This window comes from Roseateles sp. P5_E1 (assembly GCF_054049335.1).
This window is the reverse complement of sequence record NZ_JBFUMN010000027.1, coordinates 1-57,671: the sequence shown is the minus strand read 5'-3', so window position 1 is coordinate 57,671 and position 57,671 is coordinate 1. Positions and strand designations below refer to the sequence as shown.

The window sequence follows — 57,671 nt, the reverse complement described above, 5'->3', positions numbered from 1 at the left end:
TGGGCCAGTCGCTGCGCCTGCTCGCGCAGCGACTCGGCCGCCGCAGCGCTTTCCTCGACGAGGGCGGCGTTCTGCTGCGTCATGTCGTCGACCTTGGTGACGGCGCTGGTGACATCGTCGATGCCGCGGCTCTGGGCGGCGGCGCTGGTGCTGATCTCGCCAATGATGTCGGTCACGCGCTGCACGGCGCCGACGATATCGGTCATCGTCGAGCCGGCGTCTTGCACCAGGCGGGCGCCGGATTGCACGCGCTCGACGCTCGCGCCGATCAGCGCCTTGATCTCCTTGGCCGCCGCCGCGCTTCTCCCCGCAAGGTTGCGCACCTCACTGGCCACCACGGCAAAGCCGCGGCCCTGCTCGCCGGCGCGGGCAGCTTCCACCGCCGCGTTCAACGCCAGGATGTTGGTCTGGAAGGCGATGTCATCGATGACGCCGATGATGTCGGCGATGCGCTTGCTGGACGCGGTGATGTCATTCATCGTGTCCACCACCTGCTGTACGACGCTGCCACCGCGGTGGGCCACGGTGGCGGCGCTGGTGGCGAGCTGGTTGGCCGTCTGCGCGCTGTCGGCGCTCTGACGCACGATGCCGGTCAGCTGTGCCATGGACGAACTGGTGGTCTCCAGGCTCGAGGCCGTCTGCTCGGTACGCTGGCTCAGGTCCTGGTTGCCCGAGGCGATCTCGGCCGACGCGGTGCGGATGGAGTCGGCCACCGTCATGACTTCGCCCACCGTCTGGCCGAGTTGCTCGCACATCTGGTTCAACGCCCGCATCAGACCGGCCAGTTCGTCGTGGCCCTGAGGCGCGGCGCGCTGGGTCAGATCACCTGCGGCGACTGATTCGGCCAGCGACAGCGAGGCGTTGACGTCGGCTGCGATCTTGCGCTGGTTGGCGAGCAGCAGGCCCATGCCGGCGCCAGCGGTCAGCAGAGAGATCAGGGCGAAGACCCAGGCGCGCTGGCGGGCCGTGGCCTGCTGGGATTCCGACGCGGCTTGCTGATCGGCCCCCATGCTCTGCACGATCTTGCCCATCAGCGTCGCGACTTCCTTGTAGCGGGCCTCGGCGTCCTGCATCGCGGCAACGCCGGTGTTGGGGTCGACCGAGGCCAGGTCGACGGCGGCGTCGGCCTTGGCCAGGTAGGCTTTCAGCAGCGGCAGGGTCGCGTTGATGTGGGCGTCGGTCTCGGCGGGCGTGGCCTCCATCTCGGCCAACGTGGTCAGCGTGCGCGTGAGGCCCTCAACCTGGGTCTTCAACTGCCCCCGCAGGGCCTTTACCTTGGCGTCGTCCAGCGAGCCGATCAAAGCGATGGTGCGATAGACGCCGCCATGCATCTCGCCCACCTGCGTCTGCACGGACACCGTGGTCATGAAGACCTCGTTGCGCTGCTGGCCGGCCTCGTTGGAGGCGACAACCCCACGCAGGGACAGCATGCTGTTGCCCAGGCCGATGGCCAGCACGACGACCAGTGCCGCCATCGGCGGCAGCAACATCTTTGAAGCCAGCTTCATCGGCAACCTTCAAGAGTAGCAACCGGCGCGAGCCGGCGGCAGGGCAGGGGACGGCCAGCCATCCGCGCTTTACTTGTAGATGCCGCCGCAGACGATGGTGTCGTCCAGTCGCTCGCAGTACATCTGCTTGGGTTCGATCTTCTTGCTCGCCGGGTTGGTGAACTTGTAGTCCTGCCAGAAACCCTTGGGGCTGGACTTGCCCAGTTCGACGCGCTCGCGGATGAAGGGCTTGCCGTCGATGTCCTTGAGGTCGATCAGATCGCGGCCGACCTGCTTCTCGTTGGCGCCGTGGGCCAGGCATTTGCCGTCCATGCCGTAGACGACGATGTAGAGGTCGGCCTTGACGAACTGCGGGTCCTTGGCCGTGATCGTGGCATAGGCCTTGTCCTTGCCGTTGGCCTTGATGAAGGTCACAGCCTTCTTGACGGTGGCGACCGCGTCATCCTTGGTCGCGTTGTCGGCCAGTGCGGCCTGGGCGCCGAAGACGGCCGCCAGTGCAAATGCAAAACTCACTACTCGGGATCGGTTCATGCGAGCTCCTTGCCAGCCGTTGTGAAATCGTTGTCTGCGGCCCAGTGTCGCTCCGGAAAAACAGATCGTGCAAGTGCATAAGCCGCAATCAGCCCCGTAAAGCGGGCCCGGCGGACGTGCATGGAAGAATGCCGCCATGACGACCCGCCCCCAGCCCGATGGCCGCGAGACATACCCCCGCTTCGTGCCGCTGACGACGCGGTGGATGGACAACGACGCCTACGGCCACTTGAACAACGTCGTCTACTACAGCCTCTTCGACACGGCCGTGAACAGCCTGCTCATCGAGGCCGGCGCGCTGGATATCCATGGCGGCGAGGTCATTGGCCTGGTCGTCGAGACGCATTGCAACTTCTTTGAGTCACTCGCCTTTCCGCAGCGCATCGAGGCCGGCGTGCGCGTGGCCCAGCAAGGACGCTCCAGCGTGCGCTACGAGATCGGCCTGTTCGCTGAAGGCGCCGCCGCGTGCGCAGCGCGGGGTCATTTCGTGCATGTCTACGTCGACCGCGTCAGCCGCCGCCCGGTGGCCGAGCTGCCGGCCTCCTATCTCCAAGCCTTGAAGACCCTGACGCCATGAGCCGTTTCGCCACGCCCACGCCCGAGCAGACCGCCGCGGTCGATGCCGCCATCAAGACCCGGCACTCGCTGCGCGCCTTCCTGCCGAAACCGGTGCCGCGCGCGACCATCGAGGACATTCTTGAGGTCGCCTCCTGGGCGCCCTCTGGCACCAACACCCAGCCGTGGCAGGTGCATGTGATGACGGGTGCGGCGCTCAAGCGCGTGGCCGGCCGCATCCAGGCCACCTATCTCGACCCCGAGCAAAACGCCGGCCACAAGGAGGAATACGCCTACTACCCCACCGAGTGGCGCAGCCCCTACATCGACCGCCGCCGCAAGGTGGGCTGGGATCTCTACGGGCTGCTGGGCATCGCCAAGACCGACAAGTCGCGCATGCAGCACCAGCATGGCCGCAACTTCATCTTCTTCGACGCGCCGGTCGGCCTGATGTTCACSATCGACCGCGTSATGCRSCAGGGCWSCTGGCTSGACTACGGCATGTTCCTGCAGAACATCATGGTCGCTGCCCGCGCGCGCGGCCTGCACACCTGCCCGCAGGCCGCGTTCACGCAGTTCCACCGCGTCATCGCCGAGGAGTTGCAATTGAGCGATGAGCAGATGGTGGTCTGCGGCATGTCCATGGGCTATGCCGACCCGGATGCCATCGAGAACAGCCTCGTCACCGAGCGCGCGCCGGTGGCCGAGTTCACGCGCTTCATCGAATGAGTTTCTCCGGCGCCGAACTCGGCCTGACCTGGGCCGCGCCGTTCGCGGGCCTGCTGTTGTCGATTGCCGTCATGCCGTTGGCCGCGCCGGCCTTCTGGCACCACCACTTCGGCAAGATCGCCGCGGGCTGGACGCTGGCCTTGCTGATCCCGTTTGCGCTCGCATTCGGGGCGGCAGAGACCGGCGGCGTGCTGGTGCACACGCTGGTCGAGGAATACCTGCCTTTCACCATCCTGCTCGGCGCGCTGTACACGACGGCCGGCGGCATCTTCATCCGCGGCAATCTGCATGGCAGCCCGGCGCTCAACTCGGGCCTGATGCTGCTGGGCGCCGCACTGGCCAGCTTCATGGGCACGACGGGCGCCTCCATGCTGCTGATCCGCCCGCTGATCCGCGCCAACGACAACCGCCGCCACAACGCCCATGTCGTCGTCTTCTTCATCTTCATCGTCAGCAACGTCGGCGGGTCGCTGACGCCGCTGGGCGACCCGCCGCTCTTTCTCGGCTTCCTGCAGGGCGTCAGCTTCTTCTGGACGGCCGGGCAACTGTGGCAGGAAACGCTGTTCCTGCTCGCTGCGCTGCTCGCCGTGTTCTGGGGCATCGACGCCTGGCTCTACCGCAAGGAAGGCATCACGCCCGCTGACCCGACACCCGACGCGCCCCGGCTGGGTCTGGAAGGCGTCATCAACCTGCTGCCGCTCGTCGTGGCCATCGGCCTGGTGCTGATGAGCGGCACCTGGAAGCCGGGCATCGTCTTCGACCTCTGGGGCACGCCGCTGCCGTTGCAAGCCCTGGTGCGCGACGTGGGCCTCGTCGTCGTGACGTTCGCGTCGCTGTGGCTGACACCGGCCGGTGTGCGCGAGAAGAACCAGTTCAGCTGGGCGCCGATGCAGGAAGTGGCCAAGCTCTTCATCGCCATCTTCCTGACCATGGTGCCCGTCATCGCCATGCTCAAGGCCGGCCCGGCCGGTGTGTTCGCGTCGCTGGCCGCCATGCTCGATTCGCCGATGGCCTATTTCTGGCTGACGGGCGGCCTGTCTTCGGTGCTGGACAACGCGCCGACCTATCTCGCCTTCTTCAACCTCGCCGGCGGCAATGCAGCCCAGCTGATGAATGAAGGTGCATCGGTGCTGGCGGCCATCTCAGGCGGCGCCGTCTTCATGGGCGCGATGACCTATATCGGCAACGCGCCCAATTTCATGGTCAAGGCCATCGCCGAGGAGCGGGGTGTCAAGATGCCGAGCTTTGGTGGCTATCTGCTCTGGTCTTGCGCGGTGCTGCTGCCGCTTCTCTTCGTGATGGGCTGGATATGGATGCGATGAAGAAAGTCCTGATCGCGCGCCGGGCGCCTGCGGCCKTCGTTGAAAAACTCGCGGCCCAATTCGACGTGGACTTCCATCAGGGCGAGGCGCCGCTGACCCCCGACGAGTTACGTGCCCGTCTGCAAGGCAAGGCCGGCGCCTATATCACCGGCACCGAGCGCATCACCGCCGAGTTGCTCGACGCCTGCCCCGATCTGCGCGCCGTCTGCACGATGAGCGTGGGCTACAACCACATCGACCTGGGCGCCAGCACGTCGCGCCGCGTCCTCGTTACCAATACGCCCGATGTGCTGACCGAATCGACGGCCGACTTCGGCTTTGCGCTCCTGATGGCCACGGCCCGGCGCATGAGCGAGGGCGAGCGCCTGCTGCGAGACGGGCGCTGGAAGAGCTGGGCCTGGGACTTCCTGGCCGGCTCAGACGTGCACGGCGCGACGCTGGGCATCCTCGGCATGGGCCGCATCGGCCAGGCCATTGCGCGGCGTGGCCGCTTCGGCTTCGGCATGAAGGTGATCTATCACAACCGTTCGCGGCTGCCGGCCGACATCGAGGCTGAACTTGGCGCAAGCTATCTGACCAAGGAAGCGCTGCTGCGCCAGGCCGATCACCTCATCCTCGTGCTGCCTTATTCGGCTGAGTCCCACCACTGCATCGCCGCGCCCGAGCTGGCGCTGATGAAGCCGACGGCGACTCTCGTCAACATCGCCCGCGGCGGCATCGTCGATGAAGATGCGCTTGCCGCGGCACTGCGCGAGAACCGTATCGCCGCTGCCGGCCTCGATGTCTTCGAGGGCGAGCCGCGTGTGAATCCGGCGCTGCTGACGCTGCCCAACGTCGTTCTCACGCCGCACATCGCCAGCGCCACCATGCCCACCCGCCTGGCCATGGCCGATCTTGCTGCCGACAACCTCGTCGCCGCGCTGACCGGTGCCAAGCCCCTCACGCCGCTGAACCCTGAAGTCATTTCCGCATGAACCGCCGCCTGATCTGCCTGCTTTCCTTGCTGCCCGCGCTGGCCTTCGGCCAGTCCATGAAGAACAAGGGTGCGCCGCCGCCACCGCCAGCGCCCGTCGTGGAAGACAAGACGCCGCGAGACCCCAACAAGTTCGCAGTCCTGTCCCTGCTGGGCGACAACGTGCAGCTCATCTCCTTGAGCCCGGCGCGTGGCGACACCGTGCAGTCCGGCGACTGGACGTCCACGCCCGCCGGGGGTTTGGACAACGCGGTGCTGCAAGCCTTGAACGGTGCCATCACGGCCTCGGCCAAAGGTCGCGAGGTCAAGCTCTACACCTCGACCACGCGCAGCCTGTTCGGCGACCCCGCTCACCTGTTCGTTGACGGCAGGCTCAGCCTGCCTGGCAAGCTCGGCGACGCGGTGCGCCAGAGCGGCGCGGCTCAGCTGCTGCTGGTCACGCGCAGCCGCCAGGAGCCGGCCCTTGCCGCGGCCTTGCCGGGCCGCATCCTTGCGACGCTGGAAGGCCCGGGCTTCGTGCTGGACCAGCGCCCCAGCGGCCAGATCAGCTTCGATGGCCAGGGCGCCCTGCCGGTGTTCGCGTCCTATGTATCCATTCGCGTCGCGCTGATCGACCTCAGCGATCTCAAGCTCAAGCGCGAGCAGTCGCTCGCCGTGGCGGCGCGCCTGCCGGTGGACCGCGAGGCCGCTGCCAACCCCTGGGCCGCCACGACGGCCGAGCAGCGCGTGAAGGCGCTGGAGGCCCTCATCGAGGCCGAACTCCCGCGCGCCGTGGCCTCTCTCGTCTCACCCTAGGTCCGGCACAGCCTTGAACACCCCGGCCGGGTCGTAGGCCTGCTTGACCTGGCGCAGCCGCGCGAGGTTGGCGCCGAAATAGGCCTCGGCCGGCCTGGCCAGCAGGCCGTTCAGATAGTTCACATAGGCACCGCCGCTGCTCCAGGCCTGCATCGTCGTGCGCATGCCGTGTGTCCAGGCCGCGGCCTCGTCCAGCGTCGCAGCCGCTGCGCTGACCGGAAACTCGGCCAGGTATTGGGCGCTGAAGAGGGCGCGGCGGTGCGCGAAGGCCGTCGCATCGGGCGCGACGCGAGCGATGGCGCCGCCCATCAGGTTGAGCAGCACGGCACCGGCGCGGCCGCTGTCACGACGCTGTTGCAGGGCCTGGCCCAGGGCGGTGACGCCGGTGGCATCCAGCGCGTTGTCGAAATAGTCCGAGCTGGCCGCCATGGCCACGCGGCCCAGCTGGCCGTTGGCGTTCTGGCTCGGCAGGTGGCACTGGGCGCGGCTCAGCGCCGCGCAACTGCCGAGCATGACGTCGCGGTAGCTGCGCGCCTGCAGCGTGGCGTCCGGCGGCGTGCGGCCGATGCGCGTGAGCAGGGCGCTCCAGTGCGGCTGCACGGTGGCCGCGTCGCCGATGGCGATGCCCCACAGATAAGCCCCCTGGCCTGACAGCGCGAGCTGGGACCAGACCGTGTCTGGCAGGGTCTGTGGCCAGGCCTGCCAGGCCGCCAGGACGGCCGGCAGTTCGCTGAGCGCGAAGCTGGCGCCGAACTGCGCCAGCGGCGCGATGGCATGCGTCTGGAAGGTCAGCGAGGTGACCAGGGCCACCTGGCCGCCGCCACCGCCACGCAGGGCCCAGAAGAGATCGGGCCGCAGCGTGTCGCTGCATTCGAGCTGCTCGCCGTTGGCCGTGATGACGCGGGCCGATAGCAGCGCGTCGCAGGTCAGGCCATAGGCGCGGTCCAGCACGCCGATGCCGCCGCCCAGTGTGATGCCGGCGATGCCGACGCTGACGCAGCTCCCCGAGGGGATGCAACGGCCGGCGGTGATGAGGCTGTCGTAGACGTCGGTGAGCTTGGCGCCGGCGCCCACGGTGGCGCGCTCCCCGTCCAGTTGCACACCGTCCATGGCGCCCACGTCGATGATCAGGCCGCTGCCGGTGCTGGCTCCGAGATAGCTGTGGCCGCCACTGCGGCCCGTGAAGACGAGCTTTTGCTGCTTGGCGAAGGCCAGGGCCGAGGCGACATCGGCGGCGCTCGCGCAGCGCGCGACGGCCAGAGGCAGCTGGCTGTCGTAGCGGGCGTTTGCGCCGCGGCGCAGGCGGTCGAAGTCGGCTTGCGTGGGCAACACCAGTTGGCCCTGCAGCTGGCGCGAGAGGCCGTCCCAGTCCAGCCCCGCCGGTGGGGCAGGCGCCGGCGCAGGAGAGGGCGCAGGTGCCGAATTCCCACCGCCGCCGCAGCCGGCCAGCCCGCCGCTCAACGCCGCCGCGCCGCCCAACCCGAGAACAAAACGTCGTCGCTCCATCGCCCGCCTGACAATGCCAATAAAAGACCAGATGCTCGACTCTACGCGATACCAATAAGATACCAATGAAAGCGATTGCGCGCCGGGCGACAATGGCCCGCATGAGCCTGTTCGACGTGTTGATGCTGGGCCTRCTGGCCCTGGTTTTGGTCCTGCTGGTGTTGATCTGGGCTCGCCAGAAACCGCAAACCGGCGTGGCGCCCGAGCTGCTGCAGAGCAACGAGCGGCTGGAGCGCGAACTGCGCGACGAGCTGGGCCGCAGCGCCAGCGGCACGCGCCAGGAACTGGTGCAAGGCCTTGCCCAATTCCAGCAGGTGCTGACGCAGGGATTGCAGGGCAGCAACCAGTCCCTCGCGCAGCAGGCACTTGCCGCGCGCGAGTCGCAGGACGCCGCCGCGCAGCGCAGTGCGCTGGCGCAGGGCGAGTCCATGCAGCGCCTGACCGATGCAATGCTCGAGCAGCTCAAGGCCATGTCCACCAGCAACGAACAGCGCATGGCCGAGCTGCGCCATACCGTTGAGTTGCGTCTGACCAGCATCCAGCAGGACAACGAGAAGAAGCTCGAGCAGATGCGGGCAACGGTGGACGAGAAGCTGCACGCCACGCTGGAACAGCGCCTGGGCGAGAGCTTCAAGCAGGTGGCCGAACGCCTGGAGCAGGTGCACAAGGGCCTGGGCGAGATGCAGAACCTGGCCCGCGACGTGGGCTCGCTGAACCGCGTGCTGACCAACGTGAAGACGCGCGGCATCTTTGGCGAAGTGCAACTGGCGGGCCTGCTGGAGCAGGTTTTCACGCCGGAACAGTACGCAGCCAACGTGGCGACGCTGCCCGGCTCGTCCGAACGCGTGGAGTTTGCGATCAAGCTGCCCGGCCAGCGCGACGATGGCCAGCCACTCTGGCTTCCCATCGACGCCAAGTTCCCGCGCGAGGACTACGAGCGCCTGCTCGACGCCCAGGAAAAGGGCGACCCCGTGGCCGCCGAAGCCTCGGCCAAGGCCATCGAAATGCGCCTGCGGATGGAGGCGCGCACCATCCGCGAGAAATACATCGCGCCGCCGCATACAACCGACTTCGGCATCCTCTTCGTGCCCACCGAGGGCCTGTACGCCGAGGCCCTGCGCCGCCCGGRTCTGATGGAGAGCCTGCAGCGCGAACACAAGGTCATGCTATGCGGCCCCACCACCTTGCTGGCCACGCTGACCAGCCTGCAGATGGGCTTTCGCWCGCTGGCGCTGGAGAAACGCTCGGCTGAGGTCTGGGAAGTGCTGGGAGCGGTCAAGACCGAGTTCGGCAAGTTCGGCGAGGTGCTGGCCAAGACGAAGAAGAAGCTCGAAGAGGCCAGCAACACCATCGATCTGGCCGAGACCCGCACGCGCCAGATGACGCGCAAGCTCAAGAGCGTCGAGGCGCTGCCCGACGACGCAGCCCAGCGCATGTTGCAGCTCGACAAGCTCGTTGAGCTCGGCGAGGACGCCGAGTGACCGACTCCGCCCCTGCGGGGAAGAAGGCCAATCTGCGCCACGCCTTCGTGTGGCTGATCGCCACGATGATCTGCGTGCATGCCTGCATGGCCACCACGCGCGTGACCGCCAGCCTGTGGGTGCTCAACCGCGGCTATGGCGAGGCCTCGGTGGGCCTGCTGCTCAGCCTCTTCGCCGTCGCGCCCATCGTGCTGTCGCTGTGGGCCGGGCGGCTGGCGGACCGGCACGGCTTTCATCGGCCCGTGGGTGTGGGTGTGCTGATGGCCGGCTGCGGCGCGCTGCTGGCGTTGGCCGTGCAGCAGCTCTGGGCCATCGCCGTCGGCTGCCTGCTGTGTGGCGGTGCGGTCGCCGTCGCGGCCGTGGCGCTGCAGCGCGAGGCCGGGTTGATGGCCGACGAGCCGGGCGAGCTCAAGCGCATCTTCAGCTGGATGGCCCTGGGCCCGGCCCTGTCCAACGCGTTGGCGCCGGTGATTGCCGGGATTCTCATCGATCAGTTCGGCATGACGGCTGCCTTCGGCTTCGCGACGCTGCTGCCGCTGCTGGCCTGGGGTTTTGCGCAGAAGGTACCGCGCCATCAGCCCGAGCCACTGACCAAGAGCTTTCGCGAGCGCGCCGCCTGGCAGTTGTTCCGGCTGCCGGCCTTTCGCCGCCTCATCCTCGTCAACCTGGTGCTGTCGGCCTGCTGGGATGCGCACAGCTTCGTCGTGCCCGTGGTGGGCCATGCGCGCGGCCTGTCGGCAGTCAGCATCGGCATCGTGCTGGGCAGCTTCGCTGCCGCGGCCACCTGCGTGCGTCTGGCCATCGTGCGCTTCGCCGACGAACTGGACGAGGTCAAGGCCCTGCGCACGGCCATGGTGGTCGCAATGCTGACCTTCATGGCCTATGCCTGGCTGCCGGGCACCGTTGGTCTGATGTGCGGCTCCGCTTTGCTGGGCGTGGCGCTGGGCTCGGTGCAGCCCATGATCATGGCCATGCTGCACCACGTGACGCCGCCCGGTCGCCATGGCCAGGCGCTGGGCCTGCGCATGTTGACGGTCAACGGTGCGACGGTGGCCATGCCCGCCGGCTTCGGCATCCTCGCCGCGGCCACTGCCCTGGTAGCGCCGATGTGGCTGATGGCCTCGCTGTTGCTTGTGGCCCAGCTGCCGGCCAGACATCTGCGTCAGCAATAGCTCTCTGGCGCCGGTTGGCGCAGGCTCTAGCATCCGCTACAGGAGGGTGGGGCGATGAGATTTCTGATCTGGCTTGCCGGTCTGCTGTTGGCTGCATCCACGGCGGTAGCGCAGGTGGAGGATGACGACGGCGAGGCGCTCGTCGTCATGGCTCAGTCCGAAGCCCAGGCTCTGCTCGCTGAAGTGCTGCCGGCCGAACCCGCGGCGCGCTACGCGCTGCTGCAGCGCCAGGCTCGTGCCGCCCAGGCGCTGGAGCAGCGCGGCAAGTACGTCGAGCTGCTGCGCGAGCTGGCCACCTTGGGCCGCAGCCAGCCCGGCGGCGAGATCTGGATCCGCCAATACCTGAGCGCCGAATTCATCTGGGGCAGCTCGGGCAAGTCCATGGCTGCGGCCGATGCCTTTGCCAGCGACGCGACGCTGAGCCTGCCCACGCGGGCGGCGGCCGCGCTGCGCCACGTCTACGCGCTGGCCCAGGCGCGCGACCGCGCGGTCATGGAGCGCATGTGGTCGCGTGCGCAGGGCCTGGTCAGGCAGGCGCAGGAGTCGCTCGGCGACCGCGACCCGGCGGCGACGCTGCGGCTGCGCGTCGACCACCTGCAGGTGCGCTCCGAGATCGAGCGATGGGAAGGGCGGCTGGGCGACGCGGTGGCAACGCTGCGGGAGGCTGTGCGCCTGGCGCAGAAGGGCGTCGAGGACGCGCGCAGACTCCCCGGTGGAGGCCAGCGGCCGCTGCGCGACCCCGCCGTGCAGGACGCCTATGGCTGGTACGACGGCTCGCAAGGCATGCTGGTCTATGCCCTGGTGCGACACGGCCGCGCCCCCGAGGCCATCCAGATTGCCCAGGGCAATCTGGCGCTGTGGCGGGCCGGCCAACTGAGTGATGCGTTGGGTGCGCGCTGGAGCTACCGCCTTGGCCAGGCTCAGGTGGCTGCGCGGCAATATGCCGCCGCGCTGGAGAACGCCCAGCGCGCCGACGACATGCTGCAGCGCTCGGGCGCCAGTGCCGCCAGCCACACCCGCTGGCTGGCGCGCCAGGAGCAGGTGAGGGCGCTGATCGGCCTGCGCCGCTGGCCCGAGGCCGATGCCTTCTACCGCGACTTCCTGGCCAGCCTGCCCGCCGACAGCCTGGCCAAGGACCGCGCCAGCGACTGGCGGCTGCGCGCGTTGCTGGCCGCCAAGAACGGCCGCTTCGACGAGGCCCTGGACGCCGTCGAGCGCGTATTGCGCTATCGCCAGCGCCTTTACGGCGAGACCCATCCGCAGACGCAGGAGGCCAGCGGCGTGCGCGCTCTGGTGCGCATGCTCAAGGGCGATATGGCCGGCGCCTGGAGCGACTACCAGCCGCTGTTCACGGCCCTGCTGGACAACCCTGGCGGCTGGCAGGACCTGGACCTCAACGGCGCGCGTGGCTTCGTGCTGGGCCTGGCGTTTGACGAGTTCCTGCGCGAGATCGGCGCGCGAGCCCTGCGCGGCGAGGCGTTGGAGCCGGCCTGGACCGACCGCGCCATGCAGGTGGCCGACCGCCTGCAGGCCGGCGCCGCCCATCGCGCGCTGACCGACGCCACGGCACGCCTGCTGGCCGCGACGCCAGCCCTGCGCGCGCTGCTGGAGGAGGAGGCCAACCTGCGCGCCGCCGCCAGCTCGCGCAACGGTGCACTTGCCACCCAGCTGGGTGAGGAGGACCGCCTGCGCCGGCGCAACAGCAGCGAGGAGACCAAGGCCGAGCTCAAGGCCCTGCCCGACGCCGAACGCAAGAAGAGGCAGAAGGCCCTGGCCGATGAACTCGCCGCCGTGCGCGAGCAGGTGCGCCAGGGCCGGGAGCAGGCCCAGGCCGCGCGTGAGGTCTTGAACGCCCAGCGCGAACGCGTCGCCAAGGCCTACCCGGCCTATGCCGACCTCGTCACGCCTGCACTTCCGCCGCCCGCAGCGCTGCAAAAGCTGATGTCGCCCGGCGAGGCCCTGCTCGTCGTGCAGCCGCTGGAGGGGGCGACGCTGGCCTGGTGGGTCACGCCCGGCGCGCCGACGCGCTTTGCCGCGTCCAGCATCGGCGCGGCCGGCTGGGCCGACAAGGTGGTGCAGATCCGCACGGCGCTGGACCTGAGCAGTGGCCGCCCGCCCGCGCTGCCAGCGGCGGCCCTGCATGAAGTCTGGCGCGAACTCATCGCGCCGCTGCAGCCCGGTGCCGATGTGAAGAGCCTGCTTGTCGCCGCCGACGGTGCGCTAGCGGCCCTGCCGTTTGCGGCCGTGCTGACCACACCCGAGCCCAGCGCCTTCGTTGCCCGCCGCATGGCCGTCACCCAACTGCCCTCGGCCGGCGCGCTGTTCGCGCTGCGCCGCGCTGCCGCGCCAGCGCTGGCAGCCAAGCCGCTGTTCGGCGTCGGTGACCCGCAGTTCAAGTCCAACGCAAAAACCACGATCCCTGCCGGCCGCGCCGCGTTGAACAGCAGCGCCACCAGGTACGACGCCGCCTGGGGTTTCAGCTATGGCGACATCCCGCCGCTGCCCGAAACCCGCACCGAGCTGACGGCGCTGGCCAAGGCCCTGGGCGCCAACCCGCACACCGATCTGCTGCTCGGCGCCGCCGCCACGCGCGAGGCGGTGCTGGCCGCGCCCCTGCAGGACCGCCGCGTCGTTGCCTTCGCCACGCATGGGCTGATGCCCGGCGAGCTGCCAGGCGTGTCCAAGCCCGCGCTCGCATTGGCGCCTGGCCCCGACGCCACGGCCTCGCCGCTGCTCGAACTCGACGACGTGTTGACCTTGCGCCTGAACGCGCAGGCCGTGCTGCTGTCGGCCTGCAACACGGCAGCGGGCGAGCAGGGCGGGGCGGCCATGTCGGGCCTGGTGCGCGGCTTCTTCTTCGCCGGCAGCCGCTCGGTGCTGGCCACGCATTGGGCGGTAGAGACCTCATCCGCCGCGGTGCTGACGGCCGCCACCTTCTCGGCCAAGGCGCCGCGGGCCGAGGCGCTGCGCCTGGCTCAAGTGGGGATGATCGAGGGAACTCTCGGTGGCGGGCGCTGGACGCATCCGTTCTACTGGGCGGGATACGCCTTGTTCGGCGATCCATCTCGATAGGAGTTTGAAGAAATGCGTTTGCTGGTGTTGTGCCTGTCCCTGCTGAGTTCAGCCGCCTTGGCCCAGCAGGCCTGCGAGGTCATGGCCGTCAGCGGCGAGGCCCAGCGCGTCGATGGCAAGGCGCTGGCGGTGGGCGACAAGCTCGACGTCGGCACGACGCTGCGAACCGGCGCGGCCGGCCGCGTGCGGCTGAAGTTCGTCGACGGTTCCGTCGTTGTGCTGGCCGACAAGAGCCAGCTGCGCATCGAGGCCTTCAGCGTGGCGCCTGCCCAACCGCGGGCCGCCGAGTTGCTGTTGGAAACGGGCCTGATCGGCCAGCGCGTGACACCGTCGGGCGGCGGCAGCTGGCGCGTGCGCACGCCCACCGCCGTGACCGCCGTGCGCGGCACCGAGTTCAGCGTCGAGGTCGGCGACGACCGCGCCACCGCCGTGCTGGTGAAGACCGGCGAGGTCGACGTCGAGCCTGCCGGCCCGCAGACCCGCGGCATCAAGCCACGCTACCCGGTGCGCCTGCAGAAGAAGCTCAACGGCACGCATTGCGATGGCAGCCAGTGCGTGGCGGCCATGGCTTGGGCGGCCGACAAGGTGGCTCGCGTCGAACAGCGGCTGGGGTCGCTGGATTGAGATCCCGTATCGGCTATGTGCTGATCGGCCTGGCGGCGGCCCTGCTGGGCCTGGCGATGCTGGCCTGGCGTGCCGACGTGCCTGTGCTGGAACGCCCCGACCAATGGGCGTTGGACTGGCAGACGCGCTGGCGCGGTGAACTGGCGCCGGGCACCGAATTGCCGTTGCTGCTGGTGCGCGTGGACGACGCCGCGCTGGAAGCCCTGGGCGGGCGCGTGCCCGACCGTGCCGAGATGGCGCGTGCCGTGCAGGCCCTGCAGGCGGGCGGCGCGCGCGCCGTGGCGCTGGACATCCTGCTGCTGCCCGGCGGCGGCACGCCCGAAGGCAGCGCCGCCCTGGCCGCGGCGATGAAAGCCTGCACTTGCGCCCTCATTCCCTTCTCCCTGCCCGATGACGGCAAGGCCGACGCCGCCGCGGCGCCTGCGCCCGTGCTGGCTCAGGCCCTGCTGCGCTATGACGACGAAGCGGCCTTGGCGCGCAGCGAGGGCTACTACCGGCCGCGCCGCCTCGTCGCCCCGGAGGCCGTCCTGGCCGAGGCCGCCGCAGCCCTGGGCCACATCAGCGTGCGGCCGGAACCCGACGGCAGCATGCGCCGCGACCTGCCGCTGCTGCGCCTGAACGGCGAGGTCTATCCCTCCCTGCCGCTGCGCCTGGCCGCCTTCGCGCGCGGTGTCGACTGGCCTGCAGCCCGAGCCCGCTTCGGCGCGGAATTCACCGCCGGCAAGGGGCTGCAGTTCCGCCTGGACGAGCTGTCGCGCCTCGGGGTGAATTACTACGGCCCCGGTGGCCCGGCCAGCAGTTTTGACAGCGTGGGTTTTGCCGAGCTGCTGGCCGGCCGCGTCGAGCCGGCGCGGCTGCAAGGGCGCGTGGTGGTCCTGGGCGTGTCGGCCCTGGCCGCCGGCGACCACGTGCCCACGCCCTTCGACGCCCGCCTGCCGGGCATGGAGAGGATCGCCACCGTCACCGACAACCTGCTGACGGGCCGCAGCCTGGTGCGTCCGGCCTGGGGCGGCGCGGCCGAACTGGCCGCCGTCTTCCTGCTGCCCTTTGCCGCCGTGGCGCTGCTCGCCCGCCGCTCCCTGGGTGTCGCCTTGGCCGCCATCGTGCTGGGCACGCTGGCCCTGCTGGCCGGCGTGCAGTGGGCCTTCGAGAGCCACTACTTCGTCTTCGCAGTGGCGCCGCCGCTGCTGGCCCTGGCCATCGCGACGCTGGGCGGCAGCGCACTGCGTGCCGGCATCGAGCAGGGCCGGCGCCGGGTGGCCGCGCGCCAGCTCGCCGCGAGCGAGCAGCGCTATGCCTTGGCGGCCCAGGGCGCCAACGACGGCCTGTGGGACTGGGACCTGACGACGGGCGAGGTCTATTACTCACCGCGCTGGCTGGCGCTGATGGGCCTGTCTGCCGCCGAGGCCGGCCATGCCATCCAGGCGTGGACGCAGCCCCTGGAGCCTGCCATGCGCCACGCCTTCGAGGCCGAGCTGCAGGCGCATCTGGACGGGCAGAGCCTGCAGTTCCACCAGGTGCTGCATTTCCATCAGGGTGGCCAGGAGCGCTGGCTGCTGGCGCGCGGCCTGGCCGTGCGCGAGGGTGAAGGAAAGAGCGGCAAGCCGGTGCGCATGGCCGGCTCGCTGACCGACATCTCCGAGAGCCAGCGCCTGCAGCAGCAGATCAGCTTCGACGCCCTGCACGACCGCCTCACCGGGCTGGCCAACCGCGTGCTGTTCCGCGAGCAGCTGACGCAGCTGCTGTCCGGCGTGCTGGCGCCCGAGACCGGCCTGCTGCTGCTCGGCCTGGATGGTTTCCGGGCCCTGAACGAGACCCATGGGCCCGTCGTCGGCGATACCGTGCTGACCGAGCTGGCCAGCCGCCTCAAATCGAATTTCGGAGCGCGTCATCTCGTGGCGCGCATGGGCCCCGACCAGTTCGCACTGCTGCTGGCCGGTGGCGACAGCGCGGCCGACTTGGGCCGCCGCGTGCAGGCCCTGCTGCAGTCGCCCTTCAATGTCGCGACACCCATGCTGCAGCTCACCGCCGGCATCGCCTGGGCCCAGCGCCGCCATGGCCCGGCCACGGCCGACGAGCTGCTGACGGCGGCTGAAGGGGCGCTCGCTCGCGCCAAGGCTGGCGGCCCTGGCCAGACGCATGAGTTCGATCCGGCCGAGCAGCTCGTCGAACAATCGCGCCGCTGGCTGCGCGACGCCATCGACGCAGCCCTGGCCAGCGGCACGCAGTTCGAGCTGCACTACCAGCCCTTTGTGCGGCTGTCGGACCGCGCCCTGCTCGGCTTCGAAGCGCTGATCCGCTGGCGCCATCCCGAGCGCGGGCTGATCATGCCGGGCGACTTCATCCCCGTGGCCGAGGCCAGCGGCCAGATCTGCGCCATCGGCCGCTGGGCCCTGCTGGAGGCCGCGGGCCAGCTGCGACGCTGGCAGCCGCTGGGCTTCACCGGCGAGGTGGCCGTCAACCTGTCCGGCGTGCAGCTGGAGCGCGACCTGGAACTGCTGGCCGACGCCCGCGCCACGCTCGCGGCGCTGGGCGACGTGCCCACGCACCGACTCAAGCTCGAAGTCACCGAGAGCATGGCCATGGCCAACCCGCAGCGCAGCGCCGAGGTTCTGCAGGAGCTGGCGCGCATGGGCTTCAAGCTCAGCATTGACGACTTCGGCACCGGCTACTCATCACTGGCCTATCTGCATCGCTTCCCCTTCGACACGCTGAAGGTCGACCGCAGCTTCGTCATCCGCCTGGCCGCCGGCCGCGAGGCCCAGGAGATCGTCCGCACCATCGTCGGCCTGGCGCTGGCGCTGGGCAAGCAGACGCTGGCCGAGGGCGTCGAGGACGAAAAGCAGGCTGCGCTGCTTGAGCAGCTCGGCGTGCAGGTGGGGCAGGGCTGGTTGTTCGCCAAGGCGCTGCCGCAGGCGCAGGCGACGGAGGCGATCAGGAGCGCGCCGTGGCGGCGGTAGTGGCAGCTGGGCCTATGACTGGAGGTCGCCGCTCTGATCGGAAATTTGATGACTGTTTAGCTCCGGCAGATTTGGGAGAAGACTTCAATGAATCAAGCGCTTGCACCTTTCAAATCGCGTCGATCTAGGGTGCAGCCTGCATGCCTAAGAGGCGCTGACGGTCTGTCGAGAATGCGCTAGCCGCTCATGAGCGGTAGCACTTGGCAGTTCTGTGCTTCAGTCGACAGTTCGCGCGCGAGCACGCTTCACTCCTACCTCAGCTTCGATGCCGTTGTCGGGCTCCTCGAATCGGCATTGGTCGAAGGTTTCTGCTGGGAGCAATTCTCTGGGCAAGCCATCCGCGGCTGTCATCGTGCCTCCTTCCTGATCCGCGTTTCCGACACAAGCGAAGGTGTGGATCCGCGAGACCGAAGTTGAAGCACAACTCGGCAGTACCTTGTCGGCGATCACGTACGCCCCGTGGGAGCAAGCATCTGAAAGTGTCGTCGGCCTGCTCGCTCCCGTCGGTTCGCTGTTGGAGGTCAAAGGGGGTTGGGTCGCGCCAAGTGGTGAGGAACGGTTCAACCCAGGTAAGTCAGGCCGCAGCGCAGACATTCATCAAACAGGCTTTTCGTAGCTTCGAACGTTGAGCGACTGCATCGAACAGATCAGTCTGTATGCGGCTGAAATTGGCGCCCCCGTATGTGCCGACGAAGTCGCGCGTGACGGCGGTGATGCCATCGCGCACTCCTCCTCTCAAACTTGTAAGTCAGCGTCGCCCATTACGAACGGAAAGGTCGCGGCCGATGGGCAGAATCGGCGCCTTTCTTGAAGCCGGGAATGATTGAAATGCGTGTGAAACATCTGCTCGCCGGCCTGCTGGCACTCTGCTGCGCGGCCAGCGCCGTCGCCGCCGACCCGCATTGGGTGACTGGCTGGGCGGCCGCACCGGACTCGCCCGGCCCGTCGCTGCAGCCGCAGACGATACGCCAGGTCGTGCGCAGCAGCGTCGCCGGTACGCAGGTGCGCATACGCCTGTCCAATCTGTTCGGCAGCGCGCCGCTGAACCTCGGACCGGTCCATCTGGCGCTGCACGCCGCCGGCTCGGCCATCCAACCGGGCAGCGATCGGGCACTCAGCTTCCAAAAGCTGCCGACGGTGACGATCGCCCCCGGCGACAGCGTCCTGAGCGATCCGGTTGAGCTGCGCGTGGCCGCGCTGCAGCAGCTGGCGCTGAGCCTGTATCTGCCGCAGGAGACCGGACCATCGACGCTGCATGGCGCGGCGCTGCAGACCGCCTGGCTGTGGCCGGGCGAGGACGCCGGCGCGGCGACGCTGTTCCCGGCCGGCGCGACCACCGACGACAGCCGCTACTTCGTCACCGATCTGGAGGTGAGCGCCGCCGCCCCGGCACGCACCTTGGTGGTGGTAGGTGACTCCATCACCGATGGTGTCGGCTCGGCCGACGACCGCAATGCGCGCTGGCCGGATTTCCTGGCCGCGCGTCTGCAGGGCGACCCGCAGCTGGCGACTATCGGCGTGGCCAATGCGGGCATCGCCGGCAACCGCATCCTCAACGACGGGCGCGCTCCCTTCGTCGGCCCGAGCGTGCTGGCGCGCTTCGAGCGCGATGCGCTGAGCAAGCCGGGCGTGCGCTGGATCGTGCTGATGCAGGGCATCAATGACATCACCGCGGCGAAGGCGCCGGCAACACCGCAGGACGACGTCAGCGCGCAGCAGATCATCGCCGGCATGCGCGACCTGATTGCAAAAGCGCATGCGAGCGGCCTGAAGATCTGGGGCGCGACGCTGCTGCCCTGCGGCGAGGCCAAGGGGTTGTTGCGCCCGACGCCGCAGAGCGAGGCCAAGCGCCAGGCGGTCAACCGCTGGATCAGAACCGCCGGCGCCTTCGATGCGCTGCTCGACTTCGACCGCCTGCTGCGCGACCCCGCCCGGCCCGATCAGCTGCTGCCGGCCTTCGACAGCGGCGATCATCTGCATCCCAACGAAGTCGGCTACCAGGCGATGGCCGCTGCCGTCGATCTGCGCTGGTTGAAGTGATCAGCCGGCGAGAGCGCTGCTGATCGCCATGCGGGCGCGCCCGCCCTGTTTGGCCTGGTACCGCGCGCATCGCCAAATTCTTCCCCAAACTCAGGCAACTCGTTGCCATCGGGCGGCACCCTCAGGGTGCGGGGCTACAGAGGTAAGGTCACGGAATCAGGAAACTGCCTTCCTCGGCGACACCGGCAGCAGTACAGCGCCGCTGTCAGCGACCGCCTGGAATCTGCAGATGCTTCAGGTGTCCGTGCGCCGCCGCACCGACACCAGCGCTCCCAATGTCTAAAAGCAAGACCTTGCGACGCGCTGTGCTCGCTCCCTCAACGAAAGATCCCATGTCCAAAGGTCAACGCGGCAACAAGGAACAGAAGAAAGCGAAGAAGGCCCATGCGCCAGCGCCTGTGATTCCCGCCACCTCGGCTGAGAAGGCTGCGGAGGCGATTTCTGTCGCTCCGCGCAAGAAATAGGCTTGGCAACAGGCCGGCCGTCCGCACCGGGCAGGAGAACCTGCAGGTGATGATGGCTTTCGGCCGCCAGCTGACGGGCTTTGCGGGCATCGTCCTTGTTGTCAGCAATCCGCGACGCAGGTGATGACCGAGGCTGGGTTGGAAACGCACCGTTGGTGCGGCAGCGCACGGAACGCCGCTGGGGCTTCGGGAATGCTTGTGCCGTCGATATAGCGGCTGCTCACCATGAACTCGCAACACCCTCCATTCGGCATGACGGTCGCGCCCCAGGGCGCGGCGATCCTGACCGGCACGCACGGCTCATTTGGCTCGCACATCGGTTGGCGGGATGTGACCGGTGATCCGGGGCCCGACCCCCACGCGCAGGCCTCCGAGCTGTGGCAGCAAGCCGTCCATGACCTGCGCGGCAAGCTCAGCGTGGTCACGGCGGTCACTGCGCTGTTGCAGAAGCCGCGCAGCGACTTGCGCCGTTTGGAATTGATGGCCGTGCTGGATCGCAACGTTGCCGGCCTGCGGGAGCTGCTGAACGGCGTGGCTGACCTGGCCCGGCTCGACACCCAGCAGGAGCGACCGGTGATTCGCACAGTGGACGTCGCCACGGCGCTCGACGACATGTGCAACAACCTGCGCGTCGTGGCGAATTCGCGCGGGCTGAGCCTGGAGATCAGCGGCCCGGCCAGCCTCGTCGCGGAGAGCGACCCGCTGATGGTGGCGCGCATTGCGCAGAACCTGATGCTCAACGCGATCCAGTACACGCGCGCCGCCGGCGTGGTGCTGACCTACGGTCACTGTGGCGCTGGGGAGGCTGGCCACTGGTACTTCGATGTCGGAGACGCCGGCCGCGAGCTGTGCAGCGGTGGACCCGTCGGGCTCATCCGAACAGCGGGCGCGTCCGCAATCGCGGCTTCGGGCGAGGGCATCGGCCTGTCCATCGTCGGCCGCCTGTGCAGGCTGCTGGGCGGAACGATGGAGATCACGAGTGCTGTCGGAGCCGGCCGCGTCACCCGCATCAAGTTGCCCCGGCGCTACGTTGGTGCGCTGCAAGAGCTGATGATTGCTACCGTCGCGCGCGGTGGCGTCCCGGCTGCAGGCCTATGGGCTCCCGCGGCATTGCAAGCCGGCCAGCCGCAGCAGCTTCCCTTGCTGCCCGCGGTTCCTGCAAAGCCGGCGCGCTTCGCTGCATGCAATGTTTCGACATTGCCTCAGTCACGCTCAAATCATCTGGATCTCAGCAACGCCGTCGCGCCGCACTCAGTGCCATACAGCGTCGAACTCAAGCGCGCACCGTAGCCGCGCCAGGCCGCGGGCGCGGCGGTTCCGGTTTGGTGTCAGGTGCAGGTCTTTGGCTGGGCCGGCAGGATCAGCAGCCCACGGATTCGGCCCCGGCGCGCGCCCGTGGCGTCGTTTTGCACCGAGCCAAAGATGACGACCTGTTCACCGCTGCTGCGCTGTTCAAGCACCAGCACGATGTCGGAATCCTGTGCGTAACCGGCGGAGACCCAGGCTTGCCGGAGTTCCGTCAGTTGGCCGTCCGCGCGGTATCGATCCAGGGTGCCGAGCCGACCTACCCAGGCGGGCGCCAGTTCCTCCGGGTTTGCGGCGAACAGCTTGACGAACTCGAGTGCGAACGCCCGGCCTGGGAGCCGCTCGAAGGATCGAGTCATCAGTGCCGGCTGGCCGAGGTTGGACGGAAGGACGAATCTGTCGGACCAGGTGTCAGACTGGTAAAGCGCCTCCTGCACGACCGTGGGCGCCGCGTCGAGATTGAACTCGCTGGCCCTCAGCCTGGCCAGTGTTTGCAGCATGGCCTGGCCATCGGGCGTGTTGACCTCGCTGCTCGGATAGGTCTTGGGAATTGCGTCGCCTGCGCAGGACAGGAAGTAGCGCTTCAGATAGCGGTGCGGCGTGTCCTGCAGCGACACCGGCTTGACCATGCTGCTGTGGTCGAACTGCTCCAGCACATCGACGCCGTCAGGTCGACGCTGGCATAGCGCGGTCGCACTGTCTTTGGGCACCACCAGCACCCCGCCGCCCAGAGCGGAGGCAAAGGAAAAGAAGCCCATCTTCTGCCCCTCCGCCAGGCAGTACCAGTGAAACGGCCAGGCGACTTTCTGCCACTGGTCGATCAGGGCCTGCTGGTGGCCGTCGGGCCTCATGCCGGCGAACTGGAGGCTGTCAGAGACGTAGCTCGCCACGTTGGCAATGTCGGCGCCCGTCGCCGGCGTGCCGAAAAAGCTGACGAGCTTGATGCGGCGGAGCTTGTCGCGCATGTCCTCCTTGGCATGCATGCGTAGCAGCATCTGGGCCGTGACCAGGCCGCCCATGCTGTGCGCCACGATCGTGATGTGGGCGTGGTCCAGCACGCCGTCGTTCTGCAGGTCCTTGCGCAGCTGCTCGGCGACCTTGTCGACTTCGGGGCTGCTGCCCAGCAGTTGGGTGTCGTAGCGGTAGAGGTAGATGTTGCTGTTGTCGAAGGCAGGTTCGGCCCTCAGCAGGCAGGGCCAGGACTGATCTTCCTTGCCGCTCCAGGCGGTCCTGGCGCTGCTGAGCACACCGTGGACAAACACCACGACCGAGGTCCGGCTCGGGTCCTTGCCGCCCAGGAATGCCGGCCCTTCGATGGGCAGGCAGGGTGCAGGCGCCGCTGCCTGTGCTAACGCCGGGATGGCGCAGCCAAGGCAAGCCACGACAGCAAGCACCAGCCCGCGGACTGTGGAATCGAAAACAAGGCGTTGAATGGTGCGCATTTCGAGTCCTCCGCATGCCAGCAGGCTCAGCCCACAGGACGGCCCTGGGTCACCTGCGCGCGTGCCATGCACTGTGATGCGATGGCGTCGGCTCGACATCCTCAGTACAGAGGACTGTTGCGACAGAAGCGGAAGTTCAGGTGGCGGGAACCGCCGTGGCTAGCGTGGGTGCGACGCGGTCCGCTTGATGCGGTACATGGCCTCGTCCGCCTTGCGCATCAGCACGCCGGGCGACTCGCCGTCGTCGGGGAAGACGCTGTAACCGATGCTGGCCGAGATGGACATGGGGTGGCCGGCGAGCATGCAGGGCTCGGCCAGTGCGCGAGCGATCTTGTCGGCCACTTGTGTGGCGTCCTCGCGCCGGGCCGCGGCGACCAGCACGACGAACTCGTCGCCGCCCATGCGGCAGACCGTGTCGCTGTCGCGAACCGTGGCCTGCAGCACGCGCGCCGCACGCTGCAGCAGCAGGTCACCGACGGCGTGGCCGAACTCGTCGTTGACCTGCTTGAAGCCGTCGATATCGAGGAAATAGATGATCAGGCGTTCACCATGCCGGCGCGCGAGGGCGATGTCGTGGCTCAGCCGGTCCCACAGCACCTCGCGATTCTTCAGCCCGGTCAGCGAGTCGGTCTGGGATGCCTTGACGGCAACTTCCAGCGCTGCATGGGCGGTCTCCACTTCCTGCGTCGCCAACTGGTTTTCCGCCTGCAGGCGCTTGTTCTCCAGGCGGGCGTCGTGAGCGGCCGACAGGCCTCGTTCGCTGCGGGCTTCGAGGATGGCGGCCTGCAGTTCCAGCAGCGTCGCCTCGGCGGCGGCGATCTGCCGCTCCAGCGCAACGAGCCGGCTTTGCGCGCCGTCGCTCCCTGAGCTCAAGGCGAGGCCTTTGCGGYCGGCTCGGGTTTGGATGGGGGTTCGCGGCGCGGAGAGGGGTCGGTCAGGGTCGCGAGGATGTCGGGATACCAGGCCGCATTCAGGCCCAGCGACTCGTCGGCCTCGAGGTCGCGGTTGCCGATGTCGAAGCGCGTCGAATGGATGCCCACCAGCAGCCAGGGCAGCGGCTTGCGGCCCGGCGCCCGCATGACGACCGGCGCGCCGCTGATGCCGCGATGAGTGCGCGCATCGGTCAGGAACCAGCCCTGGCCTTGGAAGCGCCAGCCATAGGGCGAAGCGATGGCGCCCTGGCGCACGACCGGGAGATGGTGCAGGTCATCGTGAAAACCAAGCGGAAAGCCGGTGATCAGGATGGGCTGGCCCAGCGGCACGTCGTCGTCCGCGCCGGGCAGGCTCTCAAGCGTGAAGGCAGTGAGCTGGACCGTCTCGGGCAGGGCGCCCGCGTCGATCTCCAGCACCGCCACGTCGATGCCACCGGCGTCGTCCCGGCCCTGGCGCCAATTGGCGCGGCCGTCACGGTAGAGCAGCACCGACAGCACGATGGCATCGGTCAGGTTGTCGGCGTCGGCATGCAGTTCGAGTTCGACGCGGTCGGGGTGGTGGTCGGCCTCTTCGTCGATGAAGACGTGCCGGCTGGTGACCAGGTAGAGGCGGGCGTCGCGCCGGAAGAAGAAGCCGCTGGCGCCGGTCAGCGCGCGCTTGCCGTCGAAGGTGCCGATGCGCGCAATGGCCAGCAGCAGGGGATCGGGTGCCGACATCGTGGGGCCGGGTGGGCGCCGCGCGTCAGTACGCCGGGCGCGGGGTGATGCGGTCCAGCTGCGAAGTCAGGTGCCTGCACATGTTCTCGCCCGTCGTCGTCAGGCGCAGTGAGCCGCCATGCCACTCGAGCCAGTGCAGGGCGACGTACTCCTCGATGGTTTTTTCGGCGATCTCGGCGGCGCGGCGGCGCTTGAGCAGGTCGACGGTGGCGAGCAATCCATCGCGGAGCGCGTCACGTTTGGTATCGGGTGCAAGGGGGACCGGCTTCATCAGCATCTCCAGGGCGTGGGCATCGGGCGCCGTCGGTGCGAGCGGCGGCCCTGTCACGCAGGTCGTCAATGGGGGCGGGGCCGCGTTTGGCGCGCTCCGGGAAGGGGCGGGCCGCGGTGCCGGGAGGGGCGCCTCGAAGAGTCTTCGAGGAGTGGAAGTGGGGCTCGCCGCTGCAAGCAGATGACAACCAAAGCCGACGGCGGGAGCCGGCGAGCATGGGAACGCAGAAGTGATGCGTGGCGCCCGGTCTGCTAGGGCCGCCGCGGCAGTGAGCAGACGCGCGACAGCCGGGACAGTGTACGCCTGGGCACGATGCCCCTGACCCCCAGTTCGCACGCGCAAACCCGACCCGAACCCGACCCGAACCCGGCCATTTGGCGGACATACACTGGCTGTCACCTGTGCATGGCGGCCTGGCATGAGGCCGCATTTCCTGACTGGAGATTGGCGATGACTGGGAACAGATCGCGTTCCGCAAGCGGCGTGCCCGGCCTGGATGAAGTCCTGCATGGCGGGCTGATTGCCGGGCAGCTCTATTTGGTCGACGGCGAACCCGGCGCCGGCAAGACGACGCTGGCGCTGCAGTACCTGATGCAGGGCGTCCGCGAGGGCGAGCCCTGCCTGTACGTGACGCTGGGCGAGACGGCGGCCGAGTTGCGCGCCGGGGCGGCGTCGCATGGGTGGACGCTCGACGGCATCGAGGTCGTCGAACTGGTGGCTGGTGAAAGCGACCTGTTCGGCGACGCCGAGTTGACCATGTACCACCCGTCGGAGGTGGAGTTGAGCGAGACGACCAAGCGCGTGCTGGAGGCCGTCGAGCGCTGCAAGCCGCGCCGCATGGTGCTGGATTCGCTGTCGGAACTGCGCCTGCTGGCCCAGTCGTCGCTGCGTTACCGGCGCCAGATCCTGGCGCTGAAGCAGTTCTTCGTCGGCCGCGGCTGCACCGTGCTCTTCCTGGACGACCGTTCGAGCGACCGCGTCGACACCCAGTTGCACAGCATCGCGCACGGCGTCATTGCGCTGGAGCGCCATGTGCCCCCCTACGGGCCAGCACAGCGCCAGCTGCGCATCACCAAGTTCCGCGGCAGCGACTTCATCAGCGGCCAGCAGGACATCGTCATCCGGCAGGGCGGCCTGGAGGTGTTCCCGCGCCTGAAGCCCAGCCAGCATGGCTCGCCTTACCCGCGCGAAGTCGTGCCCAGCGGTATCGCGGCGCTGGACGAACTGCTTGGCGGCGGCACCGATCGCGGCACGGCGACGCTGCTGGTCGGCCCGGCGGGCTCGGGCAAGTCCACCATCGCCTCGCAATATGCCGTCATGGCGGCCAAGCGCGGCGGCCATGCCGTCATTTTCACCTTCGAGGAGGGCCGCACGCTGCTGCTGGACCGTCTGGCCAACTTGGGGTTGAGCGTCGAGGAGGGTGTTGGCCCCGGCAAGCTCCATGTGCGCCAGCTCGACGCCGCCGAGGTGCTGCCCAGCCAGTTTGCCAACCTCGTGCGCCGTTCCGTCGAAACCGATGGGGCCCGCGTCGTCGTCATCGACAGCCTGAACGGCTACCTGAACGCCATGCCCGAGGAGCGTGCGCTGGTCGTGCAGCTGCACGAGCTGCTGACCTACCTGAACAACCACGGCGTGGCGACCTTCGTCGTGGCGACACAGTCCGGCCTGATGGGCCCCAACATGCGCAGCCCGGTCGACATGAGCTATCTGGCCGATGCCGTCGTGCTGTTCAGGATGTACGAGCATGCCGGCGCGGTGCGCAAGGCCATCTCGGTCATCAAGAAGCGCAGCGGCCGGCATGAGGACACCATCCGCCAGCTGTGGTTCGACGGCCAGGGCGTGCACCTGGGGCCGCCGCTGGTGCATCTGCGCGGCGTGCTGGCGGGCGTTCCCGTCGAGTTGCCGTTCCAGCACGAGGGTGAGTCTGGCGATGATCGAACGGGACGACGCTGACCGCTCCTGCAGCGAGCGCGTCATCGTGCTGGCGCCGACGGCACGTGACGGCGACGTCACGCGCAGACTGCTGGCCGAGGCGGGCATCGATGTCGCCGTCTGCCAGGGCTGGCGCCATGCCGAGGAGCTGATGCACGAGGGCGCCGGTGCATTGATGGTCACCGATGCCGCCTTTGCCGACGCGGGCTTCGCAGTGCTGCTGAACGTGCTGGAGCGCCAGCCCGCATGGTCCAACCTGCCCGTGGTGGCCCTGTGCCGCCACGGCCTGGAGGCGCCGGGGCTGCGCGAGGCAAGGCTGCGCAACCTCACGGTGCTGGACCGGCCGACGTCCACGCGCGTCATGGTCAGCGCGGTGCGAACGGCCCTGCGCGGGCGGCGCTGGCAGTACCAGATCCGCGACCAGATCGACTCGCTGCTGCGCGCGGACCACTCGCTGCGTCAGGCCGATCAGCGCAAGGACGAGTTCCTGGCCACGCTGGCCCACGAGCTGCGCAACCCGCTGGCACCCATCCGGACTGGCCTGCAGCTGCTGGGCGCCAACCCGCCGCAGGACGAGGCCCAGTACAAGGGTGTCACGGACATGATGGACCGGCAGATGAGCCATTTGCTGCGCCTCATCGACGACCTGCTCGAGGTGTCGCGCATCTCGACCGGCAAGCTCATCCTGCAGCGCGAGTCGCTGGACATGCGCCGCGTCGTTGAGATGGCGCTGGAGTCCTGCCAGCCGCTGATCGAACGGGGGGGGCACCAGCTCAGCGTCACGCTGCCGGACGAGGAGCTTTGGGTGGACGGCGACCTGACACGGCTGGCGCAGTCGCTGAGCAACCTGCTGAACAACGCGGCCAAGTACACGCCCGATGGCGGCCGCATCTGGGTCACGCTGGCTCGCGCCGGCGCGCAGGCCGTGCTGACCGTGCGCGACAGCGGCGTGGGCGTGCCGCAGGACATGATCGGGCGCGTCTTCGACATGTTTGCCCAGGTGAACCGGTCGCTGGAGCGCGCCCAGGGCGGGCTGGGCATCGGCCTGGCCCTGGTCAGGAGCCTGGTGACGCTGCACGGTGGCCAGGTCAGCGCGGTGAGCGCCGGGCCGGGCCTGGGCAGCACGTTCACCATCGAGCTGCCGCTGGCGGCCGAAGATTCCGCACCGGCGCCACTGCCAGCCAGCGAGCCCGAGCCCGCCCCGCCGGCGCGCATCCTGGTGGTGGACGACAACGACGATGCGGCCACGTCGCTGGCCATGCTGTTGTCGCTGTCGGGCCACGAGGTCGAGGTCGCGAACAGCGGCCCGGCCGCGTTGCAGACGGCAGCCAGCTTCCTGCCTCAGGCCGTCTTCTGCGACGTCGGCATGCCCGGCATGGATGGTCACGAGTTCGCGACCCGATTGCGCCAGGACCCGCGCTTTGCGTCCACGCTGCTGGTGGCGCTGACGGGCTGGGGCTCGGAGGAAGACAAGAAGCGCTCGCGCGCCGCCGGCTTTGACGAGCACCTGACCAAGCCGGCCAGCGTGGATGCGGTTTCCGCCCTGTTGGCCCGTTTGCAGGCCGGTTGACGTGTTGTTGGGGAAGCGAGCGCGGACGCTCGGCCGGGGGCGTCACGTCTGCATTGGAATCTGACGAACCCTGACCGATGGCCGGGCCTGTAAAACCGCGCAGAATCCCCGCCAAGCCGAAGATGCGGCTGCCTGGAGAGAGACAGATGATGAGAGTGCTGGATGGGTGGATGCCGCGAGCCCTGGGCGTCGCCCTGATGAGCCTGGCCCTGGGGGCGGCGCAGGCCCAGCCTCAGCCGGTGCCCAAGGCCAAGCCCGCCGTGGCGGCGCATGCGGCCAGCGTTGCAACACCCGAAAAGGTGCGCGAGCTGGGCGGCATTGAGGAATACCGCCTGCCCAACGGCCTGCAGCTGCTGCTCTTCCCCGACGCGACGCAGACCACCACCACCGTCAACATCACCTACCGCGTCGGCAGCCGCCATGAGGCGCCCGGTGAATACGGCATGGCCCACCTGCTGGAGCACATGCTGTTCAAGGGCACCGAGAGGCAGAAGGACATCCCCGGCGCGATGGCGCTGCGCGGCGTCAAGTTCAACGGCACGACGACGGTGGACCGCACCAACTACTTCGCGAGCTTCAACGCGAATGCCGACACCCTGGCCTTCCTGCTCGACCTGGAAGCTGATCGCATGGTGAACAGCCGCGTCGCCAAGGTCGACCTGGACACCGAGATGAGCGTGGTGCGCAATGAGTTCGAGCGCGGCGAGAACCAGCCGTTTGCCGTGCTGAACCAGCGTGTCAATGCGGCAGCGTTTGCCTGGCATCCCTATGGCCACGCCACCATCGGCCCCAAGAGCGACATCGAGAATGTGCCGATCGAGAAGCTGCAGGCTTTCTACAAGCGCTATTACCGGCCCGACAACGCGACGCTACTGATCGCCGGCCAGTTCGACAAGGCCGCGACGCTGGCGCTGATCGCCAAGCACTTCGGTGCTACGCCCAAGCCCGCCGCGCCCATCCCGCAGCCCTACACGGTCGAGCCCGCCCAGGACGGCGAGCGCACCGTCGTCGTGCGCCGTGTCGGCGGCCAGCCCATCCTGCTGGCGGCCTATCACGTGCCGGCCATCACCCACCCCGACACGCCGGCGCTGGTCGTTTACGGCCTGTTGATGAGCCTGCAGCCCAGCGGCCAGCTCTACAAGCAACTGGTCGAGCCCAAGCTGGCGGTCGCCGCGGGTATTGGCGGCGCGGGCGGAGCGGAGCCAGGCACCGTGGGCGCCTACGCGGTGCTGCCGCCGGGGGCCGATGTCGACAAGATCGAAACCCTGCTGCTGGACCTTGCCGAGGGCCGCGCGGCCAAGCCCTTCGAGGAGAGCGAACTCGGGCGCGTGCGCGACATCGCCGTCAACAGCTACCGCCAGCAGATGAAGAACCCCGAGGCGCTGATCCAGCAGATCTCCGGGTTGATCGCTGCAGGCGACTGGCGGCTGCTCTTCCAGCTGATGGAAGACATTCCCAAGGTCACGCTGGCGGACGTCGAGCGCGTGCGCTCCGCCTATTTCAAGCCGGCCAATCGCACGCTGGGCCGTTACCTGCCGGTCAACGCCGTCGAGCGCGTGGACATCCCCGCCGCGCCGTCGCTGGCGCAGCGCCTGGCCGAACTGAAGGGCCCGCCCAAGGTGGAGGAGGGCGAACAGCTCGAGCCTGTGCCAGCGGTGCTGGAGACGCGCATGTCGCGCACGGCCTTGCCCAGCGGCATCGCACTGCACACGCTGAAGAAGCAGACGCGCGGCAACACCGTCGTGCTGCAGATGCAGCTGCGCTGGGGCGAACGCGACGCGACCTTCGCGCGCAACGGCACCGGCATGGTCGGCGCACTGATGGACGAGGGCAGTGCCGGCTACACCAAGCAGCAGTTGCAGGACGCGCTGATCAAGCTGCGCGCCAACCTCAACATCACCAGCTATGACCAGGGCACGAGCATCTTCATCAGCGCCGAGCGCGACACGCTGCTGCCGGCCCTGCGCGTGGCAGCCGATGCGCTGCGCAAGCCGCTGTTCCCTCAGGATGCCTTCGACCGCGACATCAAGGCCAACATTGCCGGCATCGAGGCTTCGCGCCAGGAGCCCAGCGTGCTGCGCCAGGAAGCCACGCGTGGCCACTACAACAAGGCTCGCGGCGTCACACTGGGCCACCCCGACTATGTGATGGGCGTCGACGAGCGCATCGCCAACCTGAAGGCGACGACATTGGACGAGGTGAAGCGCTTCTATGCCGACTACTGGAGCACCAACGACGCCCAGGTCAGCGTCGTGGGTGCGCTGCCGGATGGCCTGGGTGCCGAGATCGACAAGCTCTTCGGCGACTGGAAGAAGCCTGCCGCGCCCAAGTTCGTGCGCTACATCCCCCAGCATCTGGCCGTGCCGCCGGCACGCTTCGACGCCATTGCGCGCGACAAGGCCAATGCCATCGTGCGCCTGCACCAGACCCTGCCGCTGAACGCCGAGKAGCCCGACTATCCGGCGCTGGAACTGGCCGTGCACATCTTCGGCGGCGGCGGGCTGGAGAGTCGGCTGTCCGAGCGCGTGCGCCAGAAGGAAGGGCTGACGTATGGCATCGGCGCCTCCTTGAACGCGGGCTACTGGGGCAATGCCGGGAGCTTCGCCATCCAGGCCAGCTATGCGCCGGACAAGCGCGAGCGCGTCATTGCCGTCGTGCAGGAGGAAGTGGCCCGCATGGCCAGGGATGGCGTCACGGCGGCCGAATTGGAGCGCGCCAAGAAGGACATCCTGGAAGGCCGCAAGCAGGGCCGCGCCGACCCCGGCGCCCTGACCGGCGGGCTGACCAGCCTGGCCGAACGCGGCGAGACCTGGGCGGCGGCGCAAAAGCGCGACGAAGCGCTGGCGGCCGTCAGCGTCGAGCAGGCCAATGCGGCTTGGCGGAGGCACATCGTGGCCGACAACTTTGTCATCTCGACAGCGGGCGACTTCAAAACGCCCTGACACAAGCTGCCGGCACCCTCCCGGCCGGCGGCGCTAGAGTCCTTCCTCTCTCTGAACTGAAGGAGACTCGCATGAAGATCGACCCCTACCTGTTCTTCAACGGCCGCTGCGAAGAGGCCATCGAGTTCTACAAGAAGGCCCTGGGCGCCAAGGTGGAGTTCCTGATGCGCAACTCCGAGAGCCCCGAGCCGCCGCCGCCGGGCACGCTGCCGGCTGGCTCGGAGAACAAGATCATGCATGCCTCGGTCCATATCGGCGGGGCCCTGGTCATGATGTCCGACGGCATGTGCGACGGTGACACGGCCTTCAAGGGCTTCTCGTTGTCGCTGGACTGCCCCGACGCCGATGCCGCGCGGGAGGCGTTTGCGGCTCTCGCCGAAGGTGGCCAGGTCAAGATGCCGCTGGCCAAGACCTTCTGGGCGCCGCTGTTCGGCATGGTCGATGACCGCTTCGGCGTGGGCTGGATGGTGGGCGTGTCGGACAATGCGGCGTAGTGACCACGCCAGTACAGCTCCCCGCACATCTCAAGGCCGACTGCTCGGCCTGCGTAGCGCTGTGCTGCGTGATTCCACCCTTCGATGCGAGCCAGGGCTTTGGCTTCGACAAGCCGGCCGAGACACCCTGCCACCACCTTTGCGCTGACCACCGCTGCGGCATCCACGATGAACTGGTGCCGCGCGGCTTTGAGGGCTGCGTGGCCTTTGACTGCCTGGGCGCGGGCCAGCGGCTGACGGCCTTGGCCACCGAACGCTTCGGCAGCGCCGACTGGCGCGCGCGGCCCGAGGTGGCGCGCTGGCTGTTCCAGGCCTATCCGCGCGTGCGTCAGACCCAGGAGTGGCTGGCCCGGCTGAGCCTGGCTGCGCTGCTGACCCAGCATGTGGCGCTGCAGGCCCTGGCCACCGAGCTGGAGGCCGACGCGCAGCGCTGGCCGGACTGGACGGCGGCCGAGCAAGCCGGCTGGCAAGGCCGCGTACAGGCGGCGCTGGCGCCGTTGGCCGAAAATCGGCGTTCAAGGAGCTGATGCAATGTTTGGATTGATGGGCGGCTTTGGGGCTGCCGAAGGCCGGCTGCTGACTGAAACCGGTGCGACGAGTGACCATGCTTTCTGATTGGGTGGAGCCGCAGTGGCGCCGGCGCCGTGGCGTTCGCACCGTTCAAGTCGTGGCCGTGCTGGCTGCGTTGCTGGCGGTCTTGAGCCTGCTCGGCATGTTCAACCAGTTCGGCGCTTCCGACGGCGACGTGATCAAGACAGAACGGCAGTTGGTCGCGTCCGTCGACTTGCGCGTCGGCAATCCCGCCGGCGCGGTGGAGCGCGGTGAGGCCAAGGCACGTGCGGACATCAAGGCAGGCCTTCTGCAGCTGCAGATATTCGGGCCCCCGAAGACCAAAGCTGAAGCGGCCAAGGCCCAGCGGCTGGAGAAACGCTACGGCGTCGACTGGGTCTACAAGGGCGAGGAGGGCTCGCTGCTCGCACTTGCCTTCGCTGACGGCTACAACGGCGTGATGCGAGCCGAGATTGAACGCCGTCACGGCGGCGAAGCCCTGGAGCAGCTGATGCGCGAGCATGGCGTTGAATCTCCGAAGCAGAAGGAAGGCCCATGAAGCTCATCGGCATGCTGGACTCCCCCTATGTGCGCCGCGTCGCGATCTCGATGCGGCTGCTCGGCCTGCCCTTCGAGCACGCGGCCATCTCGGTGTTCCGCGGCTTCGACGCCTTCCGGCAGATCAACCCGGTCGTCAAGGCGCCGACGCTGATCTGCGACGACGGCACGCGCTTGATGGATTCGACGCTGATGCTCGAGTACGTTCAGGCCCTGGCCGGCCGCAGCCTGCAATCGAGCGAGCCGGCCGAGCTGCTGCGCGAGCTGCGCCTCACCGGCCTGGCGCTGGCGGCCTGCGAGAAGACGGCCCAGATCGTCTACGAGCGCGGCCTGCGCCCGGCCGAGAAGCGGCATGAGCCCTGGATCGAGCGCGTCACTGGCCAGCTGCTGGCAGCCTATGGCGAGCTGGAGAAAGAACTGAGCCACCAGCCGCTGGATGCCAGCGAAGGCGGCATCCGCCAGGCGGGCATCACGGTCGGCGTCGCCTGGACCTTCACGCAGTTCCTGCTGCCCGAGGTGGTGGCAGCGGATGGTTTCCCACATCTCGTCGCGCATGCGGCGGCGACCGAGGCCCTGCCGGTCTTCCGCGCCATTCCCTGCGACGACGCGGTGCAACTCAGCTGATGGCCAAGCGCCCCTCCCAGACCGTCTATGTCTTCCAGGGCGGCGGCGCCCTGGGCGCCTACCAGGCCGGCTTCGTCGARGCSCTGGAGGACGCCAGCCTGCCGCCGGACTGGTTGGTCGGCACCTCCATCGGCGCCATCAACGCGGCGCTGATCGCTGGCAATGCGCCGGCCGAGCGCCTGAAGGCGCTGCGCACCTTCTGGGACCGCGTGACGCGCCCGGCTTTGCGCCACATCTGCCGGCCAGCCCCTTCACGGCGATCTGGCAGCAAGGGCTACAGACCTGGCAGACGCTGACGAGCGGCATCCCGGGCTTCTTCAAGCCGCGCGGCCCGCAGGCCTGGGACATGAACCGGCGTGCGCCGCTGACCGAGCTGGGCTTTTATGACACCGCGCCGTTGGCGGAGACGCTGCGCGAGCTGGTGGACTTCGAGCGCATCGCCGCGGCCGAGACGCGGCTGACGCTGTGCGCCGTCAATGTGCGCACCGGCGGCCTGGCGCTGTTCGACAACCGCGACGGCCGCACCCGCATTGCCCCCGAGCATGTGATGGCCAGTGGTGCCTTGCCGCCGGGCTTCGCACCGGTGCAGATCGGCAAGGACGCCTACTGGGACGGCGGCATCTACTCCAACACGCCGCTGGATGTCGTGCTCGACGACAGCGAGCGCCGCGACACCCTGTGCTTCATGGTCGATCTGTGGGACGCCAGCGAGGCGGCGCCCAGCACCATGGCCGGTGCACTGACGCGCTACAAGGACATCCAGTACGCCAGCCGCATCTTCGAGCACCTGGACGACCACGAGCGCCTGCAGAACCTGCGCCGCGCGCTGCGCCTGGTGGGCCGCAAACTCGACGCCAAGACGGCGGCAGACCCGGCCATCAAGGAACTGTTGGCGCTGGGCTGCGACTCGCGCATCGACGTTGTCCACCTCGTCATGCAGGCCCTGCCCGGCGAGGACTCCTGGCGCGACATCGACTTCAGCGACGAGCGCCTGCGCGCGCGCTGGGCCGCCGGCCTGAAGGACGGGCGGCGCGTGCTGCAGCGCGCGGCCTGGCGTGAACCCATACGGGACCGTGTCGGCATGCGGGTGCACACGCTGGACGGCGGGGCCTGAGCTGCCGCGTCTGACATGACGGCGGACCTGCCGCGGTGCTGGGGCTTCGGGTAATTGCCTGTCGATCTTTTTGACAATGAGCGGGGCGGCCGCCGCTAGCAGTTCCTCGCCCCTGCCGCTGTAGCCTTGTTTACAGAGCAAGGCGGCGCGCTGGTATGGATCCTGCTGCGTTGGACTGTTCATAACTATGGGAGGTCGGACATGCGAATCAGCAAGACTCTGGTTGCCAAGGCAGCAACCGCGCTGGGGGCTTTGGTGTTGGCATCGACGGGGGCTCATGCAGCACCCGTGGTTGACCAGGCCAATGACGTGATTGGTACGGTCAGCTTCAACGGCGGCGCCCCGACCTTGACCTGGCAGCAAGGCGTGGTGGCGGGGCAGACGGGCCAGTTGACGGCGATCGAGGTGTATTTCAATGCAGCCAATCTGGGCGCGGGTATCCAGTTCTTCGTCAACCAGGGTGCGGGTTGGCAAAGCGATGCGAACGACTTCGACGCGGTGCTGAATGGCCTGGTTGCCGGATGGAATCTGATCGACGTGTCGTCTGCCGGTATTTCGCTGAGCGCTGGTGACCAGTTGGTCTTTGGCTTCAAGGGGCAGAGCCCCGGCAATTTCAGCCCGTCATTCACGGGGACGAGCGGCGATGTCTATAGCCAAGGCCAGCTGTTCCTGAACGGTGCGGTGTATGCCGTCCCTGACTACGACGTCAACTTCCGCACCTATGTCGAAGCAGGGCGCCTGCCCGAGCCGGGTTCGGCTGCCCTGGTGGCGATCGCCTGTCTGGCCACTGGCCTGGCGCGGCGCCGCGCTCGCGCCTGACGAGCGCTTGTCTGGTCGCGCTGGCCGGCGATCAGCCGTTCGTCAGCGCGTTCAGCTTCTCGACCGTCGCCCAGTTGCGAGTCGTGCAGTCTTCGCCGAGATTTTTCAGCAGCGCAACGGCGGCCTTGCTTTCCAGGATGCCGTGGGCGCACCACAGATAGGCTGCGTGCTCGGTGACGACGAAGCGCTCGGCGCCCTGTGCTGTGATGGCAGCTGCGGCCTGCAGCGCGGCCGCATCGGTTGTCATCGCGACGAGCAGGCGGCTGGGGTCGTCTGCCTCGTCAATGCCATGCCCCGCGGCGATGGCGGCCCATTCGGCCGCCGTCTTCAGGATGACGGCGGCATCGACGCCCAGCTGCTCCCGCACGGCGGTGCGGATCTTGTCGGCGCTGAGCTTCTTCTTGACGTCGAAGACGGCATTGCCGCTGTTCAGCAGCGTCGAGACCTTGGTCGCGCCCAGCTCGGTGAGCAGGGCCTTGAGGTCGGCCATCGCGAGGCGCTTGGCCTTACCGACGTTGATGCCGCGCCACAGCGCCACGTAACGCATCAGAAGCCTTTCAGCTCATGCCCTGGTGACGCAGCAGCGCGTCGATCTTGGGCTCGCGGCCGCGGAAGGCCTTGAAGTTGTCGATGGCATCGCGCGCTCCGCCTTGCTCCAGCACTTCATTCAGGAAGCGCTTGCCGGTGGCGGCGTTGAACACGCCTTCCTCTTCGAACGCACTCCAGGCGTCGGCGCTGAGCAGCTCGGCCCACTTGTAGCTGTAATAGCCCGCCGCATAGCCGCCTGCGAAGACGTGGGAGAAGCTGTGCTGGAAGCGGTTGAAGGCCGGCGGGATCAGCACGGCGACCTCGGCGCGCACCTCGTCCAGCACCTTCTGCACGTCGGCCTCAGCGCCCGGCTCGCCATRCAGGCGCATGTCGAACAGCGCGAAYTCGAKCTGGCGCAGCGTCATCAGCCCGCTCTGAAAGTTCTTGGCCGCGGTCATCTTGTCGAAGAGATCGCGCGGCAACGGCTCGCCGCTGTCGACGTGGCCGCTCAACTGCTGCAGCACGTCCCATTCCCAGCAGAAGTTCTCCATGAACTGGCTGGGCAGTTCGACGGCGTCCCATTCGACACCGGAGATGCCGGAGACGCCGAGGTCGTTCACCTGCGTCAGCATGTGATGCAGGCCGTGGCCGAATTCGTGGAAGAGGGTGATGACGTCGTCGTGGGTCAGCAGCGCCGGCTTGTCGCCGACGGGGCTGGCGAAGTTGCAGGTCAGCAGCGCCACTGGCGTCTGCTGCTCACCCGTGGGCTTGAGCCAGCGGCTGCGCACCTCGTCCATCCAGGCGCCGGGGCGCTTGCCGTTGCGCGCGTAAAGGTCGAGATAGAACTGGGCGATGAGTTGGCCACCGCGGCGCATCTCGTAGAACTTGACGGTCTCGTGCCAGACCGACGCCGTGGCCTCGCTGATGGACACGTCGAACAGGCGCTCGATGATGGAGAACAGGCCCGGCACGACCTTGGTGGCCGTGAAGTACTGCTTCACCGTCTGGTCGCTGAAGGCGTAGCGGGCTTCCTTGAGCTTCTCGCTCCAGTAGGAGACGTCCCAGGATTCCAGCGGTTGCCCCTTGGAAAACTCGCGCAGCTCGGCCAGGTCCCTTTCGGCGAAGGGCCGGGCGCGCTTGGCGAGGTCGCGCAGGAAGGTCTTCACCTCCTCCGGCGTCGAGGCCATCTTGGGCGCCAGCGACACCTCGGCGAAGCTGGCATAGCCGAGCAACTGGGCCTCTTCCTGGCGCAGGGCCACGATCTCGCGCATGGCGGCGGTGTTGTCCCACTCCGGGTTCCCCGACTCGCTCGCGCGGGTCACATAGGCGCGGTAGAGCTTCTCGCGCAGCGCGCGGTTCTCGGCGTACTGCATGACCGGCAAGTAGACCGGGAAGTGCAACGTCAACTTGTGGCCACCGTCGTCGAGCTTGGTGGCATCCAGCACATCCTGCGGCACGCCGGCCAGTTCCTCGGCGCTGGCGATGTAGCTCCAGCCGTCGGTCGCGTCCAGCACATGCTCGCTGAACTGCTGCTGCAGTTCGGCGCTGCGCTCCTGGATGGCGGCGTAGCGCTCGCGGGCCGCGCCCTGCAGTTCGGCGCCGGACAGCACGAAGTTGCGGATGGCGTGCTTGAGCACCTGCTGGCGCGGTGCGCTCAGCGTTGAACCTTGAGCGGCGACCACGGCCTTGTACTTGGCGAACAGCGCCTCGTTGGCGCCCATGGCCGTGCTGAACTCGGTGACGGCCGGCAGCATCGCGTTGTAGGCCTCGCGCAGTGCCGGCGTATCGGCGACGGCGTTCAGATGGCCCACGGCACCCCAGGCGGCGCCCAGGTGCTCGGTGCTGGTATCGAGGATGCGCGACAGCGCGTCGTAGTCGCCYGGCGTCTCGGGCTTGGTGGCCTCGTCCAGTGCAACCTGCGCGGCGGCCAGCAGTTGCTGGATGGCCGGCTGCACATGCTCGGGATGGATGGCCGCGAAGTCGGGCAGGGCGGCAGTGGAGAGCAGAGGATTTGTCATATCAAGCAGACTTGGCGACGCGTTCCGCAGATTCAAGCGTGTTGACCAGCAACATGGCAATGGTCATAGGACCCACGCCGCCGGGCACGGGCGTGATAAAGCCAGCCACTTCCTTGACGCCGTCGAAGTCCACGTCGCCGCAGAGCTTGCCCTCGTCGTTGCGGTTGATGCCCACGTCGATGACGACTGCACCCGGCTTGACCATGTCGGCGGTCAGCATGTTGCGGCGCCCGACTGCGGCGACGACGACGTCGGCCTGGCGGGTATGGTGGCCGATGTCCGGCGTGGSGCTGTGACAGACGGTGACCGTGGCATTGGCCTGCAGCAGCAGCAGGGCCATGGGCTTGCCGACGGTATTGCTGCGGCCGATGACGACGGCATGCTTGCCGCGCAGATCGAAGCCGGTGCTCTCGATGAGCTTCATGCAGCCATAGGGCGTGCAGGGCCGAAAGCCCGGCAGCTGGGTCATCAGCTCGCCGGCGCTCAGCGTCGAGTAACCGTCCACATCCTTGCTCGTCGCGATGGCTTCGATGACCTTGTGCGGGTCGATGTGCTTGGGCAGGGGCATCTGCACCAGGATGCCGTGGATGCTGGGGTCGTTGTTGAGCGCATCGATGCGAGCGAGCAGCTCGGCCTCGCTGAAGCTGGCTTCGTACTTCTCCAGCACCGAATGCAGGCCGGCGTCGGCACAGGCCTTGACTTTGTTGCGCACGTAGACGTGGCTGGCCGGATCGTCGCCGACGATGACGACGGCCAGGCCGGGCTGCACACCCTTGGCGGTCAGGGCCGCGGCGCGGGTGGCGACCTCGGCGCGGATGGATTTGGAGAGGGCGAGGCCGTCGATCAGTTGGGCGGTCATGGCAGTGTGGGTCCGTTCAAAAACTGCAAAACAAAGCCACAGAGGCACAGAGACACAGAGAGAAACCTTGAATTTCTCTGTGTCTCTGTGCCTCTGTGGCCGTGTTCAAAATTCAGAAAGCAAAAAGCCGCTGAGAGTTCAGCGGCCTTCCGGTAGTCAGTGGAGGTCAGGCCTTCGCCGTGGCACCCAATGCGATCTTCAGCAGATCGGCCACGGTGTTGGCGTTGAGCTTTTCCATGATGTTGGCGCGGTGCGCCTCGACCGTCTTGATGCTGATGCCGAGGTCGTCGGCGATCTGCTTGTTCAGGCGGCCGGCGACGATGCGCTCCAGCACCTGCGCTTCGCGCGTCGTCAGGCGCGCCAGCAGGGCGTCGCGGCTGGCGGCTTCCTGGTGGCTGGAGAAGGCTTCGCGGGCCTGGTCGAGCATGCGCTCCACCAGGGCCAGCAGCTCTTCTTCCTTGAAGGGCTTCTCGATGAAGTCCATCGCGCCCTTCTTCATGGTCTGCACCGCCATGGGCACGTCGCCGTGGCCGGTGATGAAGACGATGGGCAGGGGGCTCTTGCGTTCGATGAGGCGGTCCTGGAGTTCCAGGCCGGTCATGCCATCCATGCGGATGTCGGCAATCAGGCAGGCGACCTCGCGGGGGTCGTAGCGGGCGAGGAAGGATTCGGCGGAATCAAAGCACTTGACCCGGTAATCCTTGCCTTCGAGAAGCCACTGCAGGGAGTCGCGGACCGCTTCGTCGTCATCGACAACGTAGACGTTGCCCTTCTTGGGGATCAAGCTCATGGTGCTGTGGGTTCTGTTCTCTGAGCGCTGCCGGGAGTGCCTGGTGAGGCTTCCTGACGCAGGTGTTCTGAGGTGATGGTGACCGGAATCGTGAATGCAAATCGGCAGCCGACGACCAAGGAGCCATTGTAGAGGTTCTCGGCTTTTATCCGGCCCTGGTGGGACTCGACGATAGACCGGCATAACCCTAAGCCGATGCCCAGGCCATCGGCCTTGGTCGAGAAGAAGGCCTCGTACATGCGCGACAGAACTTCATCGGGCAAACCCGGCCCCATGTCGGTGACCGAGAACTCGATCTGGCCGCCCAGCTCGGCGCTGTGCTTGGGGATGACGCGCAGCTCGATGTGGCGGCGCGACGTCGGGAGCGAGGCGTTGTCGATCGCTTCGGCGGCATTCTTCAGCAGGTTCATCAGCACCTGCTCGACGAGGATCGGGTCCACCATCAGCTGCGGCAGGCGCTGGGCGACATAGGTGTGGATGGCCACGTTGCGCCGGCGCAGCTCAATACCGGCGAGCTCGACCGCGTCTTCGACGATGTCTGCGGCGTTGGCGGGCTGTCGTTGCGGTTCGCTGCGCTTCACGAAGTTGCGGATGCGGTGAATGATCTGCCCGGCGCGCTCGGCCTGCTTGGCTGTCTTGGTCAGTGCCGCCATCAGCGCATCCTTGTCGATGCTGTCGTTTCGCACACGGCTGACCATGCCGTTGCAGTAGTTGGTGATGGCGGTCAGCGGCTGGTTCAGCTCGTGGGCGACGCTGGAGGCCATCTCGCCCATGGTCATCAGCCGGCTCGTCACCTGGGCCTTGTCGGCCTGCAGCGCGGCCTGGGCCTCGGCGTGGCGGCGCATCGTGATGTCGGTGGCGATCAGCATCTGCGCCAGGCGGCCGTCGGTCCATTGCAGGTAGCGCGCGCGCACGTCAAACCACATGGCCAGGGACTCGACATAGACCTCGCGCGGGTCGGAGCCGGTTTCGGTCAGCGCCTCGGCGGGCAGGCCGGAATAGTCATCGACTTCGTCAGTGCCGTCGTCCAGGCCGCCGCGGCGGCTGGTCGTGCCCAGCAGATGGCCGCCGGCCAGCAGTGCGTGCCCGGCCGGGTCTGCGCCGAACCACAGTCGGTAGCTGCGGTTGGCGAACAGCAGCTCGGGCGGCTGCACAGACAGCACGGACACGGCGGCGTCCAGCCCTTCCAGCACGGTGGTGAAGCGTTCGTGCGAGGCCGAGAGCTGGTCGCGCACGCGCTTGGCCTCGGTGATGTTGGTCATCGAGGTCATCCAGCCGGTCTGCTTGCCCTTGGTGTCGACCAGCGGCGACACATAGACGCGGGCATCGAACTGGCTGCCGTCCTTGCGCTGGATCTTGACCTCCACCCCACCCGACGGGCTGCGGCCCTGCAGCTCTTGCTGCAGCAGGCGGGCGTTCTCCTCGCGGCGGTCCACGGGCCAGAACGGGTAGGGTGGTGTGCGGCCGACGAGGTCGGCCTCCGAGAAGCCTGTCATCGCGCAGAAGGCCGGGTTCACGTAGGTGATGCGCGTGTCCATGTCCATGGCGCGCATGCCGGTCAGCATGGAGTTCTCCATGGCGCGGCGGAAGTTGGTTTCCAGCGTCAGCGCGTTCTGGATCTGCGTGCGCCGGCGCATGTGGCGCCAGGTGCCCAGCAGCATCCACACCGTCATGCCCGCCAGCGCCAGCACCAGCCAGAACAGTGCGTTGTTGATGAGGCCGATGGAAGTGCGCCAGCCCTGGCCGCGCAGCACCAGGCCATTGAGTGCCGGCGCCAGCGGCACGTCGTGCAGCAGCGAGGCGCGGCGCAGCACCTGGCCCGGCATGGGCGTGACGGTACTGCTGACGACCTGGTCGCGCGAATCCAGCACGGCGATGCTGTGGCGGGTGGCGACTTCGCTGGGCACGTAATAGCGCAGCAGCGATTCGACGGTGTACTCGGCGATCAGCACGCCGGCGAAGCCGCCGCGGTCGATCAGCGGGATGTGCAGCTGAAAGACGGTGACGCCGTTGGCATCGGCGAAGGGCGGCGAATAGACCGGCTGGCGGCGGTCCTTGGCTGCTTCGAAAGCGATGGCCGCGGCGTTGGACTGGTTGGCCATGGGCATGGACGGGTCGCCGCCGTCCGCCGACATCAGCCCGTCGGCCTGAAAGCCCGCCGCGCCGACGCTGCTGCGGCGCTCGCGCTTGGCGCTCAGCCAGGTCACGTGCGTCAGCTCGGGCCGCTCGCGCGCAAAAGCCTGGGCCTGGGCCGAGAACTCGTGCGCGTCGATCTGCCGTGTGACGACCTCGCGCGCGATGCGCACGAGCTGCTCCTGGTTCTCGATCAGGCGCAGGCGGATCTGCTGCTGGGCGATCTCTGTGTCGCGCTTGACCGACTCGGTCTCGCGTTCGATTTCTTCATTGCGCAGGTACCAGAAGGCCGAAATGATGGCCGCCAGGAAGAGCAGCACGGAGATCAGCGGGCCCAGCGTGGCCAGGCGGTCCTGGCGTGACGGCGACTGCTTGAACCACCAGGTGGCGACCAGGCGGCGCATCGTGGCGAGCCAGCGTTGGCTGCGGTTGGGCGAGGCAGAGACAGGGGGCATGCGCAATTATCCGGGCCGATGCCGGCCTCGTTGATTTCATAATAAGAAATCACCTCGCACCATTTGGGAAAGTGCTCGAGCCTGTGAGACACTCCGCCCCGCTCGCGGGCCTGGGTCCGCACCTCGCACCTGTTAGAACTGCCACTTTCGCCCGCAGAGGCGGATTTATTAGGAGACACGGCCATGTCAGCCCAGCCGCAAGACTTTCTCGGCGCCGCCGCGAACGACCAAGACCCACAGGAAACCCGTGAGTGGCTGGATGCCCTTTCGGCCGTCATCGGCGAAGAAGGTGGCGACCGCGCCCACTTCCTGCTCGAGACCCTGATCGACCACGCCCGCCAGGCCGGCATCGAAGTGCCGTTCTCGGCCAACACGGCCTACGTCAACACCATCCCGCCCGACCAGGAAGAGCGCTTCCCGGGCAATATCGAGATCGAGGAACGCCTGCGCGCCTACATGCGCTGGAACGCCATGGCGATGGTGGTGCGGGCCAACAAGCACAACCCCGAGGACGGTGGCGACCTGGGCGGCCACATCAGCTCCTTCGCATCGCTGGCCACCATGCTGGGCTGCGGCTTCAACCATTTCTGGCATGCCGACGACGGCGTGCACGGCGGCGACCTGCTCTACATCCAGGGCCACAGCGCCCCCGGCATCTACGCGCGCGCCTTCATGGAAGGCCGCATCACCGAAGAACAGCTGATCAACTTCCGCCAGGAAGTCGACGGCAAGGGTCTGTCCAGCTACCCGCATCCGAAGTTGATGCCGAACTTCTGGCAGTTCCCGACCGTCTCGATGGGCCTGGGCCCCTTGATGGCCATCTACCAGGCGCGCTTCCTGAAGTACCTGCACGCCCGCGGCATTGCCGACACGAGCAAGCGCAAGGTCTGGGTGTTCCTGGGCGACGGCGAGATGGACGAGCCGGAATCSCTGGGCGCCATCGGCCTGGCCGCGCGCGAGAAGCTCGACAACCTGATCTTCGTSRTCAACTGCAACCTGCAGCGYCTKGACGGCCCGGTKCGCGGCAACGSCAAGRTCATCCAGGARCTSGAAGGCRMSTTCCGCGSCGCSGGCTGGAACGTCATCAAGCTGATCTGGGGCGGCTACTGGGACCCGCTGCTGGCGCGCGACAAGGACGAACTGCTGCGCAAGGTCATGATGGACACCGTCGACGGTGACTACCAGGCCATGAAGGCCAATGACGGCGCCTTCGTGCGCAAGAACTTCTTCGGCAAGCACCCCAAGCTGCTGGAACTCGTCTCCAAGATGAGCGACGAGGACATCTGGCGCCTGCAGCGCGGCGGCCACGACCCGCAGAAGGTCTACGCGGCCTATCACAAGGCCGTCAACACCGTCGGCCAGCCCACCGTGCTGCTCGTGAAGACCGTCAAGGGCTTCGGCATGGGCAAGATCGGTGAAGGCAAGAACACCGCCCACCAGACCAAGAAGCTGCAGGACGACGACATCCGCGCGATGCGCGACCGCTTCAACATCCCGGTGTCGGACGAAGACCTGCCCAAGATCCCGTTCTACCAACCGGCCGAAGGCTCGCAGGAACTGAAGTACCTGCACGAGCGCCGCAACGCGCTGGGCGGCTACCTGCCCAAGCGYCGCGCCAAAACCGACGAAAAACTGAACGTGCCCGACCTGGCCACCTTCCAGGCCGTGCTGGACCCGACGGCCGAAGGCCGCGAGATCTCGACGACCCAGGCCTATGTGCGCTTCCTGACGACGCTGCTGCGCGACAAGGAACTGGGCCCGCGCACGGTGCCCATCCTCGTTGACGAGGCACGTACCTTTGGCATGGAAGGCCTGTTCCGCCAGATCGGCATCTACAACCCCGCGGGCCAGCAGTACACGCCGGTCGACCGCGACCAGGTCATGTACTACCGCGAGGACAAGGCCGGCCAGGTGCTGCAGGAAGGCATCAACGAGGCCGGCGGCATGGCTTCGTGGATCGCCGCGGCGACGTCGTACTCGACGAACAACCGCGTGATGATCCCGTTCTATGTCTACTACTCGATGTTCGGCTTCCAGCGCATCGGTGACCTGGCCTGGGCCGCCGGCGACATGCAGGCGCGCGGTTTCCTGCTGGGTGGCACGTCCGGCCGCACGACGCTGAACGGCGAAGGCCTGCAGCACGAGGACGGCCACAGCCACATCCTGGCCGGCACTATCCCGAACTGCGTGAGCTACGACCCGACCTTCGCCCACGAAGTCGCCGTCATCATGCAGCGTGGCTTGAAGCGCATGGTGGAAGACCAGGAAAACGTCTATTACTACATCACCCTGCTGAACGAGAACTACCCGATGCCAGGGCTCAAGGCCGGCACCGAGGAGCAGATCCTCAAGGGCATGTACCTGCTGGAAGAAGCCGACGCCAGCAAGCCGGTCAGCGTGAACCTGCTGGGCTCGGGCACCATCCTGCGCGAAAGCCAGGTCGCCAAGATGCTGCTGGAAGAAGAGTGGGGCGTGGGCGCSAATGTGTGGAGCTGCCCGAGCTTCAACGAACTGGCCCGCGACGGCCAGAACGCCGAGCGCTGGAACCTGCTGCACCCGACCGAACTGGCCTGCGTGCCCTTCGTGACGCAGCAGCTGGGCCACACCAAGGGCCCGGTCATCGCGTCGACCGACTACATGAAGAACTACGCCGAGCAGATCCGCGCCTTCATCCCCAAGGGCCGCTCCTACAAGGTGCTGGGCACGGACGGCTTTGGCCGCAGCGACTTCCGCTCCAAGCTCCGTGCGCACTTCGAGGTCAACCGCCACTACATCGTCGTCGCTGCGCTGAAGGCACTGGCCGATGACGGTGCGATCCCGGTCGAGCGCGTGGCTGAGGCGATTGCCAAGTACGGCATCGACGCCAACAAGATCAACCCGCTGTATGCATAGCCCACCCCCGAGGCGCTGACGCGCCTCCCCCTCGAGGGGGCGCACCCGGTGGCCTGGCAAAGCCAGTTCCACGGGTGCCGCTTGGGAAGGCACTACATCCGCAAACATTGGAGATATGGGTTATGGCATTGGTTGAAGTCAAGGTTCCCGACATCGGCGATTTCGATGAAGTCGGCGTCATCGAGGTGCTCGTCAAGGTCGGCGACACCGTCAAGGTCGAGCAGAGCCTGATCACCGTCGAAAGCGACAAGGCGTCGATGGAGATCCCGTCGTCGCAGGCCGGCGTGGTCAAGGAGATCAAGGTCGCCGTGGGCGACAAGGTCAAGGAAGGCAGCGTGCTGGTGGTGGTTGAAGCCGAGGGTGCTGCCGCGCCTGCGGCCGCTGCGCCGGCGCCTGCTGCTGCAGCCCCCGCCCCGGCGGCCGAGCCTGCCGCAGCACCCGCGCCGGCACCGGCGGCCCCTGCGCAAAGCAGCGGCCCGGTCACCATCGAAGTGCCGGACATCGGCGACTTCGACGAGGTGGCCGTCATCGAGCTGCTGGTGAAGGTCGGCGACACCGTCAAGGTCGAGCAAAGCCTCATCACCGTCGAGAGCGACAAGGCATCGATGGAGATTCCGTCGTCGCATGCCGGCGTTGTCGAGGAATTGCTCGTCAAGGTCGGCGACAAGGTCAAGAAGGGCTCGCCGCTGGCACGCGTGGCCGCAACCGGTGGTGCGCCTGCGCCTGCGCCGGCCGCAGCAGCGCCCGTGGCCGCGTCGGCGCCTGCCGCAGCAGCCCCAGCTGCCGCACCGGCGGAGACCAAGACCGTGCCGACGGCGGCGCTGCCGCCGCACGAGCCGGTTGCTCCGACAGGCAAGCTGCCCCACGCCTCGCCCAGCATCCGCAAGCTCGCCCGCGAGCTGGGCGTGCCGCTGGCCGAAGTGAAGGGCACGGGCGCCAAGGGCCGCATCGTCGAGAGCGACGTGCAGGGCTTCGTCAAGGCCGTCATGTCCGGTCAGCTCCAGACTGCCGCGCAGAAGGCCGCCGCGCCCGCCGGCGGTGGTGGCAGCGGTTCCGGCCTGAACGTGCTCGCCTGGCCCAAGGTGGACTTCGAGAAGTTCGGCCCCGTCGAGCGCAAGGAACTGTCCCGCATCAAGAAGATCTCGGGCGCCAACCTGCACCGCAACTGGGTGGTCATCCCCCACGTCACCAACCATGACGACGCGGACATCACCGACCTCGAAGCCTTCCGCGTCCAGCTGAACAAGGAGAACGAGAAGGCCGGCATCAAGGTCACGATGCTCGCCTTCATGATCAAGGCGGCCGTCGCGGCGCTGAAGAAGTTCCCCGAGTTCAACAGCTCGCTGGATGGCGACACGCTCGTCCTGAAGAACTACTTCCACATCGGCTTCGCGGCGGACACACCCAACGGCCTGGTCGTGCCCGTCATCAAGGACGCCGACAAGAAGGGCATCTTCCAGATCACCCAGGAAATGGGCGATCTGGCCAAGAAGGCCCGCGACGGCAAGCTGGGCCCGGCCGACATGAGCGGCGGCTGCTTCTCGATTTCGTCGCTCGGCGGCATCGGCGGCAAGTACTTCACGCCCATCATCAATGCGCCCGAGGTGTCCATCATGGGCGTCTGCAAGAGCTCGATCGAGCCCGTGTGGGACGGCAAGGCCTTCCAGCCGCGCCTGATSCTGCCGCTGTCGCTGAGCTRSGACCACCGCGTSATCGACGGCGCTGCGGCTGCTCGCTTCAACGTCTACTTTGCTTCGCTGCTCTCCGACTTCCGTCGGATCGCGCTCTAAGTCGGGAGCTGAACACATGGCAATCGTGGAAGTTCAAGTTCCTGACATCGGCGACTTCGACGAAGTCGGCGTCATCGAGGTGCTGGTCAAGCCTGGCGACACCGTCAAGGTCGAGCAGAGCCTCATCACCGTCGAGAGCGACAAGGCGTCGATGGAGATCCCGTCATCCGCTGCCGGCGTGGTGAAGGAGCTGCGCGTCAAGATCGGCGACAAGGTCAAGAAGGGTTCGGTCGTGCTGACGCTGGACTCGGCTGAAGCCGCTGCGCCCGCACCGGCACCGGCTGCGCCTGCCCCGGCGCCTGTGGCCGCCGCACCMGCCCCGGTCGCCGCGACCTACTCGGGCAGCGCCGACCAGGCCTTCGACCTCGTCGTCCTCGGCGGCGGCCCTGGTGGTTACTCGGCCGCTTTCCGCGCCGCCGACCTCGGCTTGAAGGTTGCTCTCGTCGAACGTTACGCAACGCTCGGCGGCGTCTGCCTGAACGTCGGCTGCATCCCATCCAAGGCGCTGCTGCACGTCGCGGCGGTCATGGACGAAGTCAGCCACATGGCCGACCTCGGCGTGGCCTTCGGTGAGCCGGAAGTCGACATCGACAAGCTCCGCGCCCACAAGAACAAGGTGACGGGCAAGCTGACAGGCGGCCTCGCGGCCATGGCCAAGATGCGCAAGGTGACCGTGCTGCGCGGCGTCGGCTCGCTGATCGACGCGCAACACCTCAAGGTCGAAGCGACCGAAGGCGCCGTGGGCCAGGCCAAGACCGGCGCGGTGCAGACCGTGGCCTTCAAGCGCCTCATCATCGCGGCCGGTTCGCAGGCCGTGCGCCTGCCCTTCCTGCCCGACGACCCGCGCATCGTCGATTCGACCGGCGCGCTGGAGATGCAGGTCGAAGCCGAGAAGATGCTCATCGTCGGCGGCGGCATCATCGGCCTGGAAATGGGCACCGTGTACTCCACGCTGGGCTCGCGCCTGGACGTCGTCGAAATGCTGCCCACGCTGATGACCGGCGCCGACCGCGACCTCGTCAAGGTCTGGCAGAAGTTCAACGCTCACCGTTTCGACAACATCATGTTGAACACGAAGACGGTCGGCGCCGAAGCCAAGCCCGATGGCATCTGGGTCACCTTCGAAGGCGAGGGTGCCCCGAAAGAGCCGCAGCGCTACGACCTGGTATTGCAGGCCGTGGGCCGCACGCCCAACGGCAAGAAGATCGGCGCCGAGAACGCGGGCGTCATCGTCGGTGATCGCGGTTTCATCCCGGTCGACGTGCAGATGCGCACCAATGTGCCCAGCGTGTTCGCCATCGGCGACATCGTCGGCCAGCCCATGCTGGCCCACAAGGCGGTGCACGAAGGCCACGTGGCGGCGGAAGTCATCGCTGGCGAACTGCTGGGTGACGAGAAGCTCAAGAAGAGCCAGTTCGACGCCCGCGTGATCCCGAGCGTGGCCTACACCGACCCCGAGGTGGCCTGGGTGGGCATCACCGAGGACGAGGCGAAAGCCAAGGGCATCAAGGTCACCAAGGGCCTGTTCCCGTGGACGGCCTCGGGCCGCGCCATCGCCAATGGCCGCGACGAAGGCTTCACCAAGCTGCTCTTCGACGAGGAAAGCCACCGCATCATCGGCGGCGGCATCGTCGGCACGCATGCCGGCGACATGATCGGCGAGATCGCGCTGGCCATCGAGATGGGCGCGGACGCGGTGGACATCGGCAAGACCATCCACCCGCACCCGACGCTGGGCGAGTCGCTGGGCATGGCCGCGGAAGTGGCGCACGGCTCCTGCACGGACGTGCCGCCGGTGCGCAAGAAGTAAGCAGCGATGCGTCGTCTGTTGCTGGGGGCGGCGTTGCTGCTGGCGCTCTCGGCACAGGCCGAGGAACGTTCGCTGCGGGTCGCGCCGCAGGCCACCGATGCGCGGCTCAAGGCCGATGAGCCGCCGCATTGGGTGGTCTACGACCCGGCGGTGACCGAGCCCCTGCTTGTCTGGTTGCCGGGTACCAACGGTCATCCCGCCAGCGGGCCGAAGGGCCTTTTCCAGGCGGTGCGATCCGCCGGCTTCCGGTTGGTCGGCCTGTCCTATCTGGACGATGTGGCCGTATCGCAGGTCTGCAAGGGACCGCGGCTGCAGGCCCATCCGACCTGCGCCGCGGCCTTCCGCCAACAACGCGTCTGGGGCGACGCGACCGCGGGGCCCATTGATGACCGGCCCGAGGATGCCATCGTGCCGCGGCTCACCCGGCTGCTGCGCCATCTGGCCGAGCAGGATCCGGCTGGCCAATGGGTCGGCTACCTTGATGGCGATGAGCCACGCTGGAGCCGCATCGTGCTGGCTGGCCAGTCCCAAGGCGGCGGCATGGCCGCCTTCATCGCCAAGACGCGCTCGGTGGCCGGCGTGCTGGACTTCTCCGGCGGTTGGGACCGCGAGGCCGGCGGCGAACTGGCCCGCTGGTATCGCCGTGCCAGCGTCACGCCGCCCGAACGCTGGCATGCGACCTACCACGTGCAGGAGACGGCCGCCGACCTGCTGGCGCAAAGCTATCGCCTGTTGGGGATCCCGCCGGCCCAGGTTCATGCGTTGGACCTGCCGTTGCGCCCTGGCGGCCAGCCGCATGGCGAAGGCATTGCCAACGCGGCCTATGCGCCGCTGTGGCAGCAGATGCTGAGGGCGGTGAGACCCGAGCCCTAGCGCGCGGCCTCCCGCACCAGCTCTTCATGCCGCCGCATCGCGGCGGCCAGTTGATGGCCGCCGTAGCGGGACAGGCCGGCGTAGGCGTCGGCCCGCGCATCGGCTGGGTCGCCCTGGCCCAGCTTGAACTGGGCGCGGGTCTCCAGGATGCGGGCACTGAAGGGCACGATGTACTGCGCCAGTTGCTCCAGCCGCGGCCCCATCTCGGCCGGCCGCCAGGCATTGGGGTAGGGTGCTTCGACATGGGCGCTCAGCAGCTCCAGCGCACGCAGCAGCTGTTCCGGGCTGTCCTCGATCCTGACGTCCAGCTCGAACTGGACGAACTCGTAGTTCCAGGTCGGTGCGTAGCGGCGGTTGTCCATCCAGCTGCTGGCGATATAGCCCTGCGCACCGGTGAAGGTGGCCAGGGCGCGCGATTGGCGCTGCAGCAGGGCGAACTGCGGGTTGCGACGCGACAGATGGCCGATCAGCCGCGCTTCGCCGCTGGCCGCATCGCGCTCCAGGATCAACGGCAGCGGCGTGGCCAGCATCCGGCCCTCGTCGGCGCTGACGAGGGTGGCCAGCGGGAAGTCGGCCACCACGCGGTCGATCTCGCCACGGTTGGCGGGCTGGAAGGGAAGCTGTTCGTACATCGACATGGCGTGGTTTCTTGTTGTGCTGGGAAGGCCTGCAGTCTAGGAACGCACTGAGCCTCCTGCGTGTGCGAATTTGCAATTTGGCATTGCAAAATTGATGACCATGACAGCGCCCATCATCAACGACCTGAACTGGGACGACCTGCGCCTGCTGCAACTGATCGCCCAGCATGGCGGCCTGGCCAAGGCGGCCGGCGCGGGTGGCTTGAGCCATGCGACGCTGTTCCGGCGGCTGCGGGCGTTGGAGCAGAAGCTGGACCTGCGGCTGTTCGAGCGCCTGCGTGGTGGCTATGTGGCCACGCGCGCCGGGGCCGAGCTGGTCGAGTTGTCGCGCCGCATGGGGCGTGAGCTGCATGTCGTGACCGAGAGCCTGCGGGGGCGGCAGGCTTGGCCCGGTGGTCTGTTGAGGTTCAGCGCGGCCGATACCTGGATGCAGGCCCTGCTGCCGCCGCTGCTAGCCAGCTACCAGGCCCGGCATCAGGTCCAGCTGCAGGTGCGCAGCGGCAACGCGCTGCTGGACGTGCAGCAGGGCGAGACCGATGTCGCGCTGCGCTCCGGCGGCCCGCCGCCGGAGTCGCTGGTGGGGCGCCGCCTGGCGCGTGTCGAGGCGACGGTCTATGCGTCCCGCAAGCTGGGCGGCGTCAGCGCGGAGACCCTGGACCTGCAACCCTGGGTGGGTGTCGACGCGGAGCTGGCCCACCTGGCATCGGCCCGCTGGCTGGAGGGCCAGGGCCTGGGCCGCCAGGTGGCGGTGCGCACCAACAGCCTGACCCATGTTCGCCAGCTGGTGCGCGCCGGCATGGGCCTGGGTGCCTTGCCCTGCTATCTCGGCGATGCCGACCCCGAGCTGAAGCGCGTGTTCGATCCGCCGCGCGACTGGCGCAGCGAGCTGTGGCTGCTGACCCGCGTGGAGCTGCGCCAGGTGCCCCGCGTCAAGAAGCTGTTCGAGCATCTGTACGAAGGTACGCGAGCGCTGCTGCCGCTGATCGAAGGGCGCAGCCCGCAGCCGGACAAGCGCTGACCCATGCCGCGCGTCACGGACTTACCCACCGTGACGAATCGCCCTGGCAATCCACCGGTGCGCCAATCGCGCCATGACGGCGCTGACCTCACGACTGCAACGACTGGTGCTGCTGCGCCCTGTAGCACGAAGATGGCCTTCACGCCCGAGCAGGAGGCGGAGATCCTGAAGCGCTGGAAGGCGGCGAAGGCCTAGATATTCGACGGATACATCGCCGGGCAGTTCGCCGTGCCGAAGCGGTCCACCGGGATCCGAAAGCGCATGCCCACGCGCAGCTGCTGCCAGCGTTCGGGGTCGACGCGGCAGACCCAGGCATGGTCCTCGCGGTCGCGCAGCTCGATCTCGAAATAGGCTTCGCGCTTGCTCAGGCGCTCGCTGCCGGGCTGGCCGGGTGGCGCCATGCGCAGCGGCGGGCGCGGCCAGTCGGGGCGCTCGCCGGGGCCGCCCTCGTTCTTGACGATCCAGCTGCGGCGCCAGGCCAGGACGTTGTAGCGGCAATGCTCGCCCGGCTCGGCGCGCTTGCCGGTGGGATCGGCGATGGTGCGGCGGCTGATGTCGAAAGCGCCCTCGGGAAGCTCGTCGCACCAGTCCGAGCCGGACTCGGAACGCAGCCGCTCGACGATGATCTCCATGCGCCAGCTGCGTTTGGTCAACTCGACGGCGACGCCGGACGGGCCGAACGCCCACCAGCCGACGATAGCCAGTGCCGCCACCACCATGGCGACCAGCACGATGACACGCAGGCGCGGGAACCTAAGCCGCATCGAACTGCGCGCTGATGGCCTCTTCCCACTGGGCCAGCTCTTCCCAGTCGATGTGCAGCCAGGCCATCGCAGCCTGGTGGTGGCCGGCCCAGTCGGCGTCCTCGGGCAGGCCTTCGTGGCGGCGCATCAGATGCTCGGCGATCAGGCCGGCGGCGATCAGCGTGTGGATCTCAGGCTCAATGCCGTCGTGGCCGAGGGCCGCGAAGTCGTGGTGCAGGCGGATGGCCGACATCAGCGGCGCCGGCAGGTTCCAAACGCGCACGACCAGCGCGCCGACGACGGCATGGTCGGTCTTGTGGTTGGCGTTTTCCGTGGCGATATAGGGGCGGTCGATGCGAGCGCCGGCCTCCACCATGGTGGATGCATAGCCGCGCACGCTCTGCATCAGCACCGGCATGCCAACGTGCAGGAAGAGACCAAAGCTGTGCGCCAGGTCAGGCGACAGGCCTGGCAGCTGCTGGGCAATGATGGCCATCGCGATGGCGCGCTTGGTGCTGCGCTCCCAGAAGCGCGCCAGCTGTGGCGCGTTGACGGGGATGGCGTGYTGGGCCAGGAAGCCCGTCATGACGGCCACGCTCTCGCGCAGGCCGATGCGCGTCATCGCCTGGCCGACGGTGGTGCAGGGCAGGCCGACGGGCTTGAACAGCGGGCCGTTGGCAATGCGCAGCAGCGTGGCGGCCATGGCCACGTCGCTGGAGGCGATGCGGGCGACGAGGTTGAGGTCAGGCTCGGGCTGGCTCATGGCCTGCTGCAGCTGAGCCAGCAGCTCGGGGCAGGGCGGGATCTGGATCTGCTGCAGGGGGCCGCGGCGGCGCGACTGGTCGATGTCGTCGCGGATCTGCTGCGCACGAGTGCGCAGGTCGTGGGAAGGTGCCGGGTTCTGCATCATCCAAAAATCTTATGGCGCTTCGGACATGTGCCGGCCGGGTACAGTGAATTCAACTGCAGCCCGCCGTCAATCTTGCCCACTTCCCCGCCTCGCGTCGCTTTCGCCCTTCGTCGGCATCGGTGGTGGTTGGCCGTCCTGGTGGCCGGGCCGGTGCTGGCGCTGGCGGCTTATGACGCGGCGCGTGTGCTGGAAGCTGCCGCCGCCCGCGGTCCCCGCGTCGTCGAGCAGGCCCAGGCCCTGGTGCAGCAGATCGAGCGCAGCGGCGTGAGCGAGGAGCTGCAGCGGCTCAAGGACATCAACGATTTCTTCAACCGCCGCCTGGCCTTCAAGGACGACGCCGTCACCTGGAACCTGCCGGACTACTGGGCCTCGCCGCTGGAAAGCCTGGAAAAACGCGCCGGCGACTGCGAGGACTACGCCATCGCCAAATACTTCGGCCTGGCGGCCACGGGCGTGCCGACGGCCAAGTTGAGGATGGTCTATGTGCGGGCGCGGCTGCAGGGCCAGTCGCTCGCCCACATGGTGCTGGCCTACTATGCCCAGCCGGGCGCCGAGCCGCTGATCCTGGACAACCTGCGGCCCGAGGTGCTGCCCGCGTCGCAACGCACCGACCTGACGCCGGTGTTCAGCTTCAACACCGAGGGCCTGTGGCAGGGCGTGGGCCAGGTGACGGCGGGTGACCCGCTGGCGCGCCTGTCGCTGTGGCGCGAGCTGGTGGCCAAAGTGAGAGCAGAGGGATTCTTGTGAACGGGAGTGAGACATGTCGTTGATGCGGCAGATCGCCTGGCTGGTGCTTGGCGTGGTGCTGGCCGCGCTGGTGGGCGCGGTCGGCCTGTCCATGGTCTCCGCGCGGCAGTTGATGCACACCCAACTGGAGCTGAAGAACGCCGACAACGCCCAGGCCCTGGCCCTCGCCCTGTCGCAGCAGCAGGGCGACCGTGAGCTCATCAAGTTGCTGGTGTCGGCCCAGTTCGATACCGGCGCCTACGAATTCGTGCGCTGGCGTGGCGCCAATGGTGAGACCTTGTTCGAGCGTGCCGAGGCGCCGCGCCCGGGCCAGGCGCCGGCCTGGTTCCGCGCCATGCTGCCCATCGAAGCCGCGTCCGGTGTGGCCCAGCTGTCCAACGGTTGGAACGCCATCGGTGCGGTCGAACTGAAGAGCCATTCCAGCTACGCCCATGACGCGTTGTGGCTGACCTCGCGGCGCCTGCTGGCCTGGCTGCTCATCGTCGGCATCGTCGCGGCCGTGCTGGCCTGGGCGGGCCTGCGGCGCATCCGCCGCCCGCTGGACGCCGCCGTGGCCCAGGCCGAGGGCGTGCTTGCCGGCAGCTATGGCCAGGTCGTCGAGCCGCGCGTGCCGGAACTGCAGCGCCTCACCCGCGCCATGAACGCGATGGTGCAGCGCGTGCGCGACCTCTTCGAGGCCCAGGCCGGCCAGCTGCTGGTGCTGCGCGAGCAGGTGCACCACGACCCGCTGACCGGCGTCTCCACCCGCAAGCATTTCCTGGCCGAGCTGGACGCGGCCCTGCGCCGCGACGACGGCCCGGCGGTGGCTGGCCTGGTGCTGGTACGCCTGCGTGACCTGTCCGGCCTGAATGCCCGCCTGGGCCGGGGCGCTGTCGACGATGTATTGCTGACCGTCGTCTCGGCCCTGCAGGCTTATCCCGAGTCGGTGGCCGGTTGCCGCGTCGGCCGCCTGAACGGCGGCGACTTCGCGCTGTGGCTGCCGGCCGAGGGCGTGGCCGCCGAGACGGCCCATGCGCTGGCCGATGCGCTGCGTGCCAGCCTGCCGGCCTTCGGGCCCGGTGTGCAGGTGGCGCTCGGCGCCGTCGAGCTGCCACGCGAGCGGCCGAGCAACGTCTGGCTGGGCGAGGCCGATGCCGCGCTGGCCCGGGCCGAGCACCAGAGCGAGGCGCGTGGTGGCTTTGTCGTCGAGATCGTGGCCGACCCCGGCATTGGCCGCGAGCAGGGCGAGGGCCTGTGGCGTGCCCAGCTGCAGGAGGCCGTCAGCCAGCAGCGTGGCCGCCTGGTCGAGTTCCCGGTGCGTGACCGCGCCGGCCGCGTGCTGCATCTGGAGTGCCCGCTGCAACTGCGCCTCGATGAAGACTTCCAACCCGCCTCGGCCTGGCTGCCGCTGGCCGTGCGGGCGCGCATGACGGCGCATGTCGACCTGCTCGCCGTCGGTCTGGCCCTGCAGGCCATCGCTGCTGATGGCAAGGCGCGCTGCATCAATGTGGCGCCGGTGTCGCTGGCCGACGCGGCCTTCCTGCCGCAACTGCGCGAGCTGCTGGCGCAATGGCCGCAGCCGGCGCGCTCGTTGTTGCTGGACCTGGCCGAGGCTGCCGCAACCGAGCATTTCGAGCGTCTGCTGGAGTTCGGCCGCCAGCTGCGGCCACTTGGGGTCAAGTTGGGCCTGGAGCATGCCGGCGCTGGGCTGGCGCAGGTCGAGAAGCTCTACCAAGCTGGGCTGGACTACGTGAAGCTCGATGCTTCTGTGCTGCTCGGCGTGGCTGGGGAGGCGGGCCGCGCGGCGTTTGTGCGGGGCATGGTGATCATGCTGCGCAGCTTGGCTTTGAAGGTGTACGGCGAAGGTGTGGTCGATGAGATGGATGCGCAAGCGCTGTGGGATTGCGAGCTCGACGGCCTCACGGGGCCTTGGGTGACGACCAGCCAGCGTGCCGGCTGACGATGTGCGCGCTCAGGCCAGGGCCTGCACCTGCGCGGCACCCAGCGCGCCGCCGTAGATGCGGGAATCCTGCAGCCAGCCGTTGAAGTGCGGGTCCTGGCCGTACTGCGTGCGGCCGAGCCATTTCTGTATCGCGCGGCCGCCAGTGTCACGTCGCCGACTCCCGGCAGGCAGGCAGCCGCCCAATGCTGTGCCGAGGTTCGCCAGGCGAAAACCTGCGAGCAGAGTGACAGGATCGCCAATGCGCAGCATCAACAGATCTCGTGCTTGATGGGGGGTGGTGCGGCGAGAAATGACTGATCCGTGGCATTGTTTGCACCTCATGGCTGCCAAATAAATCAGATATCAGGTCTCTCGGGTAACTTTCGGCATCGCCTTGGCCAGCCCGAAGAGCCACCATGAACTTCTCCTCTTTGACCGTCCGCGCAAGACTCATCCTCGCCTTCGGTGCCGTGGTGGCGCTGCTGCTGCTGATCGCGGGGCTCGCCTGGCGGGCTCTCCAAACCGAGGCGGAGGCCTTCGAGGGCTACGTCACAGGCATTGACGCGCGCATGCGCGTCGCCAACGCGGTACGGCTGGCCGTGGACGAGCGCGCCATCGCAGCGCGCAACCTTGTGCTGGTCACGCAGCCGCAGGATCTGGATGTCGAGAGGGCCCGGGTGGAAAAGGCGCACGCCACGGCCTCCGAGCAACTCGGCCGGCTCCAACACATGGCCGAGGCCGCCGATGTGTCGGCCAAGGCGAAGACGTTGATCGCCGACATCGTCCGCGTCGAGCAGAAATACGCGCCGGTGGCCCTGGGAATCGTCAAGCTGGCGCTGGAGCAAAAGCGCGACGAGGCCGTGCTGCGCATGAACGAGCAGTGCCGTCCCCTGCTGGCCGAACTGGTGCAGGCGTCGAGCGCGTATTCGGACTACACCGCGCAGCGCGCCGAAGAGCTGATTGAACAGGCGCAAGTGCGGGTCAGCAGCCAGCGCAACGGCTTCCTGGCTGTCGTCACCTGCGCCCTGGTGCTTGCCGCCGTCAGTGGCGCCCTCATCGTGCGCAGCCTGTCACGGGCACTCGGGGCCGAGCCGGCCGAATTGAGCGCGGCCGCGACCAAGGTTGCCGACGGCGACCTGAGCCCCGTGGCCGGCAGCGAGCGCGCACCGGTCGGCAGCGTACTGGCATCGCTGGGGGCCATGCGCGACAGCCTGGCCGGCATCGTGCAGCAAGTGCGCGAGGCGTCGGAATCCATCGCCACCGGCTCAACGCAGATCGCGTCGGGCAACGCCAACCTGAGCCAGCGTACCGAAGAGCAGGCCAGTGCCCTGCAGCAGACGGCGGCCACGATGGAGGAACTGGGTACCACCGTGCGCCATAACGCCGACCATGCCGAACAGGCCAGCGAACTGGCCAAGACGGCGACGGGCGTCGCGGCCCGGGGCGGCGCCGTGGTGAGCGACGTCATCGCCACCATGCGCGACATCGATGCCGGCTCCCGAAAGATGGCCGACATCATTGGCACCATCGATGGCATCGCCTTCCAGACCAACATCCTCGCGCTGAACGCGGCCGTGGAAGCCGCCCGCGCCGGGGAGCAGGGCCGGGGCTTTGCCGTGGTGGCCGGAGAAGTGCGCACGCTGGCACAGCGCAGCGCGGTCGCGGCCAAGGAAATCAAGGGCCTCATCGACTCCAGCGTGACCCACGTCAGCAAGGGCTCGGCGCTGGTCGACCGGGCCGGAGACACCATGCGCGACGTCGTCGAAGCCATCGGGCGGGTCAGTGGCATCGTGGCCGAAATCAGCGTGGCGAGCCGCGAGCAGAGCACCGGCGTCGGTCAGGTGGGTGACGCCGTTTCGCAGATGGACCAGGTCACCCAGCAGAACGCCGCGCTGGTGGAAGAGAGCGCCGCAGCGGCTGAGAGCCTGAAGGACCAGGCCGGGCGCCTGGTCACTGCCGTCAGCGCGTTCTCGCTCACGCGCTAGCCGTCTCGGCTCAGATCTTCATCTCCCAGCGCAGCTGCCACTGCACGTAGCTTGGCCCGCCGCTGCGCGACGTGATGACTTGATCGCCCGTGGCGATGACCGAGCCCGTGAAGTAGTCCATCGCCGACAGATTCGTCGCCGACAGGCGCAGCGACTGTTCGGTGTTGATGGCCCACAGCGCGAACGCGTCGACCACGGCCTTGCGGCTGGCCGTGGTCTCGGTGATCAGCGTCTGCTGGATGGTGGTCGACGGCGTCCAGTTCAGCGAGGCGCCCAGGGTCAGCGGCACGGAGCGCAGCCGGTAGTCGGCTCCCAGGTTGGCCGTGCCCTTGGGTTGGCCGTCGATGTGGTTGTTCGGCCCCGGGATGCCGTCGACCTTGGACGTGAAGACGCTGAAGTTGCTGCGCACATTGATGGGCAGTGCACCCTCGAAATACTCATCGAGGCGAAAGCGCGCCTCCAACTCGACACCAGCGGTCGACGCCTTGCCAATGTTCTGCGGGCGAGCCACCCAGCGCTGCGTCGCGGCCCAGGGCACCGTCTCCAGCGCTGTCACGGTG

Annotated in this window: 49 protein-coding genes (1 of these 49 running past the window's edge); 32 read left to right on the top strand and 17 right to left on the bottom strand. The window is 68.0% G+C overall.

What is annotated here, in order from left to right:
- Together ACXJKJ_RS19140 and ACXJKJ_RS19135 are read right to left on the bottom strand one after the other, a co-directional pair.
- Window positions 1–1,508, bottom strand: partial view of a methyl-accepting chemotaxis protein gene (locus ACXJKJ_RS19140; protein WP_457391649.1) — the 5' portion only. It extends 28 nt beyond the left edge of the window; only the first 1,508 of its 1,536 coding nucleotides appear in the window; the start codon lies at window positions 1,506–1,508; its stop codon lies off the left edge, out of view.
- Window positions 1,509–1,577: 69 nt separating this feature from the next.
- A complete protein-coding gene (locus ACXJKJ_RS19135) occupies window positions 1,578–2,039 on the bottom strand; it encodes a cache domain-containing protein (RefSeq protein WP_056194935.1) in 462 nt (153 codons plus the stop codon).
- A 136-nt stretch (window positions 2,040–2,175) separates the two neighbouring features.
- Here ACXJKJ_RS19135 and ACXJKJ_RS19130 point away from each other — a divergent pair, with 136 nt between their 5' ends.
- From ACXJKJ_RS19130 to ACXJKJ_RS19110, 5 genes are read left to right on the top strand one after another with little or no spacing between them, the layout of a single operon-like run.
- Window positions 2,176–2,616, top strand: coding sequence for an acyl-CoA thioesterase (locus ACXJKJ_RS19130; RefSeq protein ID WP_056194937.1), 441 nt, complete (start codon window positions 2,176–2,178; stop codon window positions 2,614–2,616).
- Window positions 2,613–3,323, top strand: coding sequence for a nitroreductase (locus ACXJKJ_RS19125; RefSeq protein WP_457391647.1), 711 nt, complete (start codon window positions 2,613–2,615; stop codon window positions 3,321–3,323). Before ACXJKJ_RS19130 ends, ACXJKJ_RS19125 begins: the two co-directional genes overlap by 4 nt.
- The gene (locus ACXJKJ_RS19120; protein ID WP_457391646.1) at window positions 3,320–4,645 is read left to right on the top strand and encodes a sodium:proton antiporter; all 1,326 of its coding nucleotides are present in this window, start codon (window positions 3,320–3,322) and stop codon (window positions 4,643–4,645) included. The genes ACXJKJ_RS19125 and ACXJKJ_RS19120 overlap by 4 nt, the downstream gene beginning before the upstream one ends.
- On the top strand, window positions 4,633–5,619 hold the full coding sequence (locus tag ACXJKJ_RS19115) for a 2-hydroxyacid dehydrogenase (protein ID WP_457391644.1): 987 nt from the start codon (window positions 4,633–4,635) through the stop codon (window positions 5,617–5,619). The genes ACXJKJ_RS19120 and ACXJKJ_RS19115 overlap by 13 nt, the downstream gene beginning before the upstream one ends.
- Window positions 5,616–6,413 carry a hypothetical protein gene (locus tag ACXJKJ_RS19110; protein ID WP_457391643.1) on the top strand — a complete coding sequence of 266 codons (798 nt, stop codon included), beginning with the start codon at window positions 5,616–5,618 and terminating at the stop codon, window positions 6,411–6,413. Before ACXJKJ_RS19115 ends, ACXJKJ_RS19110 begins: the two co-directional genes overlap by 4 nt.
- Here ACXJKJ_RS19110 and ACXJKJ_RS19105 read toward each other — a convergent pair.
- Window positions 6,405–7,919, bottom strand: coding sequence for an FAD-binding oxidoreductase (locus tag ACXJKJ_RS19105; RefSeq protein WP_457391641.1), 1,515 nt, complete (start codon window positions 7,917–7,919; stop codon window positions 6,405–6,407). The two genes, ACXJKJ_RS19110 and ACXJKJ_RS19105, sit on opposite strands and share 9 nt — an antisense overlap.
- A gap of 101 nt (window positions 7,920–8,020) precedes the next feature.
- On the opposite strand from ACXJKJ_RS19105, the gene ACXJKJ_RS19100 reads away from it, so the two are divergent.
- From ACXJKJ_RS19100 to ACXJKJ_RS19065, 8 genes are all read left to right on the top strand, one after another.
- The gene (locus ACXJKJ_RS19100) at window positions 8,021–9,400 is read left to right on the top strand and encodes a DNA recombination protein RmuC (protein WP_457391640.1); all 1,380 of its coding nucleotides are present in this window, start codon (window positions 8,021–8,023) and stop codon (window positions 9,398–9,400) included.
- Window positions 9,397–10,572 carry an MFS transporter gene (locus ACXJKJ_RS19095; RefSeq protein WP_056194955.1) on the top strand — a complete coding sequence of 392 codons (1,176 nt, stop codon included), beginning with the start codon at window positions 9,397–9,399 and terminating at the stop codon, window positions 10,570–10,572. Before ACXJKJ_RS19100 ends, ACXJKJ_RS19095 begins: the two co-directional genes overlap by 4 nt.
- Before the next feature lie 54 nt (window positions 10,573–10,626).
- Window positions 10,627–13,644, top strand: coding sequence for a CHAT domain-containing protein (locus ACXJKJ_RS19090; protein ID WP_457391639.1), 3,018 nt, complete (start codon window positions 10,627–10,629; stop codon window positions 13,642–13,644).
- A gap of 12 nt (window positions 13,645–13,656) precedes the next feature.
- Window positions 13,657–14,268: a FecR family protein gene (locus tag ACXJKJ_RS19085; protein WP_457321902.1), complete on the top strand. Its 612-nt coding sequence runs from the start codon at window positions 13,657–13,659 to the stop codon at window positions 14,266–14,268.
- The gene (locus ACXJKJ_RS19080; RefSeq protein ID WP_457356151.1) at window positions 14,265–17,228 is read left to right on the top strand and encodes an EAL domain-containing protein; all 2,964 of its coding nucleotides are present in this window, start codon (window positions 14,265–14,267) and stop codon (window positions 17,226–17,228) included. The genes ACXJKJ_RS19085 and ACXJKJ_RS19080 overlap by 4 nt, the downstream gene beginning before the upstream one ends.
- An 828-nt stretch (window positions 17,229–18,056) precedes the next feature.
- Window positions 18,057–19,268: an SGNH/GDSL hydrolase family protein gene (locus tag ACXJKJ_RS19075; protein ID WP_056194967.1), complete on the top strand. Its 1,212-nt coding sequence runs from the start codon at window positions 18,057–18,059 to the stop codon at window positions 19,266–19,268.
- A 332-nt stretch (window positions 19,269–19,600) separates the two neighbouring features.
- Entirely contained in the window at window positions 19,601–19,732 is a 132-nt protein-coding gene (locus ACXJKJ_RS19070) for a hypothetical protein (protein WP_268795242.1), read from the top strand.
- A 252-nt stretch (window positions 19,733–19,984) separates the two neighbouring features.
- The gene (locus ACXJKJ_RS19065; RefSeq protein WP_457391637.1) at window positions 19,985–21,022 is read left to right on the top strand and encodes a sensor histidine kinase; all 1,038 of its coding nucleotides are present in this window, start codon (window positions 19,985–19,987) and stop codon (window positions 21,020–21,022) included.
- A 38-nt stretch (window positions 21,023–21,060) separates the two neighbouring features.
- Here the strand turns inward: ACXJKJ_RS19065 and ACXJKJ_RS19060 are convergent, their stop codons facing one another.
- The 4 genes from ACXJKJ_RS19060 to ACXJKJ_RS19045 form a co-directional block, all read right to left on the bottom strand.
- Complete coding sequence (locus ACXJKJ_RS19060; RefSeq protein WP_457391636.1) at window positions 21,061–22,479, bottom strand: esterase/lipase family protein; 1,419 nt, start codon at window positions 22,477–22,479, stop codon at window positions 21,061–21,063.
- Window positions 22,480–22,638: 159 nt separating this feature from the next.
- On the bottom strand, window positions 22,639–23,352 hold the full coding sequence (locus ACXJKJ_RS19055; protein ID WP_056194974.1) for a GGDEF domain-containing protein: 714 nt from the start codon (window positions 23,350–23,352) through the stop codon (window positions 22,639–22,641).
- Window positions 23,349–24,128 (bottom strand): S1 family peptidase, encoded by a 780-nt coding sequence (locus ACXJKJ_RS19050; RefSeq protein ID WP_457391635.1) that lies wholly within the window; start codon window positions 24,126–24,128, stop codon window positions 23,349–23,351. Before ACXJKJ_RS19050 ends, ACXJKJ_RS19055 begins: the two co-directional genes overlap by 4 nt.
- Before the next feature lie 25 nt (window positions 24,129–24,153).
- Window positions 24,154–24,399: a hypothetical protein gene (locus ACXJKJ_RS19045; protein ID WP_056197143.1), complete on the bottom strand. Its 246-nt coding sequence runs from the start codon at window positions 24,397–24,399 to the stop codon at window positions 24,154–24,156.
- A 450-nt stretch (window positions 24,400–24,849) separates the two neighbouring features.
- On the opposite strand from ACXJKJ_RS19045, the gene ACXJKJ_RS19040 reads away from it, so the two are divergent.
- From ACXJKJ_RS19040 to ACXJKJ_RS18995, 10 genes are all read left to right on the top strand, one after another.
- Window positions 24,850–26,352, top strand: a complete 1,503-nt coding sequence (locus ACXJKJ_RS19040; RefSeq protein ID WP_457391634.1) for an ATPase domain-containing protein — start codon at window positions 24,850–24,852, stop codon at window positions 26,350–26,352.
- On the top strand, window positions 26,330–27,901 hold the full coding sequence (locus ACXJKJ_RS19035) for a hybrid sensor histidine kinase/response regulator (RefSeq protein ID WP_457391632.1): 1,572 nt from the start codon (window positions 26,330–26,332) through the stop codon (window positions 27,899–27,901). The genes ACXJKJ_RS19040 and ACXJKJ_RS19035 overlap by 23 nt, the downstream gene beginning before the upstream one ends.
- A 146-nt stretch (window positions 27,902–28,047) precedes the next feature.
- Window positions 28,048–30,843, top strand: a complete 2,796-nt coding sequence (locus ACXJKJ_RS19030; RefSeq protein ID WP_457391630.1) for a M16 family metallopeptidase — start codon at window positions 28,048–28,050, stop codon at window positions 30,841–30,843.
- A 71-nt stretch (window positions 30,844–30,914) separates the two neighbouring features.
- A complete protein-coding gene (locus tag ACXJKJ_RS19025) occupies window positions 30,915–31,337 on the top strand; it encodes a VOC family protein (RefSeq protein ID WP_056194989.1) in 423 nt (140 codons plus the stop codon).
- Entirely contained in the window at window positions 31,337–31,864 is a 528-nt protein-coding gene (locus tag ACXJKJ_RS19020) for a hypothetical protein (protein ID WP_157281324.1), read from the top strand. The genes ACXJKJ_RS19025 and ACXJKJ_RS19020 overlap by 1 nt, the downstream gene beginning before the upstream one ends.
- A gap of 140 nt (window positions 31,865–32,004) precedes the next feature.
- On the top strand, window positions 32,005–32,445 hold the full coding sequence (locus tag ACXJKJ_RS19015; RefSeq protein WP_457391629.1) for a hypothetical protein: 441 nt from the start codon (window positions 32,005–32,007) through the stop codon (window positions 32,443–32,445).
- Window positions 32,442–33,068 carry a glutathione S-transferase gene (locus ACXJKJ_RS19010; protein ID WP_457391628.1) on the top strand — a complete coding sequence of 209 codons (627 nt, stop codon included), beginning with the start codon at window positions 32,442–32,444 and terminating at the stop codon, window positions 33,066–33,068. Before ACXJKJ_RS19015 ends, ACXJKJ_RS19010 begins: the two co-directional genes overlap by 4 nt.
- The gene (locus tag ACXJKJ_RS19005; protein WP_457391627.1) at window positions 33,068–33,364 is read left to right on the top strand and encodes a patatin-like phospholipase family protein; all 297 of its coding nucleotides are present in this window, start codon (window positions 33,068–33,070) and stop codon (window positions 33,362–33,364) included. The genes ACXJKJ_RS19010 and ACXJKJ_RS19005 overlap by 1 nt, the downstream gene beginning before the upstream one ends.
- 50 nt (window positions 33,365–33,414) lie before the next feature.
- The gene (locus tag ACXJKJ_RS19000; RefSeq protein WP_457391626.1) at window positions 33,415–34,182 is read left to right on the top strand and encodes a DUF3734 domain-containing protein; all 768 of its coding nucleotides are present in this window, start codon (window positions 33,415–33,417) and stop codon (window positions 34,180–34,182) included.
- A 201-nt stretch (window positions 34,183–34,383) separates the two neighbouring features.
- Entirely contained in the window at window positions 34,384–35,001 is a 618-nt protein-coding gene (locus ACXJKJ_RS18995; protein WP_457391625.1) for a hypothetical protein, read from the top strand.
- Between the two features lie 31 nt (window positions 35,002–35,032).
- Here the strand turns inward: ACXJKJ_RS18995 and ACXJKJ_RS18990 are convergent, their stop codons facing one another.
- From ACXJKJ_RS18990 to ACXJKJ_RS18970, 5 genes are all read right to left on the bottom strand, one after another.
- Entirely contained in the window at window positions 35,033–35,548 is a 516-nt protein-coding gene (locus ACXJKJ_RS18990; protein WP_457391623.1) for a DUF1697 domain-containing protein, read from the bottom strand.
- A 10-nt stretch (window positions 35,549–35,558) separates the two neighbouring features.
- Complete coding sequence (locus ACXJKJ_RS18985; RefSeq protein WP_457391621.1) at window positions 35,559–37,547, bottom strand: M3 family metallopeptidase; 1,989 nt, start codon at window positions 37,545–37,547, stop codon at window positions 35,559–35,561.
- A 1-nt stretch (window position 37,548) separates the two neighbouring features.
- On the bottom strand, window positions 37,549–38,406 hold the full coding sequence (folD, locus tag ACXJKJ_RS18980) for a bifunctional methylenetetrahydrofolate dehydrogenase/methenyltetrahydrofolate cyclohydrolase FolD (RefSeq protein WP_457391619.1): 858 nt from the start codon (window positions 38,404–38,406) through the stop codon (window positions 37,549–37,551).
- A 166-nt stretch (window positions 38,407–38,572) separates the two neighbouring features.
- The gene (locus ACXJKJ_RS18975; RefSeq protein WP_056195018.1) at window positions 38,573–39,196 is read right to left on the bottom strand and encodes a response regulator transcription factor; all 624 of its coding nucleotides are present in this window, start codon (window positions 39,194–39,196) and stop codon (window positions 38,573–38,575) included.
- Window positions 39,193–41,784 (bottom strand): PAS domain S-box protein, encoded by a 2,592-nt coding sequence (locus ACXJKJ_RS18970; RefSeq protein WP_457320874.1) that lies wholly within the window; start codon window positions 41,782–41,784, stop codon window positions 39,193–39,195. The genes ACXJKJ_RS18975 and ACXJKJ_RS18970 overlap by 4 nt, the downstream gene beginning before the upstream one ends.
- Before the next feature lie 183 nt (window positions 41,785–41,967).
- Between ACXJKJ_RS18970 and aceE the strand changes: the two genes are divergently transcribed.
- From aceE to ACXJKJ_RS18950, 4 genes are all read left to right on the top strand, one after another.
- Window positions 41,968–44,676 (top strand): pyruvate dehydrogenase (acetyl-transferring), homodimeric type, encoded by a 2,709-nt coding sequence (gene aceE / locus ACXJKJ_RS18965; protein WP_457391617.1) that lies wholly within the window; start codon window positions 41,968–41,970, stop codon window positions 44,674–44,676.
- A 122-nt stretch (window positions 44,677–44,798) separates the two neighbouring features.
- Window positions 44,799–46,466, top strand: a complete 1,668-nt coding sequence (aceF, locus tag ACXJKJ_RS18960) for a dihydrolipoyllysine-residue acetyltransferase (protein WP_457391615.1) — start codon at window positions 44,799–44,801, stop codon at window positions 46,464–46,466.
- A 16-nt stretch (window positions 46,467–46,482) separates the two neighbouring features.
- Window positions 46,483–48,276, top strand: a complete 1,794-nt coding sequence (gene lpdA / locus ACXJKJ_RS18955) for a dihydrolipoyl dehydrogenase (RefSeq protein WP_457391614.1) — start codon at window positions 46,483–46,485, stop codon at window positions 48,274–48,276.
- A 6-nt stretch (window positions 48,277–48,282) separates the two neighbouring features.
- Complete coding sequence (locus tag ACXJKJ_RS18950) at window positions 48,283–49,149, top strand: BPSS1187 family protein (RefSeq protein WP_457391612.1); 867 nt, start codon at window positions 48,283–48,285, stop codon at window positions 49,147–49,149.
- On the opposite strand, the gene ACXJKJ_RS18945 is transcribed toward ACXJKJ_RS18950, so the two are convergent.
- Entirely contained in the window at window positions 49,146–49,787 is a 642-nt protein-coding gene (locus tag ACXJKJ_RS18945) for an FMN-binding negative transcriptional regulator (protein WP_457391610.1), read from the bottom strand. The genes ACXJKJ_RS18950 and ACXJKJ_RS18945 overlap by 4 nt on opposite strands.
- Before the next feature lie 100 nt (window positions 49,788–49,887).
- On the opposite strand from ACXJKJ_RS18945, the gene ACXJKJ_RS18940 reads away from it, so the two are divergent.
- Together ACXJKJ_RS18940 and ACXJKJ_RS18935 are read left to right on the top strand one after the other, a co-directional pair.
- Entirely contained in the window at window positions 49,888–50,805 is a 918-nt protein-coding gene (locus ACXJKJ_RS18940) for a LysR family transcriptional regulator (protein ID WP_457391609.1), read from the top strand.
- A 30-nt stretch (window positions 50,806–50,835) separates the two neighbouring features.
- Entirely contained in the window at window positions 50,836–51,000 is a 165-nt protein-coding gene (locus tag ACXJKJ_RS18935; RefSeq protein ID WP_457391607.1) for a hypothetical protein, read from the top strand.
- Here ACXJKJ_RS18935 and ACXJKJ_RS18930 read toward each other — a convergent pair.
- The gene (locus ACXJKJ_RS18930) at window positions 50,997–51,569 is read right to left on the bottom strand and encodes a hypothetical protein (RefSeq protein WP_457391605.1); all 573 of its coding nucleotides are present in this window, start codon (window positions 51,567–51,569) and stop codon (window positions 50,997–50,999) included. The two genes, ACXJKJ_RS18935 and ACXJKJ_RS18930, sit on opposite strands and share 4 nt — an antisense overlap.
- Window positions 51,559–52,458 (bottom strand): HDOD domain-containing protein, encoded by a 900-nt coding sequence (locus ACXJKJ_RS18925; protein ID WP_457391604.1) that lies wholly within the window; start codon window positions 52,456–52,458, stop codon window positions 51,559–51,561. Before ACXJKJ_RS18925 ends, ACXJKJ_RS18930 begins: the two co-directional genes overlap by 11 nt.
- 126 nt (window positions 52,459–52,584) lie before the next feature.
- On the opposite strand from ACXJKJ_RS18925, the gene ACXJKJ_RS18920 reads away from it, so the two are divergent.
- Together ACXJKJ_RS18920 and ACXJKJ_RS18915 are read left to right on the top strand one after the other, a co-directional pair.
- Window positions 52,585–53,205 carry a transglutaminase-like cysteine peptidase gene (locus ACXJKJ_RS18920; protein ID WP_457323484.1) on the top strand — a complete coding sequence of 207 codons (621 nt, stop codon included), beginning with the start codon at window positions 52,585–52,587 and terminating at the stop codon, window positions 53,203–53,205.
- A 13-nt stretch (window positions 53,206–53,218) separates the two neighbouring features.
- Window positions 53,219–55,144: a bifunctional diguanylate cyclase/phosphodiesterase gene (locus ACXJKJ_RS18915; RefSeq protein ID WP_457391603.1), complete on the top strand. Its 1,926-nt coding sequence runs from the start codon at window positions 53,219–53,221 to the stop codon at window positions 55,142–55,144.
- Between the two features lie 12 nt (window positions 55,145–55,156).
- Here ACXJKJ_RS18915 and ACXJKJ_RS18910 read toward each other — a convergent pair whose 3' ends face one another.
- On the bottom strand, window positions 55,157–55,396 hold the full coding sequence (locus ACXJKJ_RS18910) for a hypothetical protein (protein WP_457391601.1): 240 nt from the start codon (window positions 55,394–55,396) through the stop codon (window positions 55,157–55,159).
- A gap of 146 nt (window positions 55,397–55,542) precedes the next feature.
- Here ACXJKJ_RS18910 and ACXJKJ_RS18905 point away from each other — a divergent pair, with 146 nt between their 5' ends.
- Window positions 55,543–57,111 (top strand): methyl-accepting chemotaxis protein, encoded by a 1,569-nt coding sequence (locus ACXJKJ_RS18905; protein ID WP_457391600.1) that lies wholly within the window; start codon window positions 55,543–55,545, stop codon window positions 57,109–57,111.
- A gap of 10 nt (window positions 57,112–57,121) precedes the next feature.
- Here ACXJKJ_RS18905 and ACXJKJ_RS18900 read toward each other — a convergent pair.
- Window positions 57,122–57,671: TonB-dependent receptor domain-containing protein (locus ACXJKJ_RS18900; RefSeq protein ID WP_457391598.1), on the bottom strand; the 550-nt coding region annotated here is incomplete at its 5' end.

Coding starts and splice junctions, on each gene's coding strand:
- ACXJKJ_RS19135 (WP_056194935.1), bottom strand. CDS start 2,039: ATGAACCGATCCCGAGTAGTGAGTTTTGCATTTGCACTGGCGGCCGTC.
- ACXJKJ_RS19130 (WP_056194937.1), top strand. CDS start 2,176: ATGACGACCCGCCCCCAGCCCGATGGCCGCGAGACATACCCCCGCTTC.
- ACXJKJ_RS19120 (WP_457391646.1), top strand. CDS start 3,320: ATGAGTTTCTCCGGCGCCGAACTCGGCCTGACCTGGGCCGCGCCGTTC.
- ACXJKJ_RS19110 (WP_457391643.1), top strand. CDS start 5,616: ATGAACCGCCGCCTGATCTGCCTGCTTTCCTTGCTGCCCGCGCTGGCC.
- ACXJKJ_RS19105 (WP_457391641.1), bottom strand. CDS start 7,919: ATGGAGCGACGACGTTTTGTTCTCGGGTTGGGCGGCGCGGCGGCGTTG.
- ACXJKJ_RS19090 (WP_457391639.1), top strand. CDS start 10,627: ATGAGATTTCTGATCTGGCTTGCCGGTCTGCTGTTGGCTGCATCCACG.
- ACXJKJ_RS19085 (WP_457321902.1), top strand. CDS start 13,657: ATGCGTTTGCTGGTGTTGTGCCTGTCCCTGCTGAGTTCAGCCGCCTTG.
- ACXJKJ_RS19075 (WP_056194967.1), top strand. CDS start 18,057: ATGCGTGTGAAACATCTGCTCGCCGGCCTGCTGGCACTCTGCTGCGCG.
- ACXJKJ_RS19070 (WP_268795242.1), top strand. CDS start 19,601: ATGTCCAAAGGTCAACGCGGCAACAAGGAACAGAAGAAAGCGAAGAAG.
- ACXJKJ_RS19065 (WP_457391637.1), top strand. CDS start 19,985: ATGACGGTCGCGCCCCAGGGCGCGGCGATCCTGACCGGCACGCACGGC.
- ACXJKJ_RS19060 (WP_457391636.1), bottom strand. CDS start 22,479: ATGCGCACCATTCAACGCCTTGTTTTCGATTCCACAGTCCGCGGGCTG.
- ACXJKJ_RS19045 (WP_056197143.1), bottom strand. CDS start 24,399: ATGAAGCCGGTCCCCCTTGCACCCGATACCAAACGTGACGCGCTCCGC.
- ACXJKJ_RS19040 (WP_457391634.1), top strand. CDS start 24,850: ATGACTGGGAACAGATCGCGTTCCGCAAGCGGCGTGCCCGGCCTGGAT.
- ACXJKJ_RS19035 (WP_457391632.1), top strand. CDS start 26,330: ATGATCGAACGGGACGACGCTGACCGCTCCTGCAGCGAGCGCGTCATC.
- ACXJKJ_RS19025 (WP_056194989.1), top strand. CDS start 30,915: ATGAAGATCGACCCCTACCTGTTCTTCAACGGCCGCTGCGAAGAGGCC.
- ACXJKJ_RS19010 (WP_457391628.1), top strand. CDS start 32,442: ATGAAGCTCATCGGCATGCTGGACTCCCCCTATGTGCGCCGCGTCGCG.
- ACXJKJ_RS19000 (WP_457391626.1), top strand. CDS start 33,415: ATGAACCGGCGTGCGCCGCTGACCGAGCTGGGCTTTTATGACACCGCG.
- ACXJKJ_RS18995 (WP_457391625.1), top strand. CDS start 34,384: ATGCGAATCAGCAAGACTCTGGTTGCCAAGGCAGCAACCGCGCTGGGG.
- ACXJKJ_RS18990 (WP_457391623.1), bottom strand. CDS start 35,548: ATGCGTTACGTGGCGCTGTGGCGCGGCATCAACGTCGGTAAGGCCAAG.
- ACXJKJ_RS18975 (WP_056195018.1), bottom strand. CDS start 39,196: ATGAGCTTGATCCCCAAGAAGGGCAACGTCTACGTTGTCGATGACGAC.
- ACXJKJ_RS18970 (WP_457320874.1), bottom strand. CDS start 41,784: ATGCCCCCTGTCTCTGCCTCGCCCAACCGCAGCCAACGCTGGCTCGCC.
- ACXJKJ_RS18950 (WP_457391612.1), top strand. CDS start 48,283: ATGCGTCGTCTGTTGCTGGGGGCGGCGTTGCTGCTGGCGCTCTCGGCA.
- ACXJKJ_RS18945 (WP_457391610.1), bottom strand. CDS start 49,787: ATGTCGATGTACGAACAGCTTCCCTTCCAGCCCGCCAACCGTGGCGAG.
- ACXJKJ_RS18940 (WP_457391609.1), top strand. CDS start 49,888: ATGACAGCGCCCATCATCAACGACCTGAACTGGGACGACCTGCGCCTG.
- ACXJKJ_RS18930 (WP_457391605.1), bottom strand. CDS start 51,569: ATGCGGCTTAGGTTCCCGCGCCTGCGTGTCATCGTGCTGGTCGCCATG.
- ACXJKJ_RS18915 (WP_457391603.1), top strand. CDS start 53,219: ATGTCGTTGATGCGGCAGATCGCCTGGCTGGTGCTTGGCGTGGTGCTG.
- ACXJKJ_RS18910 (WP_457391601.1), bottom strand. CDS start 55,396: ATGCTGCGCATTGGCGATCCTGTCACTCTGCTCGCAGGTTTTCGCCTG.
- ACXJKJ_RS18905 (WP_457391600.1), top strand. CDS start 55,543: ATGAACTTCTCCTCTTTGACCGTCCGCGCAAGACTCATCCTCGCCTTC.